Annotated in this window: 43 protein-coding genes (1 of these 43 only partly in view); 21 read left to right on the forward strand and 22 right to left on the reverse strand. The window is 65.6% G+C overall.

Annotated features, from left to right (window positions below):
* Positions 1 to 35, reverse strand: partial view of a LysR family transcriptional regulator gene (locus ACI0FO_RS25990; protein ID WP_416031505.1) — the 5' portion only. It extends 895 nt beyond the left edge of the window; only the first 35 of its 930 coding nucleotides appear in the window; the start codon lies at positions 33 to 35; its stop codon lies beyond the left edge, outside the window.
* 130 nt (positions 36 to 165) lie between these two features.
* On the opposite strand from ACI0FO_RS25990, the gene ACI0FO_RS25995 reads away from it, so the two are divergent.
* From ACI0FO_RS25995 to ACI0FO_RS26010, 4 genes are all read left to right on the forward strand, one after another.
* The gene (locus tag ACI0FO_RS25995) at positions 166 to 1,365 is read left to right on the forward strand and encodes a pyridoxal phosphate-dependent aminotransferase (protein WP_416031507.1); all 1,200 of its coding nucleotides are present in this window, start codon (positions 166 to 168) and stop codon (positions 1,363 to 1,365) included.
* 36 nt (positions 1,366 to 1,401) lie between these two features.
* Complete coding sequence (locus ACI0FO_RS26000; protein ID WP_416031509.1) at positions 1,402 to 2,382, forward strand: Bug family tripartite tricarboxylate transporter substrate binding protein; 981 nt, start codon at positions 1,402 to 1,404, stop codon at positions 2,380 to 2,382.
* Positions 2,383 to 2,413: 31 nt separating this feature from the next.
* Entirely contained in the window at positions 2,414 to 3,115 is a 702-nt protein-coding gene (locus tag ACI0FO_RS26005) for an RraA family protein (RefSeq protein WP_416031511.1), read from the forward strand.
* Between the two features lie 214 nt (positions 3,116 to 3,329).
* Positions 3,330 to 5,765, forward strand: coding sequence for a DNA internalization-related competence protein ComEC/Rec2 (locus ACI0FO_RS26010; RefSeq protein WP_416031513.1), 2,436 nt, complete (start codon positions 3,330 to 3,332; stop codon positions 5,763 to 5,765).
* Positions 5,766 to 5,826: 61 nt separating this feature from the next.
* Here the strand turns inward: ACI0FO_RS26010 and ACI0FO_RS26015 are convergent, their stop codons facing one another.
* From ACI0FO_RS26015 to ACI0FO_RS26040, 6 genes are all read right to left on the reverse strand, one after another.
* Positions 5,827 to 6,264 carry an energy transducer TonB family protein gene (locus tag ACI0FO_RS26015; protein ID WP_416031515.1) on the reverse strand — a complete coding sequence of 146 codons (438 nt, stop codon included), beginning with the start codon at positions 6,262 to 6,264 and terminating at the stop codon, positions 5,827 to 5,829.
* A 77-nt stretch (positions 6,265 to 6,341) separates the two neighbouring features.
* Positions 6,342 to 7,691, reverse strand: a complete 1,350-nt coding sequence (locus ACI0FO_RS26020) for a four-carbon acid sugar kinase family protein (protein WP_416031517.1) — start codon at positions 7,689 to 7,691, stop codon at positions 6,342 to 6,344.
* On the reverse strand, positions 7,688 to 8,965 hold the full coding sequence (locus ACI0FO_RS26025; protein ID WP_416031519.1) for a ribulose-bisphosphate carboxylase large subunit family protein: 1,278 nt from the start codon (positions 8,963 to 8,965) through the stop codon (positions 7,688 to 7,690). Before ACI0FO_RS26025 ends, ACI0FO_RS26020 begins: the two co-directional genes overlap by 4 nt.
* 37 nt (positions 8,966 to 9,002) lie before the next feature.
* Positions 9,003 to 9,542 (reverse strand): VOC family protein, encoded by a 540-nt coding sequence (locus ACI0FO_RS26030; protein ID WP_088591170.1) that lies wholly within the window; start codon positions 9,540 to 9,542, stop codon positions 9,003 to 9,005.
* Positions 9,543 to 9,615: 73 nt separating this feature from the next.
* Positions 9,616 to 11,496 carry a TRAP transporter large permease subunit gene (locus ACI0FO_RS26035; protein ID WP_416031521.1) on the reverse strand — a complete coding sequence of 627 codons (1,881 nt, stop codon included), beginning with the start codon at positions 11,494 to 11,496 and terminating at the stop codon, positions 9,616 to 9,618.
* 9 nt (positions 11,497 to 11,505) lie between these two features.
* Positions 11,506 to 12,528: a TRAP transporter substrate-binding protein gene (locus ACI0FO_RS26040; RefSeq protein ID WP_105557727.1), complete on the reverse strand. Its 1,023-nt coding sequence runs from the start codon at positions 12,526 to 12,528 to the stop codon at positions 11,506 to 11,508.
* 112 nt (positions 12,529 to 12,640) lie between these two features.
* Here ACI0FO_RS26040 and ACI0FO_RS26045 point away from each other — a divergent pair, with 112 nt between their 5' ends.
* From ACI0FO_RS26045 to ACI0FO_RS26055, 3 genes are all read left to right on the forward strand, one after another.
* Positions 12,641 to 13,702 carry a LacI family DNA-binding transcriptional regulator gene (locus ACI0FO_RS26045; RefSeq protein WP_416031523.1) on the forward strand — a complete coding sequence of 354 codons (1,062 nt, stop codon included), beginning with the start codon at positions 12,641 to 12,643 and terminating at the stop codon, positions 13,700 to 13,702.
* A gap of 143 nt (positions 13,703 to 13,845) precedes the next feature.
* Positions 13,846 to 14,301, forward strand: a complete 456-nt coding sequence (locus tag ACI0FO_RS26050; RefSeq protein WP_416031525.1) for a MarR family winged helix-turn-helix transcriptional regulator — start codon at positions 13,846 to 13,848, stop codon at positions 14,299 to 14,301.
* A 138-nt stretch (positions 14,302 to 14,439) separates the two neighbouring features.
* Positions 14,440 to 15,933, forward strand: coding sequence for an MFS transporter (locus tag ACI0FO_RS26055; protein WP_416031527.1), 1,494 nt, complete (start codon positions 14,440 to 14,442; stop codon positions 15,931 to 15,933).
* A 9-nt stretch (positions 15,934 to 15,942) separates the two neighbouring features.
* Here the strand turns inward: ACI0FO_RS26055 and ACI0FO_RS26060 are convergent, their stop codons facing one another.
* The 8 genes from ACI0FO_RS26060 to ACI0FO_RS26095 all read right to left on the reverse strand — a co-directional run bounded on the left by ACI0FO_RS26060 (position 15,943) and on the right by ACI0FO_RS26095 (position 25,528).
* A complete protein-coding gene (locus ACI0FO_RS26060; RefSeq protein ID WP_416031529.1) occupies positions 15,943 to 17,205 on the reverse strand; it encodes a nitrate- and nitrite sensing domain-containing protein in 1,263 nt (420 codons plus the stop codon).
* 13 nt (positions 17,206 to 17,218) lie between these two features.
* Positions 17,219 to 17,992, reverse strand: coding sequence for a uroporphyrinogen-III C-methyltransferase (gene cobA, locus ACI0FO_RS26065; protein ID WP_416031531.1), 774 nt, complete (start codon positions 17,990 to 17,992; stop codon positions 17,219 to 17,221).
* Positions 17,993 to 18,009: 17 nt separating this feature from the next.
* A complete protein-coding gene (locus ACI0FO_RS26070; protein ID WP_416031533.1) occupies positions 18,010 to 19,773 on the reverse strand; it encodes a protein kinase domain-containing protein in 1,764 nt (587 codons plus the stop codon).
* A gap of 12 nt (positions 19,774 to 19,785) precedes the next feature.
* Positions 19,786 to 20,598: a formate/nitrite transporter family protein gene (locus ACI0FO_RS26075; protein ID WP_416031535.1), complete on the reverse strand. Its 813-nt coding sequence runs from the start codon at positions 20,596 to 20,598 to the stop codon at positions 19,786 to 19,788.
* A gap of 51 nt (positions 20,599 to 20,649) precedes the next feature.
* Positions 20,650 to 20,997: a nitrite reductase small subunit NirD gene (gene nirD, locus ACI0FO_RS26080; protein ID WP_416031537.1), complete on the reverse strand. Its 348-nt coding sequence runs from the start codon at positions 20,995 to 20,997 to the stop codon at positions 20,650 to 20,652.
* Positions 20,997 to 23,558, reverse strand: a complete 2,562-nt coding sequence (gene nirB, locus ACI0FO_RS26085; protein ID WP_416031539.1) for a nitrite reductase large subunit NirB — start codon at positions 23,556 to 23,558, stop codon at positions 20,997 to 20,999. The genes nirD and nirB overlap by 1 nt, the downstream gene beginning before the upstream one ends.
* Positions 23,559 to 23,942: 384 nt before the next feature.
* Complete coding sequence (locus tag ACI0FO_RS26090; RefSeq protein ID WP_416031541.1) at positions 23,943 to 24,422, reverse strand: VOC family protein; 480 nt, start codon at positions 24,420 to 24,422, stop codon at positions 23,943 to 23,945.
* 218 nt (positions 24,423 to 24,640) lie between these two features.
* A complete protein-coding gene (locus ACI0FO_RS26095) occupies positions 24,641 to 25,528 on the reverse strand; it encodes a LysR family transcriptional regulator (RefSeq protein ID WP_416031543.1) in 888 nt (295 codons plus the stop codon).
* Between the two features lie 190 nt (positions 25,529 to 25,718).
* On the opposite strand from ACI0FO_RS26095, the gene ACI0FO_RS26100 reads away from it, so the two are divergent.
* Complete coding sequence (locus ACI0FO_RS26100) at positions 25,719 to 27,350, forward strand: GMC family oxidoreductase (RefSeq protein ID WP_416031545.1); 1,632 nt, start codon at positions 25,719 to 25,721, stop codon at positions 27,348 to 27,350.
* Here ACI0FO_RS26100 and cfa read toward each other — a convergent pair.
* Positions 27,332 to 28,519, reverse strand: coding sequence for a cyclopropane fatty acyl phospholipid synthase (gene cfa, locus ACI0FO_RS26105; RefSeq protein WP_416031547.1), 1,188 nt, complete (start codon positions 28,517 to 28,519; stop codon positions 27,332 to 27,334). The genes ACI0FO_RS26100 and cfa overlap by 19 nt on opposite strands.
* A 310-nt stretch (positions 28,520 to 28,829) precedes the next feature.
* Here cfa and ACI0FO_RS26110 point away from each other — a divergent pair, with 310 nt between their 5' ends.
* From ACI0FO_RS26110 to greB, 3 genes are all read left to right on the forward strand, one after another.
* Positions 28,830 to 29,765, forward strand: a complete 936-nt coding sequence (locus ACI0FO_RS26110; RefSeq protein ID WP_416031549.1) for an alpha/beta fold hydrolase — start codon at positions 28,830 to 28,832, stop codon at positions 29,763 to 29,765.
* 70 nt (positions 29,766 to 29,835) lie between these two features.
* The gene (locus tag ACI0FO_RS26115; RefSeq protein WP_416031551.1) at positions 29,836 to 30,681 is read left to right on the forward strand and encodes a 3',5'-nucleoside bisphosphate phosphatase; all 846 of its coding nucleotides are present in this window, start codon (positions 29,836 to 29,838) and stop codon (positions 30,679 to 30,681) included.
* Between the two features lie 68 nt (positions 30,682 to 30,749).
* Positions 30,750 to 31,298 (forward strand): transcription elongation factor GreB, encoded by a 549-nt coding sequence (greB, locus tag ACI0FO_RS26120; RefSeq protein WP_105557741.1) that lies wholly within the window; start codon positions 30,750 to 30,752, stop codon positions 31,296 to 31,298.
* A gap of 419 nt (positions 31,299 to 31,717) precedes the next feature.
* Here the strand turns inward: greB and ACI0FO_RS26125 are convergent, their stop codons facing one another.
* The 3 genes from ACI0FO_RS26125 to ACI0FO_RS26135 all read right to left on the reverse strand — a co-directional run bounded on the left by ACI0FO_RS26125 (position 31,718) and on the right by ACI0FO_RS26135 (position 34,694).
* Positions 31,718 to 32,746 (reverse strand): DctP family TRAP transporter solute-binding subunit, encoded by a 1,029-nt coding sequence (locus ACI0FO_RS26125; RefSeq protein WP_416031552.1) that lies wholly within the window; start codon positions 32,744 to 32,746, stop codon positions 31,718 to 31,720.
* Positions 32,747 to 32,859: 113 nt separating this feature from the next.
* Positions 32,860 to 34,158, reverse strand: coding sequence for a TRAP transporter large permease (locus tag ACI0FO_RS26130; protein ID WP_105557743.1), 1,299 nt, complete (start codon positions 34,156 to 34,158; stop codon positions 32,860 to 32,862).
* Positions 34,155 to 34,694 carry a TRAP transporter small permease gene (locus ACI0FO_RS26135; RefSeq protein ID WP_416031553.1) on the reverse strand — a complete coding sequence of 180 codons (540 nt, stop codon included), beginning with the start codon at positions 34,692 to 34,694 and terminating at the stop codon, positions 34,155 to 34,157. The genes ACI0FO_RS26130 and ACI0FO_RS26135 overlap by 4 nt, the downstream gene beginning before the upstream one ends.
* 353 nt (positions 34,695 to 35,047) lie before the next feature.
* Here ACI0FO_RS26135 and purL point away from each other — a divergent pair, with 353 nt between their 5' ends.
* Positions 35,048 to 39,097 (forward strand): phosphoribosylformylglycinamidine synthase, encoded by a 4,050-nt coding sequence (purL, locus tag ACI0FO_RS26140; RefSeq protein ID WP_416031554.1) that lies wholly within the window; start codon positions 35,048 to 35,050, stop codon positions 39,095 to 39,097.
* Between the two features lie 106 nt (positions 39,098 to 39,203).
* Here purL and ACI0FO_RS26145 read toward each other — a convergent pair whose 3' ends face one another.
* Positions 39,204 to 40,115, reverse strand: a complete 912-nt coding sequence (locus tag ACI0FO_RS26145) for a LysR substrate-binding domain-containing protein (protein ID WP_416031555.1) — start codon at positions 40,113 to 40,115, stop codon at positions 39,204 to 39,206.
* A 221-nt stretch (positions 40,116 to 40,336) separates the two neighbouring features.
* Here ACI0FO_RS26145 and ACI0FO_RS26150 point away from each other — a divergent pair, with 221 nt between their 5' ends.
* Positions 40,337 to 41,965 carry a methyl-accepting chemotaxis protein gene (locus ACI0FO_RS26150; protein ID WP_416031556.1) on the forward strand — a complete coding sequence of 543 codons (1,629 nt, stop codon included), beginning with the start codon at positions 40,337 to 40,339 and terminating at the stop codon, positions 41,963 to 41,965.
* Between the two features lie 105 nt (positions 41,966 to 42,070).
* Here the strand turns inward: ACI0FO_RS26150 and ACI0FO_RS26155 are convergent, their stop codons facing one another.
* Positions 42,071 to 43,060 (reverse strand): Bug family tripartite tricarboxylate transporter substrate binding protein, encoded by a 990-nt coding sequence (locus tag ACI0FO_RS26155; protein ID WP_416031557.1) that lies wholly within the window; start codon positions 43,058 to 43,060, stop codon positions 42,071 to 42,073.
* Between the two features lie 19 nt (positions 43,061 to 43,079).
* Positions 43,080 to 44,036 carry an alpha/beta fold hydrolase gene (locus ACI0FO_RS26160; protein WP_416031558.1) on the reverse strand — a complete coding sequence of 319 codons (957 nt, stop codon included), beginning with the start codon at positions 44,034 to 44,036 and terminating at the stop codon, positions 43,080 to 43,082.
* Between the two features lie 129 nt (positions 44,037 to 44,165).
* On the opposite strand from ACI0FO_RS26160, the gene ACI0FO_RS26165 reads away from it, so the two are divergent.
* From ACI0FO_RS26165 to ACI0FO_RS26200, 8 genes are all read left to right on the forward strand, one after another.
* The gene (locus tag ACI0FO_RS26165; protein WP_416031559.1) at positions 44,166 to 45,083 is read left to right on the forward strand and encodes a LysR family transcriptional regulator; all 918 of its coding nucleotides are present in this window, start codon (positions 44,166 to 44,168) and stop codon (positions 45,081 to 45,083) included.
* 122 nt (positions 45,084 to 45,205) lie between these two features.
* Positions 45,206 to 46,675, forward strand: coding sequence for a M20 family metallopeptidase (locus ACI0FO_RS26170; RefSeq protein WP_416031560.1), 1,470 nt, complete (start codon positions 45,206 to 45,208; stop codon positions 46,673 to 46,675).
* The gene (locus ACI0FO_RS26175; RefSeq protein ID WP_313463991.1) at positions 46,672 to 47,229 is read left to right on the forward strand and encodes a DUF1415 domain-containing protein; all 558 of its coding nucleotides are present in this window, start codon (positions 46,672 to 46,674) and stop codon (positions 47,227 to 47,229) included. Before ACI0FO_RS26170 ends, ACI0FO_RS26175 begins: the two co-directional genes overlap by 4 nt.
* A gap of 359 nt (positions 47,230 to 47,588) precedes the next feature.
* A complete protein-coding gene (locus ACI0FO_RS26180) occupies positions 47,589 to 48,680 on the forward strand; it encodes a TRAP transporter substrate-binding protein (RefSeq protein ID WP_416031561.1) in 1,092 nt (363 codons plus the stop codon).
* Positions 48,681 to 48,805: 125 nt separating this feature from the next.
* Positions 48,806 to 49,468, forward strand: a complete 663-nt coding sequence (locus tag ACI0FO_RS26185; RefSeq protein WP_416031562.1) for a TRAP transporter small permease subunit — start codon at positions 48,806 to 48,808, stop codon at positions 49,466 to 49,468.
* 2 nt (positions 49,469 to 49,470) lie between these two features.
* Positions 49,471 to 51,132 carry a TRAP transporter large permease gene (locus ACI0FO_RS26190; protein WP_416031563.1) on the forward strand — a complete coding sequence of 554 codons (1,662 nt, stop codon included), beginning with the start codon at positions 49,471 to 49,473 and terminating at the stop codon, positions 51,130 to 51,132.
* A gap of 127 nt (positions 51,133 to 51,259) precedes the next feature.
* Positions 51,260 to 52,246: a Bug family tripartite tricarboxylate transporter substrate binding protein gene (locus ACI0FO_RS26195; protein ID WP_416031564.1), complete on the forward strand. Its 987-nt coding sequence runs from the start codon at positions 51,260 to 51,262 to the stop codon at positions 52,244 to 52,246.
* 9 nt (positions 52,247 to 52,255) lie between these two features.
* A complete protein-coding gene (locus ACI0FO_RS26200; protein WP_416031565.1) occupies positions 52,256 to 53,548 on the forward strand; it encodes an acyl-CoA thioesterase/BAAT N-terminal domain-containing protein in 1,293 nt (430 codons plus the stop codon).
* The last annotated feature ends 160 nt before the right edge of the window (positions 53,549 to 53,708 follow it).

The following is a 53,708-nucleotide window of genomic DNA, read 5'->3' on the forward strand; positions in this document are numbered from 1 at the left end:
TAGAACGCCTCGAGTTGTTTGAAGGTTGGATTCATGGGGAGGGAGCCGTGAAAGTCCAGGAACCCATGCCAATCTGGAATGGCGGGGTATGCGGATTAGTCGCTACCGCCTGGAAAGTGATCGTATCCATAATGTGTCCACTGTTCAATAGACCCCGGATGGACCATGCAAACCGCCGCAAGACTTCAGCGTATCAAGCCTTCAGCCAGTTCGATGGCGGGCCAGCATGCCCGCATGCTGCGCGCCCAGGGCCGGGACATTGTCGGCCTGACCTCGGGCGAACCCGATTTTGATACGCCGGCACACATTCGCGAGGCCGCCTATCGCGCCATGAACGATGGCCAAACGCGCTACACCGATGTGGGCGGCACGGCTGCGTTGCGTGAAGCCGTCCGCGCCAAGTTTGCGCGTGAAAACGGACTGGATTACGGGCTGGACGAAATCATCGTCAGCACTGGCGCCAAGCAGATCATTTTTAACGCCATCATGGCCACCGTCGATACCGGCGACGAAGTGATCGTGCCCGCGCCATATTGGGTGTCTTACCCCGACATCACCTTGCTGGCCAACGGCACGCCGGTGATCGTCAACACGCGTGCGGAAAACGGCTTCCGTTTGCAGGCGGAAGAACTGGAACGCGCGATCACGCCCAACACGCGTTGGCTGATTTTGAATGGCCCGAACAATCCCAGTGGTGCCAATTTCACGCAAGCCGACCTGCAGGCCTTGGCCGATGTCTTGCGCAAGCACCCGCACGTCTGGATTCTGACGGACGACATTTATGAACATCTGCTTTATGACGGCCGATTGTTCTACACGCTGGCGCAAGTGGCGCCAGACCTGAAGGACCGCACGCTGACGCTGAATGGCGTATCCAAAGCGTATGCAATGACCGGATGGCGAATTGGCTATGCCGGGGCGCCGGCGGCGTTGATCAAGGCGATGACCAAGCTGCAATCGCAAAGCACATCCAACCCAAGCTCGGTGAGCCAGGCGGCGGCATTGGCGGCGTTGACTGGTCCGCAAGATTTCGTCACGCAGAGCCGTGAACGTTTTCAGGCGCGGCGGGACCGTATCGTCCAAACCCTCAACGCCATTGACGGTATTGATTGCGCCAGCCCCGAGGGCGCGTTCTACGTCTTTCCCAAGTGTGCCGGCCTGTATGGCTTGACCTTGCCGGATGGCAGCAAGTTGCAGAACAGCGAGCAATGGGTGCTGCATCTGCTGAATGCGCAGAACCTGGCGGTGCTGCAAGGCTCGGCCTACGGCGTTGACACGCATTTCCGAATTTCATTTGCCGCCAGCGACGCCGTGCTGGAGGAAGGTTGCCGTCGTATCGCGCAGGCACGGGCGCAGCTGGCCTGACCTGCCGCATTGTTTAAAAATCACAAGGGGAAAATCATGAACAAAAAACAAGCACTGACGCTAAGCGTCACCCAGACGGTCGCGGCCGTCTTGATGGCGTGCGCGCCGATCGCGCACGCCGCGGATTACCCAAACAAGCCTGTGCGTTTGATCGTGGGTTTTGCCCCCGGCGGATCCAACGACATCATCGCGCGGCTGCTGGCCCCCAAGCTGGAAGCAGTGTTGAAGCAGTCCGTCGTGGTCGAGAACCGGCCGGGCGCGGCAGGCAACATCGCCGCGGATGCGGCCATCAAAGCGGCCGCCGACGGGCACACGGTGTTCATGTGTACGACGGGCACACTGTCCATTCAACCGTTCCTGCCCCAGCGCATGCCGTTCGATGTGGAGACGATCACCCCCATCACGCAGATTGGCAACACGCCCTATCTGATGCTGGTCAGCAAGGACCTGCCGGTATCGACGGTGGGTCAATTTTTGAAGTATGCCCGCGAGAATCCCGGTAAGGTCAACTACGCGTCGTCCGGCAACGGCACCACCGCGCACCTGGCGGGCGAGATGCTGCGTTCCAACGCCAAGATCGATATCGTGCACGTGCCGTACAAAGGGGCGGGCCAGGCGATGGTTGACTTGAACAGCGGTCGGGTATCGCTGATGTTCGACCAGGCCGTCAGTTCGCTGCCGTACATTCAATCTGGCGCATTGAAAGCGCTGGCGGTTGCGAACGATCACCGCTTGCGTGGCTTGCCCGACCTTCCCACGACGGACGAGGCTGGTTTGAAGAATTTCAATCCCACGCCCTGGACGGGATTGTGCGCGGGCCCTGGCATTCCGCCCGAAGCCGTGAGAACGCTGCAGCAGGCTACCGCGCAGGTGCTGGCGGATCCCGAGATACGCGAGCGCTTCCAGCGTGACGGCATCGAGCCGGTCGGGAGCACGCCGGAACAATTCGCGGCCTTCCTGAAGGCGGACCGCGCCAAGTGGGGCAACCTGGTCAGGACCGCGGACATTCAACTTTGATCGTCCAGACCCGCATTGGGAATATTCAAACATGAACCCTTCTTCCTCCGCCGTCGCGTGGCCGGCGGGCTACGGCATCCATCCGCGCCAGCAGGGCGCGGATGCCGACACCATTGCCGCCTTTTCTTCGCTACCGGTCGCCGCGATCGGCGACGCCATGAGCCGTCATATCGGCGCGATCGGGTTGCGTCAATATCACGCGGACCTTAATACCGTGCTCTGCGGTAACGCCTTTACCGTGCGCGTGCGGCCGGGCGACAACCTGATGATTCATAAGGCCCTTACCATGGTGCGGCCGGGCGACGTGCTTGTCATTGACGGCGGTGGCGACCTGACCCAGGCGCTGGTCGGCGGGCTGATGCGCACCACCTGCATCGCACAAGGGCTGGCCGGCCTGGTCATCGATGGCGCGGTACGGGATGTGGTCGAGTGGGCCGAAGGCGGCATGCCGCTCTTTGCCAAAGGCCATACCCATCGCGGCCCGACCAAGGACGGTCCGGGCGAAATCAACGTCCCGATTGCGTGCGCCGGCCTGCACGTAGCGCCGGGCGACGTGATCGTGGGGGATGCGGATGGCGTGATCGCCATTCCCGCCGCACAGGCCAAGGATGTGCTGCTGCGCACGCGCCGCCATCTGGATAAAGAGGCAAGGATACGTGAAGAAAATCGTTCGGGCACGTCCGACCCGGAGCGGTTCGATTCGCTGCTGCGGGCGAAGGGCCTGCCCGTTTAAGGCCAGGTGACGGAATGCCCGGGCGCCGAAGTGCCGCCGAGGATTACGGTGTCGGACCGCAATGGCGACATCTGTACTGTGCTGATCGCTATCGATAAACCGTATCTGCGGCTTCCCGAGGTGGACGAATCCCTTCACTTGACGACCTGCCTCATGCCGCTACGTCCTACGCTCCAGGCTTTAGGAGAGGGACATTACCGGTCGTTCATTCTGCTTGGCGTTCGTGGCCGGCGCGGCGTGGGTGCAAAGCCTGCCGGCATTGCCGGGGCGGATGCTGTTGTGGCTGGTCGCCGGCTTGGGCGTGCTTGCCGCATTGTGCTGGGCACGCTGTCGCCCTGACGCGGTTCGCATTGCTTCAGCCCTGGTGTTGGGGCTATGCGCCGGCACGCTCAATGCCAGTCTGCAAGCGCGGTATCGGCTGGACGATGCCCTGGCGGATGTGCATCAGGACCAGGTGTCGCGCTTGATCTTGCGGGTAGCCGAACTGCCGGACGGCGATGATCGGCATCAACGTTTTATGGCCGAGCTGGCGGAACCCGCCCGGCCCGGCATTCCGTCGCGCATCCAGGTAACGTGGCAAGCGCCGCCCGGGGCCAAGCGGGGAACGTTGCAGGCCATCCCCCAGCTGCTGCCGGGTCAGGTCTGGCGCATGGCGCTGGTGTTGCGGCGTCCGCATGGCGTGCTGAATCCCGCGGGGCCGGACGCCGAGGCGCGGATGTTCGCGCGCGGCTTGCGCGCGGTAGGCACCGTGCGCGGGCAACCCAAGTTGCTGGACGACCAACCCTGGGCGTCGGCGGGTATCGCCATTGAACGCGCCCGGCATCGGGTGCGCGAGGGGTTGCGCAAGGCCTTGGGCAGCCATCGTTATGCGCCGGTGCTGATTGCGTTGGCCATCGGGGACCAGGCGGGGGTGGCGCAAGATGACTGGCGCATTTTCAACCGCAGCGGCATCACGCATCTGGTGTCGATCAGCGGCATGCACGTTACGTCGATAGCCGGCATTGCGGGCGTGCTGGTGGCGGCGCTGTGGCGGCGGGTGCGCTGGCGTGGCGTAGGGTTGGCCGAATATGCGCCGTCGCGGGTCGCGGGCGGGGCGGCGGCGGCGATGGTGGCCTTGCTGTATTGCTTGTTGGCGGGATGGGGCGTGCCTGCGCGGCGCACGTTTTTCATGTTGTCGGTGGTGCTGGCGGCGGCGATGTCGCGGTTGCCGTTGACGGCCGGCCGGGTGCTGGCTTGCGCGGCGGCGGCGGTGGCGGCGTTGGATCCGTGGGCGCCGTTGTCGCCGGGGTTCTGGCTGTCGTTCGGCGCAGTGGCGATTCTGCTGCGTATCGCGGACGCGCCCTTTGATGCCGAAGCGGGTTGGCGCAAGCGGTGCATGGCCAGGTTGCAGCAGGCGACGCGCTTGCAGTTGCTGGTCACGTTGGGCCTGACGCCCTTGCTGGCCTTTTTGGTGTATCAGGTCTCGGTAGGGTCCCCGCTGGCCAATGCGGTGGCGATCCCATCGGTGACGTTTATCGTGACGCCGCTGGCGTTGTTATGCGCGGCGCTGTCGGTCTTGCCGGGCGCAGCGGGCATCGCGGTCTGGGCAGGGCAGGTGGGGCTGGCGGCGTTCGACTACACGATGGTGCCGGTGGCGTGGGTGGGCAATGCGGGTTGGGCCAGCTTTGCGGTGGCGGCAGCGCCGTGGCCTTGGTTGCTGCTGGCGGTGGCGGGAATGGCGTGGGCCATGCAGGCGCGCGGCTGGCCGGCGCGGCATGTGGGGTGGGTGTGCATGTTGCCCCTGCTGTGCTGGCGGCCTGACCGGCCGGAGCCGGGGTATTGGCGGATGAGCGCGCTGGACGTGGGGCAGGGCAGCGCCATCCTGGTGGAAACCGCAAGCCAGACATTGCTGTTCGATGCCGGCCCGCGCCATTACGGCGGCAGCGACGCAGGAGAACGCGTGGTGGCGCCGTTCCTGCGGGCGCGCGGCATTGGGGCGCTGGATGTGCTGGTGTTATCGCATGCCGATCAGGATCACGTAGGCGGCACGCGGGCGGTGCTTGCGGCGGCGCCGGTCCGGCGCAGCTATGCGTCGTTCGACGTGGCGGCGTTCGTGCGGCGGGATGCGCGGTTGTGGCCGGATACGGGCGGGGCCGCTGCCGGCTTGCCACCCGCCTTGCCGCAAGAGATGCTGCGGTGCCAGGCTGACGACGCCTGGGACGTCGACGGCGTGACGTTCACCTTCCTGCATCCAGCCGGTGGCGGTAGCGGAGCGGTGGCCGACCGTAACGCCGATAGCTGCGTGCTTCGCGTGGAAGGCGCCGGACATTCGCTGCTGTTGACCGGTGACATCGGGGTGGCGCAGGAACGCGAGCTGGTGGCGCGCGGCGTCCCGGCGACGGACGTAGTGATGGCCGCGCATCATGGCTCGGCATCATCGTCGGGAAGGGACTGGATCGCAGCGGTGCAAGCCAGCCACGCCGTGGCGCAGGCGGGTCACCTGAACCGCTTTCGTCACCCGGCGCCGGCGGCTACGCGGCGCTGGCTGCGTGCGGGGGCGGCTTTCTGGCGCAGTGACCGGGACGGGGCGGTGATGGCAGAGTCGGCCGCGCAAGGGTTGAATGTGTGGTCGCAGCGGGAACGCGGCAAACGGTATTGGCACGGGCGCTAGGTGCAAAGGGCCGCGCTGCCCCGGCAGGCCGCGCACGCGAGCCGGGGCGTGCGGGCGCGGTTTAGCCCGGCGCGTGCTTGCGGGTTTGCTTGACGGCAGGCGGGGGCGACGGCGGAGGAGCGATGTCGCTTTTCTCGACGACATAGCGCACGGGCAGCATGACGATTTGCTTGTCTGGCGCCATGTCTGGCGTGAAGGCGGGCAGCCGGCCGGCGCGCCGGATCATGGCCAAGGTCGCCTTGTCCACCGCGACGTTGCCTGAAGACCGGGCCAGCGTCACGCCTTCGACGGCGCCAGTGGGCAGGACGACGATGCGCACCTGGAGGTTCAGGTCCGCATTGGCCTCATGGATCTCGCGGGGGGCCACGATGTTGCGTTGCAGCTGCTGGCGGATGGCGGTATGCCATTCGGCCTGCGTATTCAGCGTGTTGGCGAGCAAGGGGACGGGCAGACCCAAGACGAACGCGGCAATGAGGAAGGCGCGGTACCGCCAATGCATGGGGAAATCTCCTGGGCTGGGGCCGTCGGCCTATCTGCCGGACGAATCCCGGCAGCATAACCGACGCCATCCGTGCGTTACGCCGTGCCCGCCGCCAGGTCGTCGAACAGCCGGTCGCCGCCCATCTGGCCGCCTTTAAGCATCAGTTCGACCCCGTCGATGACCGGGTCGTCGCTGCGGGCGACGCTGACGGTGACGCCCGGCGCCAGCACGCTGTGGAATGCCAGCCCCCACAACCCCAGCGCCAGCGTGGCCTGGCTGGAGGTGTCGCCGCCCGCGATGCCGATGCGCGACAGCCGCTTGCCCGCTTGCGCGCTGGCTGCCACGATCGCTGCCGCGAGCCGTGCGGTGCCGCTTGCCGTGGCCGCGGCCTGTTGGGCGGTGACGGCTTGCGCGGGCCGGTCCGTGTGGACCAGCACATTGCGCCCGTCGGCCAGCGACGAGGCTGCCAGCCGGACCTGCCGCGCGGCGTAGTCGGGGTCGTCCAGCAGCCGCTGCACATGCAATGGCTGGCGTGTGTACTGTTGGCAGGCGGCAATTTGCCGCGCCGTGACCGGCGACAGGCTGCCCGCCACGATCAGGACGGGGCCGGCCGCGGGTGGCAAGGCGGCGCCAGGGGCGTTCGCGCGGCCGGGTGCGTGGGCGCGGGCCAGCGCTTGCTGCACGCTGCTGGGGCCGACCGCCAGCAGCGGCACGCATGCCGCCGCGCGCCAGATCAACCGCCCGATGACGGGCAATTGCTCGTCGTCGGTCACGTCGAAAAGGACGGGGCCGTCGGACGTTTCGATCACGCTATCGATCCAGTCCTCCACGCCGGGGGCGTCGGCGGCCTGCCGCAGGCGGGGATAGGCGATGTGCGGCAGCGAGCGGATATCGGCCAGGCCCTGGGCCGCCAGATGCAGGCGCAGATCGGCCTCGTGCATGGGCGTGACGGGATGCTGGCTCATGACCGGATGACGGTCGATGCGATGGATCTCGGGCGCGCTGCCTGCGCGGGCGAACAATTGGGCGAAGCTGCAATAGCGCCCGATTCCCGGCTGTCCGCCCAGAATGGGTACCAGCGGGTTCGGCATGTGGCGGCGCAGTTCGCGGATAGCCACGCCGATGCTGCCGACGTGCGGCGCGCTATCGAAGGTGGAACAGCATTTGTAGTGCAGCACGCGCGCGCCGGTGCCCGCCATGAAGCGGCCGACGGCGCGCAATTCGATTTCCATCTGGTCCGGCGCCATGGCGCGCGCGGCGCCAGCGATGCCCAAGGCGTCCAGCGGACCGGCGCGGCGCAGTTGTTCGGGCGTGGGCACGCCCAGAAACAGCAGGCTGCGCAGGCCGGCGCGGGCCACCTCGGCCAGCGTGTCGGTGGCGCCCGTGAAATCATCGCCATACCAGCACACGCGCGGCGCGGACGTGCCGCCTTCGACGCCAGTCATGCGCGGTTTCCGAAGAAGGCCAGGGCGCGTTGCAGTTCCGGCGCATGCCGCGCGAAGTCTTCCAGCGACTGCCCTTCGCGCACCGCCTGCCAAGCCTGGCGGATGCTTTGCACGCCGGCGGCGGGGCCGTCCGGATGGGCCAGGATGCCGCCGCCCGACATGAACATCAGGTCGTCGGTGCGTACCGCCGACCACGTGGCGGGCACGGTGCCGGCCCATTGGCCGGACGAGAATGCCGGCATGACGGGGTCGTCGATGCCCAGCGTTAGCGAGGCCAGGCAGTCGCGCGCCGAGTCGACGACTTCCCGGTCGTCCTGCGCGAACTTGCCCTGCAATCCGTGCACGTGCATGTGGTCGACGCCCGCCAGCCGCCATAGCGTCTGGTAAGCCTGGAAACCCATGCCCAGGAGCGGCGCGCGGGACAGGGCGCCATAGCCGTTGCGGTGGCCGTGCAGGGCCAGCGGCGTGCTGCGGCGCAGGGTCTGGATCGCCGAGAAGCCGCACCAGTTCAGGCTGGCCATGACGCAGGTGCCTTCTTCGCGTTCGATCAGGTCGGCGTGGCGGCGCATGGCGTCGGTTTCGTCGCTGATGTTGAAGGCCACCATGACTTGCCGGCCGGTCCGTTCACGATGCGCCCGCACCACCGCCATGACGGCGGCGACGCGCTGCGCCAGCGGGGCGTGCGTGGGGTTGGCGCAGACTTCGTCGTCCTTGATGAAGTCCACGCCCGCCGCGCACAGTTGCGCGACCAGATGCGCCGTCTGTTCGGGCGACAGCCCGACATTGGGCTTGATGATCGTTCCCACCAGCGGCCCGGCGGTTACGCCCGTCAGCTGCCGCGTGCCGGCGATGCCGACCTGCGGCATATCGAATTGGGCACGGTAGTTGGCAGGAAGCTCCATGCTTTCCAGGCGCAGCCCGGTGACTTCGCCCAGATCGTACAGATTGCCGCCGACCGTGGCCGCCAGCGTGGCCAGGTTGGCGCCGACATTCGCGACGGGAAAGGCGATGCGGACGCGGGCGCGCTGGTACTGCCCCGGCATGCCGCCCGGCTGGCGCGCCAGCCAGGCGTTTGGCAGGCTGGGCGTGGCCACGGTGTCCAAAAGTTCGACGGATTCGATCCGCGCGCGGGCCCGGGCGCGCAGCTCGTCGGTTTCGCCCTGCACGCGGGTGAACGTGCCGCAGGACTGCTCGCCCGCCATCACCTCGGCGACCCGGGTGGGATCCATTGGCGTTTCGATCAGATAGGTGGCGCTAAACGATTGGGAATTCATGGTGGCGGGCGGCAAACAGTGTCGGGGCAGGGGGCGTTCAGAGGCGGCTCAGATCGGGGAACGGACGGACGGGGTCCTTGCCGTCCCAATCCGTGGCGCTGTTGCGGATCAGATCGAACAGGCGGCCCTTGGGGCCGGCCACTTCGGACAGCTCGATCACGGTGCCGGGGTGGTATTCGGTGTCGAAATAGATGAAGCGGCCTTTTTCGCCGACCTCGCCGCTCATCTTGGGCTTGAAGCCCTGGGCCAGCAGGCGTTCCAGATCGGCGTCGTAGCTTTCCGTCCAGTAGGCCACGTGCTGCAGGCCGGTGCGGCCGGCTTGCAGGAAATCGCGGTACATGGAGGGCACGTCGTTGCGCGTCTGAATCAGTTCAACCTGCACGAAGCCCGAGTTGGCCAACGCCACCGAGTTGTGCGGCTCGTGGCTGACGCCGTCGTACTGGTAATTCACGATCGGCACGCGCGGGTTGTAGTACCAGGGGCCCACGCCAAGCGTGGTGCTCCAGTAGTCCATGGCGGCTTCGATGTCGTGGACCACATAACCGAGTTGGCGGATTTCGCCCAGGAAACGACTCATGATGGATCTTTATGAAAAGGTGGCGGAAGAGGCGAAGCGCGTGCGGCAGGCGGCGGACGCCTGCCGCGTCGCGTCATAGGAAACCGATCGAGAACCAGGGGAAGGCGGCGACGACGATCAGCCCGACCAGCAGCGCGGCGATGTAGCCCCAGATCGGGCCGATGCCCTCGTTGGGATCGACGCGGCTGATGGCGCAGGCGCCGTAGTAGCCCACGCCGAAAGGCGGCGCGAACAGACCGATGCCCATGGCAAAGATCACGACCATCGCGTAATGGACTTCATGCACGCCGGCCTGCACCGCGATCGGGAACAGCAGCGGCCCGAACAGCACGATGGCGGGGATGCCTTCCAACACGCTGCCCAGGATGATGAAGGCGACGATGGACACGGCCAGGAAACCGTAGCTGCCCCCGGGCATGCCGGCCATCAGGCGGGCCAGATCGCCCGAGAATCCCGACTGCGTCAACGCCCAGGCCATGGCGGTGGCGCAGCCCACGATCAGCATGATGGCGCCCGACAACGAGGCCGTTTCGATCAACATGGGCCGCAAGCGGGCCCAGTCGAAACGCCGGTAGACCAGGATGCCGACGACGGCGGAATACACGATGCCGATGGTCGATACCTCGGTGGCCGTGGCCACACCTTCCACCACCGCTGCGCGGATCACGAAGGGCAGGGCGACGGCGGGCAGGGCGATCACGAAGAAGCGGCCGATTTCCTTGGCGCTGAAGCGCTGCACCAGACTCAGGTCTTCCTTGCGGTAGCGCCACCACACCACCGAACACAATGCCAGGCCCAGCACCACCGCGGGCAGCAGGCCGCCCGTGAACAGCGCGGCGATGGATACACCGGTGACCGATCCAATCGTAATTAGCACGATGGACGGCGGAATGGTTTCGGTCTGGGCGCCGGTGGCCGACAGCAGCGCCACCAGGTCGCCCGGCTTGGCGCCGCGCTTCTGCATTTCAGGAAACAGCACGGGAGCAATGGCCGCCATGTCGGCGATCTTCGACCCCGAGATGCCCGACACCAGGTACATGGCGCCGATCAGCACATAAGACAGCCCGCCGCGCACATGGCCCAGCAGGCTGGCCAGGAACTGGATCATGGCGCGCGCCATGCCGGTCATTTCGATCAACGACCCCAGGAAGATGAACAGCGGCACCGCCAGCAGCATCAGGTGCGACATGCCTTCGTCCAGCCGGCCGACCATCACTTCCATTGGCGTGTTGGTGGTCAGCGCCAGATAGGAAAACGTCGCCAGCGCGAACGAAAACGCGATCGGCACGCCCGAGAACACGGTGGCGGCCACGATGCCGACGAAAAAGATCACCAGGTTGAGCTTGCCCAGCCCCTTGAACAAGGGCTGCGCCAGCCAGAACACGGCAACGATCACCGCCACGGCGGCCAGCGCCATCAGCACTTGCGGCAACGGCTGGGTACGCAGCAGCCGCAGCACCGCCACGACAGCCATCAGCCCCATGCCCACCGGAATGGCGGAGGCCCGCCAGGCGTTGCTGAGTTCCAGCGCGGGGGTGATGATGAAATGCTCTTCGTGCGCGTATTCAATCGCGGGCGCCAGGATCAGGATCAGGAAGGCCAGCGACGCGGCCAGCGCCACGGTTTCCAGCTGCGCGCGCCGCGTGGGGCTGACATTGTTGACCAGGGCCGTCATGCGCATGTGCTCGCCACGGCGCAGGGCCACGACGGCGCCCAGCATGGACAGCCACAGGAACAGGATGGAGGCGAGTTCGTCGGACCAGACCAGCGGGCTGTGGAACACGTAGCGCGAGACGACGCCGGCGAACAGCACCACGATCTCGATCAGCACAATGGCGGCGGCTGCGTGCTCGACCACGCAGCCCAGCGCGCCGTCCAGCGCGCTGGCGGCCCGGCGCAGGGGGGTGGCCGGCAGCACCGGAGCCGCGGCGTGGGGAGCGGACAAGGAAGACATGGCGCGACCTCAGGCCAGCTTGCCGACGCTTTGTTCCAGCAGCGACCAGGCTTCGTTGCCGAAACGGCCTTGCCATTCCTTGTAGAAGCCCGCGGTGCGCAGCTGTTCGCGGAAACTGTCGGCGGCCGGCTGATTGAACAGCAGCCCCTTGGCTTCCAGATCGGATTGCACCGAGGCGTTGAGCTTCTTGATGTCTTCGCGCTGCGCCAGGCCGGCTTCGTTGATGCCGCGGGCAACGACGGTCTTCAGGTCTTCCGGCAGGCCTTCCCACATGCGGCCGTTGGCGATGAACCAGTAGCCGTCCCAGATGTGGTTGGTCAGCGAGCAGTACTTCTGCACTTCGTACAGCTTGGCGACCTGGATGATGGGCAGCGGATTTTCCTGCGCGTCCACCACCTTGGTCTGCAACGACGAATACACCTCGCTGAACTGCAGGCTGGCGGGTGCTGCGCCCAGGCCCTTGAACATGGAGATCGGCAGCGAACTGACCGGCACGCGGATCTTCAAGCCGTTCATGTCGGACGCGGATGCGACGGGCGCTTTGCTGCTGGTGGTCTGACGGAAGCCGTTGTCCCACATCTTTTCAAACGCGTAGAGCTTGCGCTGCGCGATGGCGGCGCGCACGTGCGCACCCAGCGCGCCGTCCATGGCGCCCCAGACCTGGTTGTAGTCCTTGAACGCGAAGCCGACGGCGTTGATGGCGGCCACCGGCACCAGGGTGGCGATCACAAGCGCGGACGGCGTGAAGAAGTCGATGCCGCCCGAGCGCACTTGCGCCAGCATGTCGGTGTCGCCGCCCAGCTGGTTGTTCGGGAAGATCTTGATGTCGACGCGGCCGTTGCTTTCCTTCAGGATGCGTTCGGCGGCTTCCTGGGCGCGGATGTTCAGCGGGTGGGTAACGGGCAGGTTGTTGCCGTACTTGAGCGTGTAGTCGGCTGCGCGGGCAATCAGCGGGAATCCGCCGGCCAGGGCGGCCATGGCGGGAACGGCGCAAAGGCGGCGCAGGGCACTGCGGCGTGTCAGCAGCTTCATGGTTGTCTCCATAATCGTAGTTATGATGTTTTTTGATGTGCCACAAAAACGCCAAACCCATGCGGCAGTGTGGACAATAGTGAATAGGCAGTATCATCGTCAAACCTTATTCATGATGGTTTTTGATGTGAATAGAGCCCTGCCCGAACGTAAGCTTGCCCGCCTGGCCGATGTGGCCGCGCGCGCCGGTGTGTCCACCGCCACGGCCGACCGCGTGTTGAACCGCCGGCCCGGGGTGCGCGCCAACACCGCGCAAAAGGTCTTCAAGGCCGCCATCGAACTGGACTATCTGCCGGAACAGGAACTGGCCGCCGCAGCCCCGGCCGAGCCCATGCGGCTGGTGTTCCTGCTGCCGCGTGGCAGCAACCGCTACCTGCGCATGCTGGGCGATACGGTCAGCTATGCGCATGAGCACTTCGCGCCCTTGAACGCCAAGTGCCAGATCGAATATGTGGAAAGCTTCAACCCCGACGCGCTGGCGCAGGCGCTGGCCAAGCACGGCAAGCGCGCGGACGGCATTGCGTTCATGGCGCTTGAGCATCCCGTGGTGCGCGAGGCCGTCAATATGCTGGCGGAGCGGGGCGTGCCCACGGTGACGCTGATTTCCGATTTGGCCAACAGTGCGCGCACGGCCTATGTGGGGCTGGACAACCGCGCGGCGGGACGCACCGCCGGCTACCTGATCGCGCGCTTCATCGGGTCGCGCGCCGCGCATGTGGCCTTGATCGCCGGTTCGCGCCATTACCGCGCTCACGAAGAGCGCGAAAGCGGGTTCCTGCAGTTGTATGCCGAACAGTTCCAGGCCATGCAGGTGGTGGACTTGCGCGAAGGCTACGACGACGCGCAGCGCAACTACGAGCAGACGCGCCAGTTGCTGGAGCAATATCCCAATCTGGCGGGTATCTACAACATTGGCGGGGCGTCCGACGGCGTGGCGCGCGCGCTGAAAGAGGCGGGCCAGCAGCACCGTGTCGTGTTCATCGGCCACGGGCTGACGCCCGACACCCGGTCTTTGCTGATCGACGGCACGATGGACGCCGTCATCACGCAAAGCCCGATGGAAGCGCTGATGAGCTGCGTGCGCATCTTCTGCAATCTGCGCGACAAACGCAGCGCGATGAACGGGGTGGAATTGGCGCGCAGCCAGGTGATCTTCCGCGAGAACCTGCCGTAGTTCGCCATGCCTTGCCGTGAATGGGCGGCAGTCGCCTGCTGTCTCGGGGTCCCTGGCGCATCCGCTCGTTTCACCGCTTGCACTTTAACTGCCTAGGCAGTTAAACTTCGGGAATCGACCTCTAGCGCTGCGGCAAGGCCACTATGTGCCCCGTCAAACCTACTGTACTGGACCGCTTTCATACCGGTGAACTCGGCTTCATGGTGACGTCAGTGCGCAACAGCATCTATGACGCCCTGGAGCGCGAATTGGCGCCGTTCGAACTGACCACGCCGCAGTATGTGGTGCTGAATTGCCTGGCAAAGGGCTGGGGCCGCACCCTTAGCGACTTCTGCCGCGTGCTGGCCTACGACTCGGGCGCCATGACGCGGCTGCTGGACCGCATCGCGGCCAAGGGGTTCATCCGCCGGGTGGAAAACGAAGCCGACCGGCGCAGCTACCTGATTGAATTGACCGAACAGGGGCAGGCCGCGCTGCCCCAGGTGCTTAGCGCCATCGACGTCGCCATGCGGCGTTTGCTGAAGGGCTTTTCGGAAGATGACGCCGAGACGCTGCACAAGTTGTTGTCGCGCCTGCTTGTTAACGCCGCCGCGGACTGACGTTATTCAGTCCGCTTTTTTTTAGCTATTTATCTGCCTAGGCATATACAGCCTGGGCTTAAATTAACCGTACCGTTGCCCGTCGCCATGAGCCCCGTCCCAGCGCCAAGTCAATCCCCGATCCCCCCCGCGTTGCTGATGACGATCGGCGCGCTGACGTTCATCGATTTCCTGCAGAACGGCATGGTCACGTTCGCGGCGGCGCCCATCATGGGCGAGATCGGCGCCAGCCCCGAGGAATACACCACTGTCGCGGTCGCCTACGCCTGCGTGGCCGTGGTGCTGATCGCGCTGCAGGGCTGGTTGGTGCATCACCTGGGATTACGCCGGTATCTGCTGGCGTCGCTGGGCGCGGCGGCGGCGGGCGCGGTGGCGTGCGCGCTGTCGTTGAGCCAGGCGGGGTTCCTGTTTGGCCGCGTGCTGATGGCGACGGGCTGCGCGGCGATGCTGACGTCGTCGCGGTTGACGGTGAATCTGATTGCGCCGGGTCCGATGCGCTTTCAGGGCATCAAGGCGTTGGCAACCGGGCTGTGCACGGGCACAGCGCTGGCGCCGTGGTTGGCGTCGCTGGCCGTCGACCACGACGGCTGGCCGTTGATGTTCTGGCTGGTCGCCGTGCTGTCGGTGCTGGCGATGGTCCCGGTCGCCCGGTCGATGCCCGGGAAGGAAGGGCGCCCGACGGTGGCCGGGCAGGCCCGCATGGCGCCGATCGCTGCGCTGGGATTGGGCAGCTTCCTGCTGCTGCACGCGCTGCAGCGGTCCTATTACGATTTCTTCAGCGACCGTCATCTGCTGGTGCTGTCCGCGCTGGCCGGCATGGCCGCGCTGGGGTACTTCGTCTGGTCGGAAACGCGCAACGGCGCGCCGCTGCTGAAGCTGGGCGGCATGAAAGAGGCGCGGTTCGTAAGCGGGCTGGCGCTCTTCATGTTCTGCTATCTGATGCTGGGCGCCAACGGCTATCTGGTGCCGCTGATGCTGCAACGCGCGCTGGGCCACTCCTGGGCCAACACGGGCGTGTTCTTTGCCATGGGCCTGGGAGCCGGCGTGCTGACGTTCGCCGTGATGTCGCAACTGCTTGCCCGCTGGCCCTCGCCGCGCAAGTTCTTCGTGACGGGGTTCCTGGCGCTGGCGGCGTTCGGCGTCCTGATGTCGCGCCTGTCGCCCACGGCCGATGCCTGGACCGACGTGTTGCCCGCGCTGGCCTGCTATGGCGTGTTCATCATGATCATCATGCCCACCACGGCCATGAACACCTTCGCCGGCCTGGCCCACGATCCGGCGCTGTTCGCGCACGCCCAGCAGGTCAAGAACATGCTGGCGCAAATCGGACAGGCGTTGGGCATCATGGTGGCCACCGTGGGCCAGCAGTGGTTGACGTCTGAACACTACAACGTGCTGCAAGCCAGCATCGCCACGGGCAACGCCAACTTCGAAGCGGCCAAGGCGCAGCTAAGCAGTGTGTACGCCGCGGTGGCGGATCCGGTGCGGGCACAGCAGATGGCGGTGGCGCAGATCTCGCAAATGCTGGATCAGCAATCCGTGCTGCTGGCGAATCTGGACCATTTCCGCGCGCTGGCTGTCTTGGCCGCGGCCGGCGCGCTGGTCAGCTTGAGGCAACGGGTGTTTCGGTAGCGCGACGGGTTAATTTCCACCCAATTGCCCGATCACCTGGCGCGCGACATCCGACAACGACAAGCCGCCATCCATGGCGGCGCGTTGCAGGCGTTCGTGCGCGGCCTGTTCGGTCAAGCCGTACTGGCTGATCAGCAGCAGCTTGGCGCGGTCGATGCGCTTTTTTTCGTCCAACGCGCCGCGCACCGTGTTCAAGGCGTCGTCGGTTTGCTGCATGCGCAGCGTCTGTTCGCGCATCATGTCCAGGATCGACCGTTCCAATTCACTGCCCACGCCATCCGCGGGCGGCGTATCCACGATGCGGCTTTGCACGCTGTACAGCATGCTGGGCGCGCGGCCGCTGGCATGGTCGGCATAGCGGCTTAAAAGCAGGCGGCGGTCGTCCAGCTCTTGGCGGGTTTCGGCGATGCGGCGGGCGCATTGCTGCGCCAGCGCCTGGGCCAGCAGGCTTTCAACTTCCCGCATGGCGTCGATGCGCGCGGTGTACAGATCGAACCACAGCTCGGCCAGGGCGCCGTCCACGCGTTGCGCGCGGGAAGTGTGCTGCGCCATGTCGCGCATGCGCTGCACGGGCTGGCCCTGCTGCTGGATCTGGTCCCAGCATTGCAGCGCTGCGCCTTCCGCATATTGGGAATAGGTATCGAAGCTGCGCCGCTGGTTGGCCGCCAGGCCCAGCATGCGGGCCTTTTGCGCGTCGGTAAAGAAGCCGGCCGTGTATCCCATCACGCCACAGGCGCGTTCCTGGCCGCTCAGTTCCTTGCCTTGCATGAAATTCAGCAGCGCCACCAGGATGCGGGTGACGCCGGGATCCAGCGCGGAATCGGCCGCTTCGAAGACCACCGCCAGCAGGCTGCCGATCACCTGCGTGAAGCGCGAATCGGTCTCGTCGGCGGACACGGACTGGTCGCGGACCTGTCGGCGCAGCGCGGGCATCTCGTCCAGGCGGAACAGCGCAAAGGCGATGCAGTTGAGCAGGCGCGCGCGGCCTGCGCCGTGGCCGGAATCAGTGGCGTGGCTGTCCAGGAATTGGCGCGCGTCCGCCTCGACGCTGATGGCGTCCTGGCTCAGCCCGGCCAGCGCCGCTTGCAGGCGGTCTTGCGGGCTGCACAGCGTCAGGTTGGAGTAGCCCCGTTCTTTTTGCAGCGCATGCACCAACGCACTGACGCGGACCACCAATTCGCAAGTGCCCGACAAGGCCTCCAGGCCTTGAAGCTCACTGCGGCGGGCGGCGAGCAGGAAGCGCAAGGGCGGCGGCAGGCGGCGTTCGGTCATTGGGGGCTCGGGTTCAGGCGCGGCGGCGCAGGGCCGGTTCGGCGTGCACCGGCAACCGCAGGTCGCTGGCGCCGAACATCTGGCAGGCGGCGACCTGGCCGATGACCAGCACGGCCGGGCTGCGCAAGCCGAAGGCGTCGGCATCGCGCGTCATGGCGGCAAGCGTTGACCGGCATTCACGCTGATCGGCCAGGGATGCGCGCTCGATCATTGCGACGGGGGTGTCGGCGGCCATGCCGGCCGCCAGCAATTGGCTGCTCATGTCGTGCAGTTTCGCCACCCCCATATACACCACCAGCGTCGTGCCGCTGCGCGCAAGGCCCGTCCAATCGGGCACCGTGCCGTCCTGGGAATGGGCGGTGATCAGTGTAACGCCCTGGGCCATGCCGCGTTGCGTCAAGGGAATGCCGCAGGCGGTGGCGGCGGCCAGCCCTGCGGTGATGCCGTTCACGACTTCACAGGCCACGCCGTGGTCGCTGAGCCATTGGGCCTCTTCGCCCGCGCGGCCGAAGATGCACGGGTCGCCGCCTTTCAGGCGCGCCACCCGCAACCCTTGGCGTATGTAACGCAACATCAGCCGCTGGATGAACGCCTGCGGCGTGGAACGGCAGCCGCCGCGCTTGCCGACATGAACAAGACGGGCCTGCGCGCAATAGTCCAAGATCTGCGGATTGACCAGGTCGTCGATCAGGACGACATCAGCCTGGCGTAGCGCCTTGACGGCTTTGAGCGTCAGCAGTTCCGGGTCGCCGGGGCCGGCGCCGATCAGCCAGACGGTGGGGTTCATAAGCAGAGTCTCCAGCTTCAATGGGTGACGGACAGGATCAGAATGACGATGAACTGGACCAGGCACAGGCCTTTCCAGAACGCGAGCGGATTCCGTTCCAGCAGGGGCAGCCGTTCGCCGCGGCGCGCGGCGTCGGGCGGATGGCGCAGGGCATGGGTGAACTCGGACAGCTCTGCCGTGCGCGCCGCCGGGTCGGGGTGCAGGGCGCGGCTTAGCACGCCGTCGATCCAGGCCGGCAGCTCGCGATCGGCATCCAGCACCGATACATAATTCAGCCGCAGTTGCGCGGCGCGGCTGCGCGCCCGTGCGACCTCGGCGCCATAGGGCAGGCGGCCCGACAGCATCTGGTACAGCACCGCAGCCAGCGAATACAGGTCCGAGCGCATGGTGCCGGCTTCGCCCAGAAACGTTTCGGGCGCGGCATATTGCGCCGTGCCCAGCATGGGCGGCGCGTCGTCTTCCTGCGCCGCGCGGTCCAGCAGGCCGGCCGTTTGGGCGGAACCCAGGTCGATGATCTTCGCCTGGCCGTCTTCGGTGATCAGGATGTTGTCGGGGCGCAGGTCCTGGTGCACGATTTCCAGCCGGTGGAAAGCCTGCAGGCCGCGCGCGACCTGTTCGATGATCGTGACGGCCTCATCCAGCGTGGGCCGGGGATGCTCGGCCATCCAGCGCGTCAGGGTGCGGCCCGGGATGTGTTCGCTGACCGTGTACAGATAATGGCGGGGGCGCGGCATCGGCCAGGCACGCACGACATGGCGGCTGTCGATGCGGCGGGCAATCCATTCCTCGGTCAACAGCCGTTCCAGGTAGGCGGGGTCGTGCCGCATGTCCAGCGACGGAATCTTCAGCACGACGGGGTCGCCGCTGGCGATGTCGTGGGCCAGATACACGTGGCTGCGGTGGCTGGCGCGCAGTTCCTCCACGACGCGAAACCCTTCGAATGCCATGCCGGCGGTCAACAGCGGCGGGCAGGGCAGGTTGCGGCTGTAGCGGGCGATTTCGTCGGCGCGGCGCGGGGGGAGCGCGTCGACCCGCACGATCTGCACGGTCAGGTTGTCGTCGCTGCCGCGTTCATACGCCAACCGGACGAGGCCGCGCGCCGCCTCGTCCAAGGCGTCCGGATGTGCGTCCAGGGCCTGGGCGACGTCGGCCGCGCCCAGGTGTTCATACGCGCCGTCGGTGGCCAGCAGGAACACGTCGCCCTGTTCGACCGGCTGCGTGTGGTAGTCCACCTCTAGATGCGGCGCCAGGCCCAGGGCGCGCCCCAGGTAGCTCTTGTCTTGCGATATCCAGACGCGGTGATCGTCGGTCAGCTGTTCCATCTTGCCGCCGCGCAGCCGATAGATGCGCGCGTCGCCGATGTGCAGGATGTGGGCGGTCGTGGCTTTCAGCACCATCACGGTCATGGTGCAGACATAGCCCCGGTCGGCGTCACGGGCTTGGGCGGGATGTTGCCGCTGGCGCGTCTGGGCGTGCAGCCAGCCGTTGGCCGCGCTTAGCACCTTGTGCGCGGACTTCTTCACCGACCACGTTTCGGGCGTGCAGTAATAGTCTTCCAGGAAACTGGCCACCGCGGTTTCGCTGGCGATGTGGCTGACGTTACTGCTGCTGATGCCGTCGGCCAGCGCGATGGCGATGCCCTTGGCGCCCAGCAGCGGTTCGGCGGGCACGCACAGGCCGTGGAAGTCCTGGTTGACCGGCTTGCGGCCCGGCTCGGTGTGCTGGCCCACCGCCACCTGCAACGAGGCGGCGGGGGGATGGCGTTCCGTCAAGGTCGGCATCCGCGTGCGGGATCAGTTGAAGCGGCGCTTGGGCGCGGTCTTCATGTGGGTGGTGTAGAGCGTCAGGCCGGTCAGCGAGAGGCCGCCGATCAGGTTGCCCAGCACGACGGGGATTTCGTTCCAGATCATGTAATCCATGATCGAGAAGTTGCCGCCCATGATCAGCGCCGATGGGAACAGGAACATGTTGACGATGGAATGCTCGAACCCCATCGCAAAGAACAGCATCACGGGCATCCACATGGCGATGACCTTGCCGCTGACCGAGGTTGAAATCATGGCGCCCACGACGCCCAGCGACACCATCCAATTGCACAGCACGCCGCGGATGAAGATCGTCAGCATGCCGCCGGCGCCGTACTCCTTGTAGCCCAGCGTGCGGTTCTCGCCGATGTGCGAGATCACTTGCCCGACCTTGTTGGGCGGCACCGAAAAGCCGTAGGTGAAAACGATCGCCATCAGCAGGGCGACCGTCAGCGCGCCCAGGAAATTGCCGACGAAGACGACGCCCCAGTGCTTCAGGATGGCCTTGACGGTGACGCCGGGCCGTTTGTCGAAGAGCGCCAGCGGCGTCAGCACGAAGACGCCCGTCAGCAGGTCGAAGCCCATCAGGTACAGGATGCAGAAGCCCACCGGAAAGAGCGCGGCGCCCAAAATGGGCGAGTCGGTCTGCACGGTGACGGTAACGGCGAACACGGCGGCGATCGCCAGGATGGCGCCGGCCATGAAAGCGCGGATGAGGACGTCGCGGGTCGCCATGTAGATTTTCGACTCGCCGGCGTCGACCATTTTGGTGACGAATTCGGAAGGTACCAGGTAGGACATGTTGTTTCCTATTGCGTTGCTATCGTGAAGTCAGTGTCGGGGGGGCGGCGGTCAGGCGATTTCCACGGCGTCGCCGTTCAAGCGCGCCTGCCAGGTGCGCAGCCGCTGTTCCGGGTACTGCACGCAACTGCCGTCGGCCAGCCGGAAGTGCTGCTTGTAAAGGGGAGAGGCCACGACCAGCTCACCGCCCAGATGGCCGATCAGGCCGCGGCCGATGACGTTCGCGCCCGATTTCGGGTCGCGGTTTTCAATCGCGTAAAGATCCGGACCGTCCGCGCCGGGCAGGTAGAACAGGGCGATCTGTTCGCCGTCCACAAGCACGACGACACCAGACTGGGCCACCAGGTCCTGCCGCGTGCAGACGGGCCGCCACGTGGGGGTAGGGTGGGGGGCGTTCATCAGGCGATCTCCTCTGCGATGGGAATGACACGGGACGGCCCGCGCGCGGGGGCGGGCCGGGGCTGGCCGCGTTCCTGCACGAATTGAATGTCGGGGTCGCCGCCGCGCTCGTTCACGAAGGTGCGGAAGCGCTTGAGCTTTTCCGGGTCGTTCAAGGCGTTTGCCCACTCGCATTCGTAGCGGTCGACCACCAGCTGCATCTGCGCATCCAGTTCGGCGCACAGGCCCAGGCTGTCGTTCAGCACCACGTCCTTCAGGTAGTCCAGGCCGCCTTCCAGGGACTCACGCCAGACCGAGGTGCGCTGCAGCTTGTCGGCGGTGCGGATGTAGAACATCAGCACGCGGTCAATGGTGCGGATCAGCGTGGCGTCGTCCAGGTCGGTGGCGAACAGTTCGGCGTGGCGTGGCCGCATGCCGCCGTTGCCGCACACATACAGGTTCCAACCGTTCTCGGTGGCGATGACGCCGATGTCCTTGCTTTGCGCCTCGGCGCATTCCCGCGTGCACCCCGACACCGCGAACTTCAGCTTGTGTGGCGAACGCAGGCCTTTGTAGCGGTGCTCGATGTCCAGCGCCATCTGCACGCTGTCCTGCACGCCATAGCGGCACCAGGTGCTGCCCACGCAGGACTTCACGGTGCGGGTCGACTTGCCGTAGGCGTGCCCGGTTTCGAAGCCGGCGGCGATCAGTTCGGCCCAGATGTCGGGCAGTTCATGCAACTGTGCGCCGAACAGGTCGATGCGCTGGCCGCCCGTGATCTTGGTGTAAAGGTTGTACTTCTTGGCCACCGCGCCAATGGCGATCAGGCCATCCGGCGTGATCTCGCCGGCGGGAATGCGCGGCACCACGGAATAGGTGCCGTTCTTTTGCATGTTGGCCATGAAGGTGTCGTTGGTGTCTTGCAGCGGCACCAGGTGCGGGTCCTGGATAGGACGGTTCCAGCACGACGCCAGGATGGAGCCCACCGCGGGCTTGCAGATATCGCAGCCCACATGGCCCTTGCCATGGCTGGCCAGCAAGGCTTCGAAGGTTTCGATGCCGCCCACGCGCACGATCGCGTACAGCTCCTGGCGGGTGTAGGCGAAGTGTTCGCACAGGCTTTTGTCCACGGCGACGCCGCGGCTCGCCAGTTCGTGTTCCACCACTTGCTTGAGCAGGCTGGCGCAGCCGCCGCAGCCGGAGGCCGCTTTGGTGCAGCGTTTGACGCCGGCCAGGTCGGTGCATCCGCCGTCGATGGCCGCGCTGACCGCGCCTTTGCTGACGTTGTGACAGGAGCAAATGGTGGCGGTAGCCGGCAGCGCGTCCACGCCCAATGCGGGCGCGGCTTTGCCCAGCGGCAGGATCAGGCTGGCGGGATCAGCCGGCGGCGCGATGCCGTTCTGCACGTACTGCAGCAGGGTGTCGTAATAGCGGTTGTCGCCCACCAGCACCGCGCCCAGCACGCGCTTGCCGTCGGCGGACACCACCAGCCTGCGGTAGCTGGACCCGGCCTCGTCGATGTACCGGTAGCTGCGCGCGCCAGGGGTGGTGCCGTGGGCATCGCCGATGGACCCCACGTCCACCCCCAGCAGCTTCAGCTTGGTGGACATGTCGGCGCCGGTGAACGGCTGTTCGTCCGCCTCGCACAAGTCGGCCGCCACGATGCGCGCCATTTGGTAACCCGGGGCCACCAGGCCGAACACGGTGCCGTTCCAGGCTGCGCATTCGCCGATGGCGTAGATGTGGTCGTCGCTGCTGCGGCAGCGATCATCGATCACCACGCCGCCGCGTTCCGCCAGCGCCAGGCCGGCCTTGCGCGCCAGCGTCACGTGCGGGCGGATGCCGGCCGAGAACACGATCAGGTCGGTCTCCAGCGGCTCGCCTTCGGCGAAGCGCATGCGGTAGCGGTAGTGCGTGCCCGGCTTGATGTCCTGCGTGGCGCGCGACAGATGCACGCCCACGCCCAGCGCTTCGATGCGGGCGCGCAGCGCGGCGCCGCCGGCGTCGTCCAGTTGCACCGGCATCAAGCGCGGCGCGAATTCCACCACATGGGCTTCCAGGTTCAGTGATTTCAGCGCATTGGCGGCTTCCAGCCCCAGCAGCCCACCGCCCACCACGACGCCGCGTCGCGCGCCGGTGGCCGCGGCCCGGATCAGGTCCAGGTCGTCGATCGTGCGATACACCAACCGTGACGCGCCTTCGGCGCCCGCGATCGGCGGAACGAAGGGATATGAGCCGGTGGCCAGCACCAGCTTGTCATACCGGACGCGGCCGTTGGCCGTCACGATTTCCTGGGCCTGGCGGTCAATCTCCAGCACGGGTTCGCCCAGATGCAGCGCCAGGCCTTCCTGCGCATAGAACGCGGCATCGCTCATCGCCATCGATTCGGCGTCGCGTCCGTTCAAGTACTCGGACAGATGCACGCGGTCGTAGGCGCGGCGGGACTCTTCGCCGTAGACGTGGATGCGATAGCGGGCAAGCGCGCCGCGCGCAATCAGCTGTTCGACGCAATGGTGTCCCACCATGCCGTTGCCGATCACGACCAGCGTCTGCAAAGAATCGGGAGTGGCCGCTGCTTTCATGGAGTTCCCCAGGCTTGGATAAGTGATTCAAAAAGGCAAAAGGCGCCCTGGACCTTTCGGTCGGGCGCCTTTGCCGGGACTGCTCAAGTTGTGGTGCTTGCCTTGCGGCCTGCAAGGACACTTAAGCAAAGTCCGTGCCAGGGGAGGGCGTCGCGCTCCGCGAGGAGGGCGACACAGCGGTTTTCATAGGGAAAGGGGCGGAAAAGGGCGCGTGCGCAGGGTCAGCGCAGCCGCGGCAGCGTGTGCCGCGCTTGCTTCACATCGGTGCAGGCGATTGTGCGCGGCGCACCGGATTGGCGCATCGGCTGGCGCCGCGCAGGGCTCGGAACAGTCTGATTCTTGAAGGATCTGGCGGCGGGCAATGTTCAACCCGCGCCGCAGCGGTTAGCCCCGCAGCGCCGCCTCGATCCCGCTGATGTCGATCTTCCCCATGGTCATCATGGCTTCGAAGGCGCGCTTGGCGGCGGCCGGGTCCGGGTCGATGATCGCGGCGGACAGGATGCGGGGCGTGATCTGCCATGACAGTCCCCACTTGTCCTTGCACCAGCCGCACTCGCTTGCCCGGCCGCCGTTGTCGATGATCGCGTTCCACAGGCGGTCCGTTTCTTCCTGATCGTCGGTGGCGACCTGGAACGAGAAGGCTTCGTTATGTTGGAAGGCCGGGCCGCCGTTCAGCCCCAGGCACGGGATGCCCATCACCGTGAATTCAACGGTCAGGACATCGCCTTCCTTGCCCGACGGATAGTCGCCGGGCGCGCGGTGGATCGCCTTGACGGCGCTGTCCGGAAAGGTCTTGGCGTAGAACGTCGCGGCCTCCAGGGCGGCGTTGTCGTACCAGAGGCAAATCGTGTTTTTGCTGAGCATGGTGTGTCTCCTGGGTGGATGTGCTGCCGTTGCGCCGCGTGCCTGGCGGCGCACGCGGCCAGGGATGGCCGCCACCTCAGGCCGGCGCGTCACGGCAGGCGCTGGCGTGGGGCTGATCAAGATTGGGACATTATTGAACCCGCGCCGCGCCCGGGTCGCGTCCAAAATCGTGACATTTGAAACGGGAATTGAAAGGCAAATTGGGGGTGCCGGCGCCGTCAGGCAAAAGCCGCCTGCACGGCATCGAAAGCGGCGGCCACCAGCGGATCGCCGCGCCGCCCGGCCTGGGTGATGAACGAGAGTCCGGCCTGGATGGCCAGCCCCTTCACCAGCAGCAGGCCGTTGGCCTGGGATTCCCGTAACGCGATGGAGTCCCTGGCCAGCGACAGGCCCACGCCGGACCGCACCAGGTCCAGCATGGAGGCTTCCTGATCCACCTCGGCGACCGCGTTGGGCGTAAGCCCTAACGCGTTGAATTTGTCCGATAGCAGGCGATGGTGCACGGAGTCTGGCGGGGTCCAGATCCACGGCAGCGCGGCGATCTCGCCCCAGCCCCGCCCCGCCACTTGCGCGCTCCATCCTTTGGGGGCCACCACGTAGTACGCGAAGGAGGCCAGCGGCAGCGCGTCCAGACCGGGCTGGGCGGCCGTGGACGCCTGGGGGCCCAATGAGAAGCCCACATCCAGATCGCCCGCCCGCACCTGCCGGCCCACCGATCCCGACATACCGTGGCGCAGGGTGGGGCGGATCTTCGGGTAATGCTCCACCAGGTATTGCAGCGTGGCGCCCAGGCGCAGGAATTCCGGGTCCAGGATGGTGCCGATGCGCAATTCGCCCTGCACGGTGTCGCGCAGGGCGCCGATGGCCCGCTGGAAATCATCCAGCGCGTCCAGGATACGGAGCGCGGACGGCAGCAACGCCCGCCCGTCGGCGTTCGGCGCCAGCCCTTGCGCCGTGCGCGAGAACAAGGTCAGGTCCAGCGATTCCTGGAAATTCTTCAGCTGAAGACTCAGCGCCGGCTGGGTCAGGTGCAGGTGTTCGGCCGCGCGCGTCAGATTCCCTTCGCGCGCCACGGCGGCAAAGGTCCGGATGTGCTTGAGGTCCATGGCGATGTCCGCAAGAAGGGGTGAGCATTATTAGGGATGCTTATAAGGCGCTTTTTAACATTTCATTGGACAGTTCCGGGCTGCTGAGCCAGAGTCACGCCAGATGCCCGGCGCGCGTTCAGACGCCGCAGCCGGGTCGGCTCACCGTGGCGGCAGCCCCAAAGCGCCGCCAACCAGATAAGAAGAGCTTATGGAGACATACGACATCGTCATCGTCGGCGCGGGGTCGGCCGGCTGCGTGCTGGCCAACCGCCTGAGCCAGGACCCGGGCACTCGGGTGCTGCTGCTGGAGGCCGGCGGCCGCGACAACTACCACTGGATCCATATTCCGGTGGGATACCTGTATTGCATCGGCAACCCGCGCACGGACTGGATGTACCGGACCGTCAAAGAGGCCGGCTTGGGCGGCCGTTCACTGATCTATCCGCGCGGCCGGGTGCTGGGCGGCTGCTCGTCCATCAACGGCATGATCTACATGCGCGGCCAGCGCGAAGATTACGAAGACTGGGCCGCGCTGTCGGGCGACCCGGCCTGGAGCTGGGACCGAGTGCTGCCGGTGTTCAAGCGCAGCGAGGACTACCATCGCGGCGCCGACGAGTTCCATGGCGCGGGCGGCGAGTGGCGGGTCGAATCCCAGCGGTTGCGCTGGGACATCCTGGAAGCGTTCGCGGGCGCCGCCGAACAGGAGGGCATTCCGCGCGTGCAGGACTTCAACCGGGGCGACAACTTCGGCAGCGGTTATTTCGAGGTGAACCAGCGCAGTGGCTGGCGCTGGAACACGTCCAAGGCGTTTCTGCGCCCCGTGCTCAAACGCCCGAACCTGCATGTGATGACGGGCGCCCAGGCCGAGCAACTGGTATTCGAGGGCAAGCGCTGCGTCGGCGTGCAACTGCGGCGTGGGGGAAAAAGCCTGACGGTGCGCGCAACCCGCGAAGTGGTGTTGGCGGCGGGCGCGGTCAATACCCCGCATCTGCTGGAACTATCGGGCATCGGCGAACCCGCGCGGCTGCGGGAAAGCGGCATTGCGCTGCGCCATGCCTTGCCCGGCGTGGGCGAGAACCTGCAAGACCACCTGCAACTGCGGGTCATCCTCAAGGTCAACGGGGTCAAGACGCTGAATCGCATTGCGTCGTCGTGGCGCGGCAAGGCCGGCATCGGCCTGGAATACCTGCTGAAACGCAGCGGCCCAATGAGCATGGCGCCGTCGCAACTGGGGGCATTCGCTAAATCCGACCCCAGCCAGACGCGCGCCAACGTGGAGTTCCATGTACAACCGCTGTCGCTGGGCGCTTTTGGCGAACCCCTGCATGCCTTCGACGCGTTTACGGCCAGCGTGTGCAATCTGCGGCCGACGTCGCGCGGCAGTGTCCATGCGCAAGGGGCGCCCGGTACGCCGGAGGCCGCCACGCCGGTCATTGCCGCCAACTACCTCAGCACGGAAGCGGATATCCAGGTGGCGGCCGATTCGATCCGGCTGGTGCGCCGTATCGCGGCGGCGCCGGCCCTGCAGCGCTATCAACCGCAGGAATGGTTGCCCGGCCCGGCCTACCAGACCGACGAACAGTTGCGCGAAGCGGCCGGCAAGATCGGCACGACGATCTTCCACCCGGTGGGGACGTGCGCGATGGGCAAGGACGCGGACAGCGGTGCGGTGGTGGACGCGCGGCTGCGGGTCTTCGGGCTGGAGGGCTTGCGCATCGCCGACGCGTCAGTCATGCCGCTGATCACGTCGGGCAACACCAATTCGCCGACCATCATGATCGCGGAGCGCGCCGCCGACATGATCCGCGAAGACGCGGGCGTTCAACGCAAGGAACGATAGGTTTCCTGGCGCTGGGGATGGGTCAGCATCACCTGCCAAAGCTGGCCCTCGCGCGACCGGAAGAACCCCGCGCAGCACATCAGATAGTATTTCCACATGCGGTAGAAGCGTGTGCCATAGCGTTCCTGCAACGCGGGCCACGCGCGTTCAAAGCGGTCCCACCAGGCCATCAGCGTGCGGTCGTAGTCGGCGCCGAAGTTGTGCCAGTCTTCAATGATGAAGCGGTGTTCGACGGCCGCCGCGATTTCGCGGGCAGACGGCAGCTTGCCGTTCGGGAACACGTACCGGTCGATCCAGGGGTCGGTGCTTTGGCTGGTGGCGGCGATGCCGATGGTATGCAGCAGGAAGATGCCGTCCGGCGCCATCAGGCGCTGCACATTGGAGAAGTAGGTGTCGTAGTTCTTCGGCCCCACGTGCTCGAACATGCCGACCGACACCACTTTATCGAAACTGCCTTGCAGGTCGCGGTAGTCTTGCAGCAGCAACTGCACCGGCAGGCCCTTGACCCGTTCCTGCGCCAGCGCCAACTGCTCTTTCGATACGGTCACGCCGGTGACCGTGACGCCATAGTTCTCGGCGGCAAACTTGGCCAGGCCGCCCCAGCCGCAGCCGATATCCAGCAACGTTTCGCCAGGCTTTAGCTGCAGCTTGCGGCAGATCATGTCCAGCTTGGCCAGCTGGGCGTCTTCCAGCGTCTGGGCGTTTTCCCAGTAGGCGCAGGAATAGATCATCCGGCTGTCCAGCATGGCTTCGAACACGTCGTTGCCGGCATCGTAGTGCTGCTCGCCAACTTCAAAGGCGCGGTGCTTGGATTGCAGGTTGAACAGCTTGTGGCGCAGGTGTTCGGCAATCAGCTTGATGCGGGCAACGCCCAGCGCCGCCGACCCCATGTCCGCGCGCAACAGGCGCGTGAAAAGCTCGTCCAGCTGCTCGCAATCCCATTCTCCGTCCATATAGGACTCGCCCAACCCCAGCGACCAGCTGGCGAAGACGCGCTCGTACATGTGCTTGTCGTGCACCTGGATGTCCCAGGGGCGCGTGCCGTTGATCAGGACATCGGCTCGGGACAGCACGTCCTGGAGCACTTTGGGCGGTTCGGGGGGAGGGGGGCTGACGGCGGGGGAAGAATGGCCGGTGGTCAGCGGAGAGACAGGACTGCTTTGCTGCATACGGACTCCATATCAATTTTGGGATGACTGATCTGGCAACGCCTGAAGCTCATTACTCTCGTCCCAACGGGCGGGCAACTCCAATTTAATGATTGGATCGCCTCGATAGGAAACCGCAATTTCCCACCGCGCCGGGGAGTGCTTCGAAGAGGATGGGCTTGATCGTAGCGAGGCGCGGGCCGGGTGTCCAGCACGGGCGGCGGGGCGCGCCTGGCCCATGCCGTTCATGTGATTGTTCGACCGGCGCGATTACACTAGTCCGCCCAGTGCGCCGCCGTGTCGGCTTGCGCCGATCCCGTGGAGTGTTTTGATGGTGGACGCCAGCCTGCAGCCCCGTTTGGATTTTGTCACCTGCGCCAGTCCGGCCGGCTTGCACCGCATGGCGTACTGGGAATGGGGCGACCCTGCCAACGACCGGGTGTTGGTCTGCGTCCACGGCCTGACGCGCAGCGGCCGAGATTTCGACGCGCTGGCGCGCCGGTTGGCCGACCAGTACCGGGTCGTCTGCCCCGACGTGGTGGGCCGCGGCCGGTCGGACTGGCTGGCCAACCCGGCGTTCTATACCGTGCCCCAATACGTGTCTGACATGGTCACGCTGATCGCGCGCCTGCGGCCGGCGCGGCTGGCTTGGGTCGGCACGTCGATGGGCGGGTTGATCGGCCTGGCGCTGTCGGGCGCCGCCGCGTTCGCCGGCGCCCTCCAACTTATGCGTCCGCACGCGGGCATGCTGCCGCCCGGGCAGGGCATCCGGCTGGACAAATTGGTGCTGAACGATGTGGGCCCCCGACTGGAAACCGGGGCGCTGTCGCGCATCGGCCAATATGTGGGCGAACCGGGCGAATTCGCCTCGTTCGACGAGGCCGTGGCCACCATGCGCGCCAATTCCGGGACATTCGGGCCGCACACGGATGCGCAATGGGCGGAACTGGCCCAATACCTGTATCCGGAATACGGCGGGAAATGGGTCAAGCATTACGATCTGGCGCTGGCCCAGGCGCTGGCGGCCCAAACGCCCGAAGAACTGGCGGCGGGCGAACAGATCCTGTGGCGTTCCTATGACGCGGTCACATGCCCGATGCTGATCGTGCGCGGCGCGCTGTCCGACCTGCTGACGCCCACCACCGTTGAAGAAATGCTTAAGCGAAACCCGCGCGCCCAGGCGCTGGAAGTGCCGGGCGTGGGGCATGCGCCCACGCTGATCGCCGACAGCCAGGTGGACCCCGTCGCGGCCTTTCTGCTGGCCTGACCGTCCGCCCTGCGATGATGGGGACAGTCCGGCGCTATCCATGCTGCCGGGCCTTCTCTACAATAGCCCCATGACATCGCCCACCCTGAACATCGATCTGCATTGCCATTCCACGGTCTCGGACGGCGCGCTTGCGCCCCGCGACGTGGCGCAGCGCGCGCATGCCAATGGCGTGGATGTCTGGGCATTGACCGACCACGACGAAGTGGGCGGTCTGGCCGAAGCCGCCAGCGCGGCCAAGGACCTGGGCATGCGGTTTGCCACCGGCGTCGAGATTTCGGTAACCTGGGCGGGCCTGACGGTGCATATCGTGGGCTTGCGCTTCAACCCGGAAAACACGGCTTTGGTCGAAGGCCTGCGCAAGACCCGGTCGGGTCGGGCCGAACGCGCCAAGCGCATCGGCGAACGTCTGGCGGATATGGGCATGCCCGGCGCCTATGAAGGCGCGCTGCCGTTCGCCGGCAACCCGGAACTGATCAGCCGCACCCATTTTGCCCGCTATCTGGTCGAAGCCGGCTACTGCCCCGACGTGCAAACCGTGTTTACCAAGCACCTGGGCGACGACCGTCCCGGCCATGTGCCGATGCAATGGGCCACGTTGGCCGAAGCGGTGGGCTGGATCCGTGGCGCGGGCGGCGTGGCGGTCATCGCCCACCCCGGCCGCTATAAGTACACCCCGCTGCAATTCGCCGCGCTATTCGACGAATTCCTGCAACTGGGCGGGCTGGGCATCGAGGTCAACACCGGCAGCCACACCGCCGAAGAAGCCCGCCAATACGCCGACGTCGCGCGACGCTACGGGTTCCTGGCCTCGCGCGGGTCGGATTTCCATAGCCCCAAGGAAAGCCGGATGGACCTGGGCCGTTTGCCCCCGCTGCCGTCCGACTTGAAGCCGGTCTGGCACGACTGGTTCTGACGCGGGCGGCCACCGCCGCCCATCCTGCAAGCCACCGATTTTGAGCGCGCCCCTGCGGCGCATCCGCCATGAACAAAGCCTTTGTTAAAGAGTCCGACAACGAGGACGACGACGATCTGCCGCAAACCCAGGCGTTGCCGGCGGGCACCAAGAACTACATGACCCCGGAAGGCTATGAGCGCCTTCGCGGCGAACTGACGCACCTGATGAATGTCGAGCGCCCGTCGGTCGTGCAAGTCGTGTCCTGGGCGGCGTCCAACGGTGACCGCTCCGAAAACGGCGACTACCTGTACGGCAAGAAGCGCCTGCGCGAGATCGATCGTCGTATGCGCTTCCTGACCAAGCGGCTGGACATTGCCGAAGTGGTCGACCCCGCCGCGCAGCCCAACCGCGACCAGGTGTTCTTCGGCGCCACCGTGTCGTACTCGGACAAGGCCGGCGAAGCGCACACCGTCACCATCGTGGGCGTGGACGAGGCCGAACCGCTGGCCGGCAAGATCAGCTGGATTTCCCCGGTGGCACGCGCACTGATCAAGGCCCGCGAAGGCGACACCGTCGTGCTGCGCACGCCGGGCGGAATCGAAGAGCTGGATATCCTGGAAGTCCGCTACCCGTAGGTCACGAACCCCGATCGGCTTCCCCCGATCCGTGTCCCGCGGTCTGTGACGGCACCCTTCAACTTGTAGGATGGGTGGAGCGCGAGAAGGTGGCCAATATCGCGCAAGTGCATCAACGCGCGCAACCCATCAGAAGGCGCTGCATTTCTTCCGTGATCTAGCGACCACGCAGTCGTTGCCTGATGGGTTACGCGCGCTGGGCGTTGGCATTCTTGTGCAGAACCTCTCGCGCTCCACCCATCCTACGTCGCGCAGGCCGCCATTGCGCACATCCCTCGCCCAAAAGGAAACAGGCGCCAGCTTGTGGCTGGCGCCTGTTTGGTTGGGAGGGCTCTGACGTCCCTGCCTCGGTCTGTGGCGGCTTTCGCCGCCGTTCCCCTGGGGCTTGCTGCTAATTCAATTCCACTGATCCGCGCCGCTTATTTCTTGCGCGCCGCAATCGACTTTTCGGCCATGTTGACCAGGTCTTCGCCGATCTGCTTCTTCCACTTGTCGTAGACGGGCTGGGTGACCTTGGCGAAGGCGTCGTGCTCGGCTTTCGACAGCGACGTCACGGTGACGCCATGGCCGGCAATTTCTTTCAACAGCGACGGGTCTTCCGGCGTCACGCCCTTGCGTGCGATCACAATCTGCTGTTTGCCGGCGTCAAGCGCGGCCTGGCGCACGATGTCGCGGTCTTTTTCCGACCACGAATTCCAGACCTCGCGGTTGACCACGAAGATCAGCGGGTCGGCCACGTAGTTCCACAACGTCAGGTACTTCTGGCCCACGGTGTACAGCTTGGAACCCGTGTAGATGGACAGGGGATTCTCCTGGCCGTCCACCGCGCCGCTGGCCAGCGCCGGCTGCGCATCGGCCCAGCTCATCTGCGTAGGGTTGGCGCCCAGCGCCGTGAACGTGTCGATGTACAGCGGCGAACCCACCACGCGCAGCTTCATGCCCTTCATGTCTTCGGGCTTCTTGATGTCGCGCTTGGAGTTGCTAAGCTGGCGATAGCCGTTTTCGCCCCAGGCCAGCGGCACCACGCCGGCCTTTTCGATCAGCTTGAACATTTCGCGGCCCACGTCGCCTTGCACCAGCGCGTCGATGGCGGCGTAGTCGGGCATCAGGAAGGGCAGGGAAAACAGGTTCAGTTGCTTGACCTGCGGCGACCAGTTGATGGTGGAACCCACCGCCATGTCGATCACGCCTTGGCGGATGGCGGTGAATTCGCGGGTTTGGTCGCCCTGGACCAACGACGTGCCGGGGTACACCTTGATATTGATCCGGCCCTGGGTGCGTTCGCGCACCAGGTTGGACCAAATTTCGGCGCCCTGGCCCCACGGGAAGGTGGTGCCCACGACGATGGACAGCTTGTATTCGGGCTTGTAGTTCTGCGCGATGGCAGGCGCCGTGCCGACCACGGCGGCGGCGCACAGCGCGGCGCCGATCAGGTTGCGGAAGTTCATGCGATGTCTCCTCTCTCTGCGAGTGTGTCTGTTGTTGTCTTGAGATCCAGCACTTCAATAACCCCGCTGCAATAGCCCAGCAGCGTCAATAACCCGGCATCAATAACCCAGCGTCAATAGCCCAATTTATGCGGCAGCCACAGCGCCAGCTGCGGGAACACCAGCACCGCCACCAAAACCAGGAACATTGCGCCCAGCAGCCACACCACCCAGCGCACCGTGGACTCCATCGGCACGCGTGCGATGCGGCACGACACCATCAGGTTCACGGCAAGCGGTGGCGTGAACTGGCCTAGCGCCACCTTCAGCGTCAGAATCACGCCGAACCACACGGGATCCCACCCATAGGCATTGGCGATCGGCATCAGCAGCGGCACGAAGATCAGGAAAATGGAAATACCGTCCAGGAACATGCCCACCGTCATCAGCAGCAGGATCAGCAGCGACAGCACGCCCCATTCGCCCAGGCCGGAATTGACGATGGCATTGGTGATTGGATCAATCACGCTAAGCGTGGACAGGGCCCAGGCAAAGATGCCGGCCAGGGTCACCACCAGCATGATGACGGCGGATAGCTCCGCGGCTTCGCGCAGGATGGTGTACAGGTCGCGGAACTTGATGGTGCGATGGATGAAGCCGCCGACGAACAAGCCGTAGAACACGGCCACGACGGCCGCCTCGGTGGGCGTGAACCAACCCAAGCGCATGCCGCCCAGGATCAGCACGGGGGCGGCAAGGCCCCAAGACGCTTCGCGCAGGCTTGCCCAGAAGGGCGGGCGCGGCAAGTGCGCTTCCAGCGCGCCCATTTTGTATTTGCGCGACAGCCAGACGGCAGGGACGATCAGGGCCAGGCCCGCCATGATGCCGGGAATCATGCCTGCGGCGAACAGCGCGGGCACCGAGGCGCCCGGCACCAGCACCGAATAGATAATGAAGGCGACCGACGGCGGGATCAGGATGTCGGTGGCGGCGCCCGCAGCCACGACCGAGGCCGAGAACGAACCGGGGTAGCCCGCGCGCGACATGGCCGTGATCATCACCGCGCCCACGGCTGCCGCGCAAGCCGGACCCGAGCCCGAAATGCCGCCCAGGAACATGGCCACCGCGATGGACACCAGCGGCAGCATGCCCGGACCGCGGCCGACGATGGCGATGGCGAAGTCCACCAGCCGCTTGGCCACGCCAGACCGGTCGAAAATGGAGCCGACCAGCACGAACATCGGAATGGCAAGCAGCGGATACTTGGCCAGGCCGGCGTAGAAGTTCTGCGGCACGGTCAACAGGCCATACCAGGGGGTGTCCAGGTTTGACAGCACGATGGCGACGGTGCCGCCAATGCCCAGCGCCACGCCAACCGGCACCCCGATCAGCATCAGGACGATGAAGACGACGAAGAGGATGGTGGCGATCATTTGACGTCGTTCCGGGCGCCGCGCGCGATGCGTCGAATGATGCCGACGGTGCGCAGCGAGATCGCCGCGGCCATCACGGGCAGCCAGATCGAATACCACCAGGTTGGCACGCCGATCGCCGGGGACGTCTCTTCATAGATGAATTCGTCCGACACCAGCTTTACCGACAGCACGGTCAGCAGCAGGAAGAACGCCAGCACGCAGCTGTTCGAAATCAGCGCCATGATGCGCTGGCGGCGCGGCGAACCGTTGTCGGCCAGGATCTCGATGCGGATATGGTGGTTGCGAACAAACGCCACGCTGCCGCCCGCCATGGTCAGCACAATCAAGAGGAATACCGAAATCTCTTCGGTCCAGGCGAAAGACTGGTCGGTGAAATAGCGCACCAGCACATTCATGAAGGTGATCAGGGCCAGCGTGGCCAGCAGGATCACGGCCAGCCAGTCTTCGATGGCCAGGGGCACCTTTACGGCGGGATCTGCTTCAACGGGGATGATCGGTTCGACAGGCTCGACGGGGGCTTCGGGGCGGGACATGGGGTGAGGCGACGGCTTCGGCGCTTAACGCGCGTTCTATGAATAAGTCGCTGCATCCTACCGTTGCCCTGCGGACGCGATAGTTCGTGTTTTCCCGTGGTGCGGGGCGGCAACAACATGCTGCGTCGCAGCAAGGGACAGCGCCTAGGGTGCCGCCGCTTCGGATAAACCGCGCCCACGACGCGTCTTTATTCGGATATTGCCGCGCACCATTCCAGTGCGCGGCAGCCAGAATTCTTTTGTAACAATGGGGAAAACAGGGGGTTCGGACGCTTCTTGAACAAGCGCTCCGGGAAAACCCCCTAAACAGGTAAAATCACTTTTTGCACCCATCCTTATACGGCGCCCGCATCGTGTCCCTAGTTCAGCATCTGCCTGGTTCCTCCGTCCTGTCCTCCTTTCGTCGTGATCGCCTTCTTGCGCAACTGAAGGAAGCCGGCCTGCCGGTGGCCGACATCTCCGCCCGTTACGAGCACTTCGTTAGCACCGACGCTGCCCTGACGGCCGAACAGCAGCAACACCTGACCCAACTGCTGGATTACGGCACGCCCGGCACGGCTGAAACGCCCGCCAAGAGCCTGTCGCTGCTGGTCATTCCGCGCCTGGGCACCATTTCCCCGTGGGCCAGCAAGGCCACCGACATCGCCCACAACTGCGGCTTGTCGTCGGTGCACCGCATCGAACGCGGCGTGCGCTACGTGATCACCCCGGAACGCGGCCTGCTGGGCACCAAGTCTTTCGACGACGCCATGCTGGCGCGCGCGGCGGATTGCCTGCACGACCGCATGACCGAAACCGTGGTCGACGCCAGCTTTGACGGCCAGGCGCTGTTCCAGGCGCTGGCGGGCAAGCCGATGCGCACCGTGGGCGTGCAGGCTGACGGCGTCAAGGCGCTGGCCGAAGCCAACGTGTCGCTGGGCCTGGCCCTGTCCGAAGACGAAATCGAATACCTGGCCAAGTCGTTCACGGACCTGGGGCGCGACCCCACCGACGTGGAACTGATGATGTTCGCCCAGGCCAACAGCGAACACTGCCGCCACAAGATCTTCAACGCCGAATGGGTGATCGACGGCCAGGAACAGCCCAATACGCTGTTCGGCATGATCCGCGCCACGCACAAGGCGCAGCCGGAAGGCACGGTCGTGGCGTATTCGGACAACGCCGCCATCATGGCAGGCGGCCCCGCGCAGCGCTTCCAGGCCGGGGTGCCCGGCGTCACGGGGCAGGGCGCCGACGGCGCCAAGTACATTCGCCGCGACACCACCGTGCACACCTTGATGAAGGTGGAAACCCACAACCACCCGACCGCGATCGCCCCATTCCCGGGCGCATCCACCGGCGCGGGCGGCGAAATCCGCGACGAAGGCGCCACCGGCCGCGGCTCCAAGCCCAAGGCCGGCCTGACGGGCTTCACCGTGTCGCACCTGCGTTTCGACGACGCGCTGCAACCCTGGGAAGCCGACCACCACGGCCTGCCCGAGCGCATCGCCTCGCCGCTGTCCATCATGATCGACGGCCCCATTGGCGGCGCCGCGTTCAACAACGAATTCGGCCGTCCCAACCTGCTGGGCTACTTCCGCTCGTTCGAGCAGACGGCAGGCGGCACGCGCTGGGGCTACCACAAGCCCATCATGATCGCGGGCGGCCTGGGCAGCATCGACGCCGGCCTGACCCACAAAGACGTGATCCCCCCCGGCGCGCTGTTGATTCAGCTGGGCGGCCCGGGCTTCCGTATCGGCATGGGCGGCGGCGCCGCGTCCAGCATCAGCATGGGCAGCAACTCGGCCGAACTGGACTTTGATTCCGTCCAGCGCGGCAACCCGGAAATCGAACGCCGTGCCCAGGAAGTCATCGACCGCTGCTGGCAGCAGGCCGAAAACAACCCCATCATCGCGATCCACGACGTAGGCGCGGGCGGCTTGTCCAATGCCTTCCCGGAATTGGTCAACGACGCTGGCCGCGGCGCCATCTTCGATCTGAAACGCGTGCCGCTTGAAGAGTCCGGCCTGTCGCCGGCTGAAATCTGGAGCAATGAATCGCAGGAACGCTATGTCCTGTCGATCCTGCCCAAAGACCTGGAACGCTTTGACGCCATCGCGCGCCGCGAACGCTGCCCGTATGCGGTCGTGGGCGTGGCCACCGAAGAGCGCCAACTGCGCGTGGTGGACGGCGAGGGCCTGCCCGGCCTGGACACGATCCGCCCGCAAGGCGAGGCCGAAGTGCGCCCCGTTGACGTGCCGATCGACGTGATCCTGGGCAAGCCGCCGCGCATGACCCGCGACGTGCGCCGTCTGCCGGGCGTGTCCGCGCCGCTGGACCTGGCCGGCATCGACCTGACCGAAGCCGCCTACCGCGTGCTGCGCCACCCCACCGTGGCCAACAAGTCGTTCCTGATCACCATCGGCGACCGCACCGTGGGCGGGCTGTCCAGCCGCGACCAGATGGTCGGCCCCTGGCAAGTGCCGGTGGCGGATTGCGCCGTCACCCTGGCCGACTACGAAGGCTTCCGTGGCGAAGCCATGTCGATGGGCGAACGCACCCCCATCGCCATGCTGGACGCCCCGGCTTCCGGCCGCATGGCCGTGGCCGAAGCCCTGACCAACCTGGCCGCCGCCGACGTGGCGCGCCTGGAAGACATCAAGCTGTCCGCCAACTGGATGGCGGCTTGCGGCGTGGACGGCCAAGACGCTGCGCTGTATGACACCGTGTCCGCCGTCAGCGAACTGTGCCAGGCCACCGGCCTGTCCATCCCCGTGGGCAAGGATTCCCTGTCCATGAAAACGTCCTGGGAACAGGACGGCGAGCAGCGCCAGGTGGTCGCGCCCGTGTCGTTGGTGGTCACGGCGTTCGCGCCGGTGGCCGACGTGCGCGCCAGCCTGACCCCGCAACTGCGTACCGACGCCGGCGACAGCGTGCTGATCCTGATCGACCTGGGCCGTGGCCGCCACCGCATGGGCGGCTCGATCCTGGCGCAGACGTACAACCAAATCGGCGAAACCGTGCCGGACATCGACGCGCCGCAAGACCTGCGCGCGTTCTTCATCACGATCCGCACGCTGGCCGAAGCCGGCACCATCCTGGCCTATCACGACCGTTCCGACGGCGGCCTGTTCGCCACGCTGACCGAAATGGCCTTCGCCGGCCGCACTGGTATTTCCGTGAACCTGGACATGCTGACCTTCGATCCGCAATCGGCGGATTGGGGCGACTACAAGATCCGCCCGGACCAGGTAAAGGTGCAGCGCGAAGAACTGACGCTGAAGGCGCTGTTCTCGGAAGAAGCCGGCGCCGTCATCCAGGTGCCGGCATCGCAGCGCGACGCCGTCATGCAAGTGCTGCGCGGCGCGGGCCTGTCGGCCCACTCGCACGTCATCGGCGGCCTGAACGGCGCCGACGAAGTCGAGTTCTACCGCGACGGCAAGAAGGTCTGGGGCCATCCGCGTGCTGACCTGGGCCGCGCCTGGAGCGAAGTGTCCTACCGCATCATGGCGCGCCGCGACAACCCGGCCTGCGCCCAAGCCGAACTGGACGTCTGGAACGATACGACCGACCCGGGCATGAGCCCGAACGTGTCGTTCGACCCGCAAGAAGACATCGCGGCGCCCTTCATCAACACCGGCAAGCGTCCGCGCGTGGCCATCCTGCGCGAGCAGGGTTGCAACAGCCAGGTTGAAATGGCCTGGGCGTTCGACACCTCGGGCTTCGAAGCCATCGACGTCCACATGACCGACCTGCTGGCCGGCCGCGTGGATCTGGCGCAGATGCAAGGCCTGGTGGCCGTGGGCGGTTTCAGCTACGGCGACGTGCTGGGCGCCGGCGAAGGCTGGGCACGGACCATTCGCTTCAACAGCCAGTTGTCGGACCAATTCGCCGCGTACTTCGCGCGTCCGGATACGTTCGCGCTGGGCGTGTGCAACGGCTGCCAGATGATGGCGGCGTTGGCCCCCATGATTCCGGGCGCCGAACACTGGCCGCGCTTCACGCGCAACCAGTCGGAAAAGTACGAAGCGCGCCTGTCGATGGTGGAACTGGCCAAGTCGCCGTCCATCTTCTTCGCCGGCATGGAAGGCGCCCGCATTCCGGTTGCCGTGGCCCACGGCGAAGGCTTTGCCGATTTCTCACAGCAAGGCGACGCCAGCCGTGTGCTGACTGCCGCGCGCTACATCGACAACCGTGGCCAAGCCACCGAAGCCTACCCGTTCAACCCGAACGGCAGCCCGGGCGGCCTCACGTCTGTCACGACGGCCGACGGCCGCTTCACGGTGATGATGCCGCACCCGGAACGCGTGACCCGCAACGTCATGATGTCGTGGGCGCCCGAGACATGGGGCAACGCCGACAAGGGCGGCGCATACAGCCCGTGGATGCGCATTTTCCGCAACGCGCGCGCTTGGCTGAAGTAAGGCCTGGCTGCGACCACTCCTGGCCCGCTAACCGGGCCAGGCAGAAAACGGGCTTCGGCCCGTTTTTTTATCGTCGCGATTGGCGTGTGCCTGGGATGCGCCTGGATCAGGGCAGGGCGCCGTGCAGGGACGATGCCTGGCCGGCGAACTGCGTGGCGAGTTCCTCCGCCGCGGGCGTCAGAGGTTGTCCGGCGCGTTGAAGCAAGCTGACCACATAGGCGGGCAGCGGCTCTTCGACCGGCACGATGTCCAGTTGCTCGCGCAACAATCCCGTCGTGATCAGCGCCGTGGGCAGCAACGCCATGCGGTCGCTGTTGGCGACGAGCGCGGCGGCGTCGATCAGTCCGTCCGTATGCATGTCCACGCGGGGCGGGCCCAACTGCGCCTGCTCGAATACCTGATATATGGATGCGCCAGGCTGGCCGGGCGGACCGGCCACCGCGTAGACCACGTCCCGCAACGCCTTCAGGGACCGCGCATGCCGCATGGGATGGCCGCGGCGCGCGGCGACGGCCATCGGGCTGTTCATCAGCGTGCGCGCCATTAGCTGCGCGTCAGGCGGGTCGTCGTGGCCAAGCGGGCAGATGGCGAAGTCCAGCAGCCCGTCCCGCAGCAGCGGCGTCAGCGTATGACAAAGGCCGCTGCGGCTGCTGAGTTCCACATTGGGATAAATCAGACGGAATCGGTGGATCGCCGCAGGCGCCAGCAGCATGGAAGCCACTGCGGAAATGCCGTATTGCACCTTGCCGCTGCGATCGCCGCGCAGTTGCGCCATGGTGTCCCGGGCGCGTTTGGTCTCGTGCACCAGGTGCTGCGCGTGCGGCAGAAAGCGCTTGCCGTAGTCGTTGGGCCGCATGCCTTTGGCGTGGCGGTCGAATAGCGGCAATCCCAGCGTGCTTTCCAGCCGGCGCAGGGATTTTGTCATGGCGGGCTGTGTCTGTCCGGTGGCGCGGGCCGCCGCATGCACGCTGCCGTGTTGCGTGACGGCAAGAAAATCGAATATCTGCTGCAGCTTCATATTGATGTCTCCCCGTTATGACTGGGTACGCCTGTTCTGGCCGGGCCCCACGCGGGCGGTTATGGGGTGAACGACCGTAGTTCATTAACCCATGCGCGGCAACCCTCGGACGGGCAGCGGTTGACCGATGTCAAAGCGATGTAACCCAATGAGATATTTAACTTTTCATTGCATTGCGCCGTTAACCGGACAAGCGTTATGCAACTCCGGAGTGGCCTTTCATGTTCAAGAATTTAAGTATCCGAGCAATCCTCACGTCCGCCCTGGGCGTCTTCTTTGCGCTCTTCCTGGTAACCGGCGTCGCCGTGTATCAGCAACTGACGTCTAACCGCACGTCCATTGAGCTGCTGCTGGACACGAATCTGGTCCGCGCCAACGCCGTGGACTCGGCGGCTGCTGAATTGCTGCGCGCGCGCCTGGTGCTGCTGGCGGCGCAAAGCGCGCTGCTGGAAGGCAAGAGCATCGACAGTATGGCCAGCATGCAGCGGCTGGACGGTTACACCAAAAAGGCGTCCGACCTGGTCGATATCGCCCGCAAGCAGCCCGAGACGTCCGCCGAGGGCAAGCCCTTGTTCACCGCCGCGCTGGCTGCCTACGACGTCTACCAGCGCGATGCGATCACGCCAATGGTGGCCGCCATCCGTGCCGGCAAGCCGCAGGACGCCAGCCGGTTGAACCTTGAAAAGGTCACGCCGCTGGGCATCGCGTTTACGCAGGCCATCCAGAAGTATGTGGACTATGCCGACGAAGTGGGCCAGCGCGTGGCGCGCGACACGTCCGCCCGCATCAACGGGGCGATCGTGCTGCTTGTGTGTTTGCTGGCGGTGGTGGCCGTGCTGGTGGTCAGTCTGTACGTGATTTTCGCGCGCTCGGTGTTCCGTCCCATGCACGACGCCGGCCGTTTGTTCGACCGCATCGCCGCGGGCGACCTCAGCAACCGCATCGAGCAGCGTGGCAACAACGAGATCGGCGTGTTGTATGCCGCGGTCAAGCGCATGCAGGACAGCCTGGCCCGCACGGTATCGGCCGTGCGATTGGGCGTGGAAGAGATCCACACCGGTTCGCGCGAAATCGCGGCGGGCAACATCGACCTGTCTTCCCGCACCGAGCAGCAGGCGGCCTCGCTGGAGGAAACCGCAGCCAGCATGGACGAACTGTCGTCCACCGTGAAGAACAATGCGGACAGTTCGCGCAGCGCATCGCAATTGGCCACGGCGGCCTCCGAAGTGGCCACGCGTGGCGGCAGGGCGGTGGGCGACGTGGTCGGCACGATGCGCGGCATCGCCGACAGCTCCAAACGCATTGCCGATATCGTCGGCGTGATCGACGGCATCGCGTTCCAGACCAACATCCTGGCGCTGAACGCCGCGGTGGAAGCGGCGCGCGCGGGTGAGCAAGGCAAGGGCTTTGCCGTGGTGGCCAGCGAAGTGCGCGCGCTGGCGCAACGCAGCGGTCAGGCGGCGAAGGAAATCAAGGGATTGATCGACGAGTCCGTGCAGAAGGTGTCGATTGGATCGGACCAGGTGGAAGCCGCTGGCGCCACCATGCAGGAGATCGTCGTGTCGGTGCGCCGCGTGACGGACATCATCAACGAGATCTCAAGCGCGTCCGAAGAGCAGTCGCAAGGCATCCAGCAGGTGAATCAGGCCGTGTCGCAAATGGATAGCGTGACGCAGCAGAACGCGGCGCTGGTTGAGCAGGCCGCGGCCTCTGCGGCGTCGCTCGAGACGCAGGCGCAGCGGCTGCGCGAGGCCGTGGCGGTGTTCAAGCTGCAAGCCGGCGGCCAGGTGATCGACGCCGATGCGCCCGCGTTGGGACGCGGCCAGGAACCGGCGCTGATCGGCGCCTGACGGCAACGGCCATCGGCACATTGCCGGTGGCCGTCTTATCGCCGCAGGGGCCGCGGAGCACGCCCTGTCCGGATCAGGGGCATGCGTCACTCCGCTTCGTCCTGCTTACTGGTCCAGTTGAATCTTGGCGTCGGCGGCCACGTTCTTCCATTTCTTCACGTCGCTGGCAATCACTTGCTGGAACGCGTCCGAGGTACCCGCCACGACCGTGCCGCCCAGGCTGGCCATCTTGGCCTTCACGTCCGGGGCGTTCAACGCCTTGACCGAGGCGTCGTGCAGTTTCTTCTTCACGTCTTCCGGCAAGCCCTTGGGCGCCAGCAGGCCGTTCCAGGCGTTGGCCTCATAGCGCGCCAGGCCGGCTTCCTTGAAGGTCGGCGTGTCGGGCAGTTCGGGCGAACGCGTATCGGCGGCGATGGCGATGGGGCGGATCTGGCCGCCCTTGATGTAGGGCAGCGATGCCGGCAGCGGTTCCCAGATCATCGAGACCTGGCCGCTGATGACGTCGGTGAACGCCGGGCCCGCGCCGCGGTACGCGATGTGCATGAGCTTGGCGCCCGTCATCGACTTCATCAATTCCATGGCCAGGTTGCCCAGGCCGCCCGCGCCCGACGAGGCGTAGGTGTAGCGGTCGGGATTGGCCTTGGACGTTGCGATCAGCGCGTTCAGGTCGGCCGCCGGAAAGTCCTTCGTGACGCTCAGCACGCCCGGCACGGTTACCAGTTGCGTGATCGCGGTGAAGTCCTGCGTGGCGTCATAGGTCAGCGACTTGTACACGGCCGGGTTGGTGCCGTGCGTGCTGGACGAGGCCAGCAGCAGGATGTAGCCGTCGGGGGCGGAGTCGGCCACGAAGCGGGTGCCGATCGAACCGCCCGCGCCGGCCTTGTTCTCGACCACCACGGTGGCGCCCAGTTCGGTGCCTAGTTGCGCGGCGAAGACGCGGCCGATGATGTCGGCGGTGCCGCCCGGGGCGAACGGCACGATCAGGCGCACGGGCTTGGAGGGGTAGGCCGCGGTTTGTTGCGCCGAAGCGGCGCCGGCGGCCAGCGTGGCGCCGGTCAGCAGCGCCAGCGCGAGGGTGGATTTCTTGAAGTTCATCTGTGTCTCCAGGTGAAGGTTAGTCGAGGCTGCGGTCGAGCCAATCGAGGATCAATCCGGCGATCTGGTCGCTATTGCGGTCCAGCATGCAGAAATGGGAATTGCCGGGGATGCCGGCCGCGGGCAGGTCCAGAACCTGAGTGCGAACGCCGGCCGCGCGCAGCGCGCGCCAATAGGCATCCGTCTGGCCGCGGTAGCGCAGCCAGGTGTCGTCCGCCTGAAAGTGGTCGCCCCACACCAGCAGATGCGGTGGCAAGTGGCAGGGCGGGGCGGCTGGGGTGCCCGTGGGCTCCAGCGCGACGACGGCACGCACGGTGGCCGTGTATTCCTGGGCGAGTAGCGTGGCGAAACCGCCACCCTGGCTGTGGCCGAAGACGATGCAGGGACCGGCCAGCTCCAGCAGTTGCCGGTAGGCGTCCAGCGCCATGTCGCCATGGGTCAGCCAGCGCGGCACGAACTGTTTGGCGAAGGTGTCGAAGGATTCGGTGGGGAATTGCTGCCCCGGATAGGCTTGGCGCGGTTCACCGGCAGGCGCATAGCCCGAGGCCGGGCCGATGCGGAACAGGCGCCACGCCTCTTCCTTGGAGCGGAAGATGGGCGCGCTGTCATAGACCTGCGGGTACATCGCCCACGACGCGCGGCCACGTTCGGGCGCATCGGACACGAACACGTCGTAGCCCGCTTGCAGCAGGCGCCACAGCCAGCCTTGGCGGCCGTCGGGCGTGCTTTCCCATTGCGCGCCCGTCATGCCGCCGCCATGCCATAGCAACACCGGGTAGGGATGGCGCGGTTGCGCCAACCGGTATTCCTGCACGTAGAGCTGCCCGACGCTGTAGCCGCCGTTCATGTCGATCAATCGCGGCGACGCGTTGTCCACCACCTTTTTCTGCAGCATCGGCACGCCGCCGGCCACGGCCTCGCTGCCGCCCAGGAAATGACTGCGGAGGGATTTGAGCAGGACAGGGGTGTCGGACATCGGCGTAACCAAAGAGGGGACGCCGGGATGTTAGTTGCCAGATGTATCTGGGTTGTGCAAAATGAGCACCCCTTGTGCCAGATCGGCACAGGCGTTGAACCCCCACGCCGCACCCGTTCTGGAAGAGATATGGACACCAAATGGCTGGAAGACCTTGTCGCCTTATCGAAGTCGCGCAACATGTTCCAAGCGGCCGAGGCGCGTAGCGTGACGCATCCGGCGTTCGGGCGCCGCATCAAGGCGCTGGAGGAATGGGCAGGCGTGGCGCTGGTTGAGCGCGGCCATCAGGCCACCACCCTGAACCCGGCCGGGCGCAGCATGCTGGCGGCCGCCATCGACGTGCTGGATATCCTGCGCGACACCCGCCAGGCGCTGCAAAAGCCCGAGCAGGAACGTAACCGCAAGATCACCATCGCCTCGGGCAAGACCCTGGCGCATTCCGTGCTGCCCGGCGTGATGGCCAGCGTGCAGCAGGGCATGCCGGCGTTCCAGTTGAAGGTCATCACCACCACGCTGAACTACGGCGTGGACATGCTGGCGGATGGCGAGGTGGACTTTTTGCTGTGCCACGCGCACGAGCCGCTCTACGCCAAAATCGACAACCCGGGGTATCGGTGCCGGCGCGTCGGGGCCGACAAGCTGGTGGCCGTCAGCGCGCCGGTGTCGCCAGGCGGACGCCATCCACGCCATGCCGTGCCCAAGCTGGCCTCGGACCCGGCCGTGCCGTTCCTGGCTTATGCCGACAGCATGTCGCTGGGCCGCATCCTGCATGACCGCCTGCGCGGGCTTTGCGTGGTGCCGCTGCTGCAGACCATGTATGAATCGGATTTGGCCGATGCCTTGCACGCGATGGCGCGTCAGGGCTTCGGCCTGGCCTGGCTGCCGCACACGCTGATCGAAGCCGACTTGCGAACGGGCGCGCTGGTGCGTGCCGACAGCGCCCGCAACGACATCCATATGGAGATCCGGCTGTACCAGTCGGTCGACAACGCCAAGCCGCTGGCCCGCCAGGTATGGAGCCGGATCGAGGCCTACGCCGCCAGATAACGACACCGAATTCGCTTTCGAGAACGTCAAACGGGGACAAAAGGTGCCAGCGGGCCCGCGCAGGCATAAAATGCCCGATTACCCCATCCCCGCCCGACCACGCACATACAGGATCCCGCGCCATGAACGCACGTATCCCCGAAGACGCATTGCCGCCCACCCTGGACCCGAAAGCCCTCCAGGAATTTGTCGACGACAAATGGGACAACGAGATCATCCCCGCCCTGACCGACTACATCGCCGTGCCGGCCAAGAGCCCGGCGTTTGATGCCGACTGGGAAAAGAACGCGTTCATTGAACGCGTGGTGCGCGATGCGGCGCAGTGGGTCGAAGCGCAGAAGGTGTCAGGCCTGGTGCTGGAAGTGGTGCGTCTGCCGGGCCGCACGCCCGTCATCTTCTTTGATGCGCCCGCCACCCGCAGCGACAACGGCGACACCGTGCTGCTGTATGGCCACCTGGACAAGCAGCCGGAATTCTCGGGCTGGCGCGCCGGCCTGGGCCCGTGGACCCCCAAGTACGAAGACGGCAAGCTGTACGGCCGCGGCGGCGCGGATGACGGCTATGCCGTATATGCCTCGCTGACGGCCATCATGGCGCTGGACAAGCAGGGCATTCCCCGCCCGCGTTGCGTGGGCATTGTCGAGACCTGTGAAGAATCCGGCAGCTACGACCTGCTGCCCTATGTGGACGCGCTGCGCGACCGCCTGGGCAACGTGGCGCTGGTGGTGTGCCTGGATTCTGGCGCCGGCAACTACGACCAGCTGTGGATGACGACGTCGCTGCGCGGCATGGTGTCCGGCACGCTGGAAGTCCAGGTGCTGGACGAAGGCGTGCACTCGGGCGACTCCAGCGGCGTCGTGCCGTCGTCGTTCCGCATCCTGCGCCATCTGCTGGACCGCCTGGAAGACAGCGGCACCGGCCGTCTGCTGCCGCAAAGCCTGCACTGCGAAATCCCCGCCGAACGCATCGAACAGGTTTCCGCCACCGCGCGCATCCTGGGCGACGAAGTCTGGCGCCGTTTCCCCTGGAGCTGCGGCGCCGAAGGCGGCTTCGTGCTGCCGATGACGACCGAGCCCGAGCAAGCCCTGCTGAATCGCACTTGGCGCCCGACTCTGTCGGTGACCGGCGCGGAAGGCCTGCCGCCGCTGTCCAGCGCCGGCAACGTGCTGCGTCCGCGTACCGCCTTCAAGCTGTCGCTGCGCCTGCCGCCGCTGGTGGACGCCGTGGCCGCCTCGCAGGAAATCAAGGCATTGCTGGAAGCCGACGCGCCCTACAACGCCAAGGTGATCTTCAAGGCCAACGACGGCGCCGCCACCGGCTGGAATGCGCCGGCCACCGTGCCGTGGCTGACCCAGGCCCTGGACGCGGCGTCGCAGCAGTACTATGGCCAGCCGTGCGGCTACATCGGCCAAGGCGGCACGATTCCGCTGATGAGCATCCTGCAGAAGGGCTTCCCCAAGGCCCAGTTCATGGTCTGCGGCGTGTTGGGCCCCAAATCCAACGCCCACGGTCCCAATGAATTCCTGCACGTGCCTTACGGCAAGAAGCTGACGGCCGCCGTCGCCCAGACCATGGCGGCGATGCCGGCATGATTTCCACTTCCGACGCTTACGCCAACGTGGTGGCCGAAACCCGCGATTGGCTGACCAAGGCCGTGATCGGCCTGAACCTCTGTCCGTTCGCCAAGGCGGTTCAGGTCAAAGACCAAATCCGCTTTGCCGTCAGCGACGCCACCGATGCCGAAGGGGTGTTGACCGACCTGCAGGACGAGCTGGCGCTACTGGCCGAGACCGACCCCGAAAAGGTCGACACGACCTTGCTGATCATTCCCGACGCGCTGGACGACTTTCTGGATTTCAACGATTTCGAAGAGTTGTCCGATCGCCTGCTCAAGCGCATGCGCCTGGTGGGCGAGCTGCAGGTGGCCACCTTCCATCCGCAATTCCAGTTTGCGGAGACGCAGCCGGACGATATCGAGAACTACACGAACCGGTCGCCATATCCCATCCTGCACCTGCTTCGCGAAGACAGCATCGACCGCGCGGTGGAGTCCTTCCCGGACGCCTCTGACATCTACGAAAAGAACATCGAAACGATGAACAAGCTGGGTCTGGAAGGCTGGAAGAAGTTGATGACCAAGGCCTGAGGCCGGGAAGGGGGCCGCCGCTAGCCCGGCGCCGGCGGCCCCTGTGCTAAATATTTTCTAGTTATATAGGGGCGGCCGCTTATTCAGGCGACCCGGCCCCCGGAACGCCAGCTGATATGGCCTTCCAAGCAGAGCAGATGGTGCTTCCGGCATGCGCTGGTCATACCAGCGACACCCGCGAGAAAGATTTCACGAAACTTACGGCAAGGGTTTTCCCGCTACGTCCCGGCATAAATTTGCCGATAGCATCGCCCCCAAAATCATAAAGCGCGACCATTTGTTACCCACTGGATCGCGCCAGGGGCTCCACCAAACCGCCCCGGGACCAGCAAAACTTTATCCAAAGTTGGGAGACTTGCATGCAACGCCGTTCGTTTTTGAAGAAAGCCACCTTGGGGGCCGCAGCAGGCGGCGCCACCCTGGCGGTGCCCGCCATCGCTCAAGAGGCCCCCACGCTGAACTGGCGCCTGGCGTCCAGCTTTCCGCGTAGCGCCGATGCCATCTTTTCGGGCGGCGAAAGCGTCGCCAAGTACGTGTCCGAGGCGACTGGCGGCAAGTTCTCCATCCGCGTGTTCCCGGCTGGCGAAATCGTCCCGGCGCTGCAAGTGCTGGACGGCGTGCAGAACGGCACGATCGAATGCGGCCACAGCGCGTCGTACTACTACTACGGCAAGGACCCGGTCCTGAGCTTCGACGCCGCCGTTCCGTTTGGCCTGAACACGCGCCAGATGAATTCGTGGATGCGCCACGGCGACGGGCTGTCGTTGTTGCGCGACGTTTTCAAGGCCTACAACATCGTCAACTTCCCCTGCGGTTATACCGGCACCCAAATGGGCGGTTGGTTCCGCAAGGAAATCAAGACCGTCGATGACTTGAAGGGTCTGAAGTTCCGCGTCAGCGCCTTCGCGGGCGCCGTGCTGTCGCGTCTGGGCGTCGTGCCGCAGCAGATCGCCGGCGGCGATATCTACCCGGCGCTGGAAAAGGGCACCATCGACGCGGCCGAATGGATCGGCCCCTATGACGACGAAAAGCTGGGCTTCAACAAGGTTGCCCCGCACTACTACTACCCGGGCTGGTGGGAAGGCACGCTGCAAGTGTCGCTGTACGTCAATCAGGACGCCTACAACAAGCTGCCCAAGCAATACCAGGCCATCCTGGCACAGGCTTCGGCCGCGGCGACGAACGACATGATCGCCAAGTACGACGCCGAGAACCCGGCCGCGCTGCGCCGCCTGATCGCCCAGGGCGCCAAGCTGCAATCGTTCCCCAAGCCCGTCATGGACGCGTGCTTCGCGGAATCAGTCAAGCTGTATGACGAAATGAGCGCCAAGAGCCCGGTGTTCAAGAAAGTCTACGAAAGCATGAAGAACTTCCGCGACAACGAACTGCCCTGGTTCCGCGTCGCCGAAGGCAGCTACGACAGTTACATGGGCACGATCAACCGCAAGTAAGCGGCGGACCTGATCGTGCCGGCGCGCGCGGATGTGCCGCATCCGCGCGCGCTTGCTGGTTTTCTCCTCTTTCGATTTGCACATTGACCGCGCGCCATGCCCTCGCGCGGGTCCGGATATCCGACATGAATGCCCTATTAGCCCTATCCCGGTTGATTGATGCGATCAACACGGTGGTCGGCCGGTGCGTGACGTGGTTGACGCTTGTCGTCGTCCTGGTCAGTGCCGGCAATGCCGTCGTCCGCAAGACGTTCCAGATCAGTTCCAACGCATGGCTTGAATTGCAGTGGTACCTGTTCGGCGCCATCTTCCTCTTGGCCGCCGGATACACGCTGCTGAAGAACGAGCACGTGCGCGTGGATGTGCTGTCCTCGCGCCTGCCGCGCCGCAAGCAGATCTATATCGACATCTTCGGCGTCATCTTCTTCCTGATGCCCGCCTGCCTGCTAATCACGTATCTGTCGTGGCCGATGTTCATCGATTCGTTCGTGAGCAACGAGCAGTCGTCCAACACGGGCGGCCTGGTGCGCTGGCCCGTGAAACTGCTGATCCCGGTGGGCTTCGCGCTGCTGGTGCTGGCGGGGTTGTCCCACCTGATCAAGTGCATCGGATTCTTGATGGGCAAGTGCCCCGATCCGGGCGCGCGCGCCACCGATATCTCGGCCGAGGAAGCGTTGGCCCAGGAAATCGCGGAAGAAGCGCGGCTGCGCGAAGAACGCGCCTTGGCGGCGCAAGGCGGGCAGGCCCCAGGCGGCGCCCGCGACCAGAACGGACAGGACGGACGCTGACCATGGAATTTCTGACTGCAAACATGGCCCCCATCATGTTCGCCACGCTGGTGGTGTTCCTGTTGATGGGCTTTCCCGTCGCGTTCGCGCTGGCGGCCAATGGCATCCTTTTCGCGCTGATCGGCATTGAGCTGGGACTGTTGAACGCGGCCTTGTTCCAGGCCTTGCCGCAACGCATTTTCGGCATTATCTCCAACGACACATTGCTGGCGGTGCCATTTTTCACCTTGATGGGGCTGGTGCTTGAACGATCAGGCATGGCCGAAGACCTGCTGGAGACCATCGGCCAACTGTTCGGCACCGTGCGCGGCGGCCTGGCGATCGCCGTGGTGTTCGTGGGCGCGATGCTGGCCGCCACCACCGGCGTCGTGTCGGCGTCGGTGATCTCGATGGGCTTGATCTCGCTGCCCATCATGCTGCGCTACGGCTATGACCGCAGGCTGGCCAGCGGCATCATCGCCGCGTCGGGCACCTTGTCGCAGATCATCCCGCCGTCGCTGGTCCTGATCATCCTGGCCGACCAGCTGGGCCGCTCCATCGGCGACATGTATCGCGGCGCCATCCTGCCGGGCTTCCTGTTGGCGGGCACGTATGTGGTGTTCGTCATCATCAAGTCGTACCTGAAGCCGGATTCGGCGCCCGCATTGCCCGAGGAAGCGCGCTCGTTCCGGGAAAGCAACGGCACGCGCGGCGGCCGTTCGCTGCTGGTGCTGATGATTATCTCGGCGCTGTCGGCGTACTTTGTCGGCCAGTACATCGAAGCCGACACGGCGCCGGTGGACGAGCAGATCGTGCTGTCGCTGCTGATCTGGGGGCTGACCGCCTTCATCATTGCCGGCGTCAATAAGGTCTTCAAGATCGGCATGCTTTCGGCCCTGGCCGAGCGCGTCACGTTCGTGATGATCCCGCCGTTGTTCCTGATCTTCCTGGTGTTGGGCACGATCTTCATCGGCGTGGCTACCCCGACCGAGGGCGGCGCAATGGGGGCGGTGGGCGCCATTGTCATGGCCATGATCCGCGGCCGCCTGACGCTGAACCTGATGAAGCAGGCCATGGACACCACCACCAAGCTGTCCACCTTCGTGGTGTTCATCCTGGTGGGCTCCACGGTGTTCGGCCTGACTTTCCGCGGCGTCAACGGCGACTTGTGGGTCGAACACCTGCTGGTCAGCCTGCCGGGTGGCGAAATGGGCTTCCTGATCGCCGTCAGCATCCTGACGTTCGTGCTGGCGTTCTTCCTGGACTTCTTCGAACTGGCCTTCATCATCGTGCCGCTGCTGGGCCCGGTGGCGGACAAGCTGGGCATCGACCTGATCTGGTTCGGCGTCCTGCTGGCGGTGAACATGCAGACATCCTTCATGCACCCGCCATTTGGGTTTGCGCTGTTCTACCTGAGATCGGTGGCGCCCAAGGACCGATATAAGGACAAGGTGACCGGCAGGATGATCGAACCCGTGACCACGGGCCAGATCTACCGCGGCTCGATCCCGTTCATCGTGATCCAGTTGGCCATGGTGGCCGCCGTCATGGCGTTCCCGGGCCTGGTCATGCACTACAAGAGCGATGCCGCCGAGGTCGACGCCAGCAAGGTGAAGATCGAGGTGGATACCTCGTATGGCACCAGTACCTATGGCAGTGATGATCCGGCCGCCGGGTTCAAGTAGCAGAGGCCGTTGAAAAACGAGCCAAGGAAATGCCGGCGCTGCCGGCATTTTTTTTGCGCGGGATATCCCTAAATGGCGGGCAAACCAAATTGCATACAACATACCGTTTCGCTGCCAGGAGACCCGTATGCGAATGAACCGCCGCCACGCCCTGGGCGCGCTTGCCGCGCTGCCCCTGATGTCCCGTCCCGTCTGGGCCCAAAACACCTTCCCGACGCGGCCCGTGCGGCTGCTGGTGGGTTTTGCGCCTGGCGGCCTGACGGACATTGCCGCCCGCGCGCTGGCCGAGCGCATGAGCAAGACGCTAAAGCAGAATGTCGTCGTCGAGAACCGCCCGGGCGGTCAGGCCATTATTGCCACGGTGGCGGTCGCGCGCGCCGAGCCGGACGGCTACACGCTGGGCTTCGCGGGCACCAACGGCATGATCCTGAACCCTTTGCTGTACAACAACCTGCCGTACCAGCAGTCGGACTTCAAGCAATTGGGGTCCATGGGCAAGTCGCCCATGCTGCTGATCGTGCACCCTGCGCTGGGCGTGAAGAACGTGCAGGAATTCATCGCGCTGGCCAAGAAGAAACCGGGCGACCTGACCTGCGCCCATGCCGGACGGGGCGTCATCAACCATCTGGCGCTGCTGCATTTCCAGTCCAAGACCGGCACCCAATTCCAGGACGTGCCCTATAAGGGTAGCGGCCCCGCACTGCTGGACCTGATGGCGGGCACGGTGCAAAGCACGTTCGATTTCCCCACGTCGGCGCTGCCCAACATCAAGTCCGGCAAGCTGCTAGCGCTGGCCGTAACGGCCGACAAGCGCCTGTCCAGCCTGCCCGACGTGCCCACCATGAAGGAGGCGGGCGTGGATGGCTTCGAGCTATACACGCGCATGATGATCTCGGGCCCCGCCGCCATGCCCGCGGCGGTGGTGAAAGTGCTGGAGAACGCGGTGCGCGAAGGCACGCGGGACCCCGGTCTGATCCAGCAGTTCGCCGACCAAGGCGTGGCCGTGGAGTTCACGTCCTCCGCCGACCTGGACAAAGTGATCGCGGACGAATCCGCCATGTGGGCCCAGGTCATCAAGGCCAACGGCGTGCCCAAGACCGACCTTAAAGCCTGAGGACTCGCCGTGATCGAACAAGCCCGCATCACTGTTACGCCCGAATTCGCCCTGATCGACGTCTCGCGCGAGGTCCGCATCGACGGTTTTCCCCCCTATGCCTTCATCACCGTCACCGCCACCATGCAGATGTGCGGCGCCCCATGGCGTTCGCAAGCGGTGTTCGTGGCTGGCCACGACGGCAGCCTGGACCTGGGACGCGACAGCCCGGTTTCGGGCAGTTATGCCGAACCCTCGGCCATGGGCATCGTGTGGTCCATGGTGTGCGAAGACATGAGCCGCGTGGTCTTTCCCCCCGACCGCACCGAACCGCTGGTCATCCAGATCGAGGCCACCGACGGCGTGCGCAGCGCCTCTGCGCGGCTGGTGCAGGAATTCCTGGAAGAGGGTGTGACCCACCGCTCGGTGCGCGAACAAGTGGGCGGCATGACGGTGTCGGGCGAGCTCTACACGCCGGCGGGCCCCGGACCGCATCCGTTGGTGATCTACATGAACGGTTCGTCGGGGGGCGTCAACGCGCCGCGCGCCGCGCTTTTCGCCGCGCGGGGATTCCAGTGCCTGGCCCTGGCCATCTTCAACTACGAAGGGCGGCCCAAGTACTTGAACGACATGCCCCTGGAATATTTCCAGCACGTGCTGCAGTGGGCCCGCGCCGAACTGGCGCCGCGCGACGGCTTCGTGGCGCTGTCCGGCATCAGCCGGGGCGGCGAGACCTCGCTGCTGGTGGCGTCGCACTATCCCGAACTGGTCAGCGCGGTCGTCGCCTATGTGCCGTCGCCCGTCACGCATGGCGTGGTCAGCGCTGGCGCGCCGGGCACCGGCCGCAACGCCCAGGTCTGGACCCAGGGCGGCCAACCGCTGCCGCACCTGTGGCAGGACAACGCCAGCGCCGACTGGGAAGCCGCCTACGCGTCCGAGCCGCCCTACCGCCAGACACATGCGTTCTTAAGCGCCACCCGCGACAGCGCGGCGTTCGAACGCGCCCGCATCCCGGTGGAAAACTATCCCGGTCCGGTCATGTTGGTCAGCGCATCCGACGACGGTTTCTGGCCCAGCACCGCTTATTCCGAGATCGTGATGCGGCAGCGCCAGTCGCACGGCCTGCCCACGTTTCATCATGTCTGCATGGGGGCGGGGCACCACGTGCATTACCCCTACCTGCCGGCCACCTTGATCAGCAAGCCCCATGCGATGTCGGGGCTGCTGCTGGACGCCGGCGGCACGCCAGCCGCGAATGCGGCCGGCAACGAAGGGTCTTATCTGGCCGTGCTCGAGTTTCTGGGCAGGGCAGCCGGCACGTAGGATGGTGGCGGCAGGCCAGCCACCCTGTCGTAGGATGGGTGAAGCGCGAGCGGCTTCAGGCAAAAACGCAGGAGCTCAGCGCGTGTACGGACCGGGGACATGGGTAACAGGTGTTCGGAGACATAGGTAACACTTCTAGCATCACGGTATGGCCGTTTTT

Source organism: Achromobacter marplatensis, from assembly GCF_049060505.1.
Classification (GTDB): Bacteria; Pseudomonadota; Gammaproteobacteria; order Burkholderiales; family Burkholderiaceae_B; genus Achromobacter; species Achromobacter marplatensis_A.

Bases quoted from the DNA above. Each gene is read 5' to 3' on its own strand.
- ACI0FO_RS25995 (WP_416031507.1), top strand. From the start codon at position 166: ATGCAAACCGCCGCAAGACTTCAGCGTATCAAGCCTTCAGCCAGTTCG.
- ACI0FO_RS26000 (WP_416031509.1), top strand. From the start codon at position 1,402: ATGAACAAAAAACAAGCACTGACGCTAAGCGTCACCCAGACGGTCGCG.
- ACI0FO_RS26005 (WP_416031511.1), top strand. From the start codon at position 2,414: ATGAACCCTTCTTCCTCCGCCGTCGCGTGGCCGGCGGGCTACGGCATC.
- ACI0FO_RS26015 (WP_416031515.1), bottom strand. From the start codon at position 6,264: ATGCATTGGCGGTACCGCGCCTTCCTCATTGCCGCGTTCGTCTTGGGT.
- ACI0FO_RS26020 (WP_416031517.1), bottom strand. From the start codon at position 7,691: ATGACTGGCGTCGAAGGCGGCACGTCCGCGCCGCGCGTGTGCTGGTAT.
- ACI0FO_RS26025 (WP_416031519.1), bottom strand. From the start codon at position 8,965: ATGAATTCCCAATCGTTTAGCGCCACCTATCTGATCGAAACGCCAATG.
- ACI0FO_RS26030 (WP_088591170.1), bottom strand. From the start codon at position 9,542: ATGAGTCGTTTCCTGGGCGAAATCCGCCAACTCGGTTATGTGGTCCAC.
- ACI0FO_RS26035 (WP_416031521.1), bottom strand. From the start codon at position 11,496: ATGTCTTCCTTGTCCGCTCCCCACGCCGCGGCTCCGGTGCTGCCGGCC.
- ACI0FO_RS26040 (WP_105557727.1), bottom strand. From the start codon at position 12,528: ATGAAGCTGCTGACACGCCGCAGTGCCCTGCGCCGCCTTTGCGCCGTT.
- ACI0FO_RS26045 (WP_416031523.1), top strand. From the start codon at position 12,641: ATGATGGTTTTTGATGTGAATAGAGCCCTGCCCGAACGTAAGCTTGCC.
- ACI0FO_RS26050 (WP_416031525.1), top strand. From the start codon at position 13,846: ATGTGCCCCGTCAAACCTACTGTACTGGACCGCTTTCATACCGGTGAA.
- ACI0FO_RS26055 (WP_416031527.1), top strand. From the start codon at position 14,440: ATGACGATCGGCGCGCTGACGTTCATCGATTTCCTGCAGAACGGCATG.
- ACI0FO_RS26060 (WP_416031529.1), bottom strand. From the start codon at position 17,205: ATGACCGAACGCCGCCTGCCGCCGCCCTTGCGCTTCCTGCTCGCCGCC.
- cobA (WP_416031531.1), bottom strand. From the start codon at position 17,992: ATGAACCCCACCGTCTGGCTGATCGGCGCCGGCCCCGGCGACCCGGAA.
- ACI0FO_RS26070 (WP_416031533.1), bottom strand. From the start codon at position 19,773: ATGCCGACCTTGACGGAACGCCATCCCCCCGCCGCCTCGTTGCAGGTG.
- ACI0FO_RS26075 (WP_416031535.1), bottom strand. From the start codon at position 20,598: ATGTCCTACCTGGTACCTTCCGAATTCGTCACCAAAATGGTCGACGCC.
- nirD (WP_416031537.1), bottom strand. From the start codon at position 20,997: ATGAACGCCCCCCACCCTACCCCCACGTGGCGGCCCGTCTGCACGCGG.
- nirB (WP_416031539.1), bottom strand. From the start codon at position 23,558: ATGAAAGCAGCGGCCACTCCCGATTCTTTGCAGACGCTGGTCGTGATC.
- ACI0FO_RS26090 (WP_416031541.1), bottom strand. From the start codon at position 24,422: ATGCTCAGCAAAAACACGATTTGCCTCTGGTACGACAACGCCGCCCTG.
- ACI0FO_RS26095 (WP_416031543.1), bottom strand. From the start codon at position 25,528: ATGGACCTCAAGCACATCCGGACCTTTGCCGCCGTGGCGCGCGAAGGG.
- ACI0FO_RS26100 (WP_416031545.1), top strand. From the start codon at position 25,719: ATGGAGACATACGACATCGTCATCGTCGGCGCGGGGTCGGCCGGCTGC.
- cfa (WP_416031547.1), bottom strand. From the start codon at position 28,519: ATGCAGCAAAGCAGTCCTGTCTCTCCGCTGACCACCGGCCATTCTTCC.
- ACI0FO_RS26110 (WP_416031549.1), top strand. From the start codon at position 28,830: ATGGTGGACGCCAGCCTGCAGCCCCGTTTGGATTTTGTCACCTGCGCC.
- ACI0FO_RS26115 (WP_416031551.1), top strand. From the start codon at position 29,836: ATGACATCGCCCACCCTGAACATCGATCTGCATTGCCATTCCACGGTC.
- greB (WP_105557741.1), top strand. From the start codon at position 30,750: ATGAACAAAGCCTTTGTTAAAGAGTCCGACAACGAGGACGACGACGAT.
- ACI0FO_RS26125 (WP_416031552.1), bottom strand. From the start codon at position 32,746: ATGAACTTCCGCAACCTGATCGGCGCCGCGCTGTGCGCCGCCGCCGTG.
- ACI0FO_RS26130 (WP_105557743.1), bottom strand. From the start codon at position 34,158: ATGATCGCCACCATCCTCTTCGTCGTCTTCATCGTCCTGATGCTGATC.
- ACI0FO_RS26135 (WP_416031553.1), bottom strand. From the start codon at position 34,694: ATGTCCCGCCCCGAAGCCCCCGTCGAGCCTGTCGAACCGATCATCCCC.
- ACI0FO_RS26145 (WP_416031555.1), bottom strand. From the start codon at position 40,115: ATGAAGCTGCAGCAGATATTCGATTTTCTTGCCGTCACGCAACACGGC.
- ACI0FO_RS26150 (WP_416031556.1), top strand. From the start codon at position 40,337: ATGTTCAAGAATTTAAGTATCCGAGCAATCCTCACGTCCGCCCTGGGC.
- ACI0FO_RS26155 (WP_416031557.1), bottom strand. From the start codon at position 43,060: ATGAACTTCAAGAAATCCACCCTCGCGCTGGCGCTGCTGACCGGCGCC.
- ACI0FO_RS26160 (WP_416031558.1), bottom strand. From the start codon at position 44,036: ATGTCCGACACCCCTGTCCTGCTCAAATCCCTCCGCAGTCATTTCCTG.
- ACI0FO_RS26165 (WP_416031559.1), top strand. From the start codon at position 44,166: ATGGACACCAAATGGCTGGAAGACCTTGTCGCCTTATCGAAGTCGCGC.
- ACI0FO_RS26170 (WP_416031560.1), top strand. From the start codon at position 45,206: ATGAACGCACGTATCCCCGAAGACGCATTGCCGCCCACCCTGGACCCG.
- ACI0FO_RS26175 (WP_313463991.1), top strand. From the start codon at position 46,672: ATGATTTCCACTTCCGACGCTTACGCCAACGTGGTGGCCGAAACCCGC.
- ACI0FO_RS26180 (WP_416031561.1), top strand. From the start codon at position 47,589: ATGCAACGCCGTTCGTTTTTGAAGAAAGCCACCTTGGGGGCCGCAGCA.
- ACI0FO_RS26185 (WP_416031562.1), top strand. From the start codon at position 48,806: ATGAATGCCCTATTAGCCCTATCCCGGTTGATTGATGCGATCAACACG.
- ACI0FO_RS26190 (WP_416031563.1), top strand. From the start codon at position 49,471: ATGGAATTTCTGACTGCAAACATGGCCCCCATCATGTTCGCCACGCTG.
- ACI0FO_RS26195 (WP_416031564.1), top strand. From the start codon at position 51,260: ATGCGAATGAACCGCCGCCACGCCCTGGGCGCGCTTGCCGCGCTGCCC.